The organism is Anaerostipes sp. CAG:276 (genome assembly GCF_000432215.1).
Lineage (GTDB): Bacteria > Bacillota > Clostridia > Lachnospirales > Lachnospiraceae > Anaerostipes > Anaerostipes caccae.
Genome location: NZ_FR889195.1, coordinates 22,298 through 79,968, shown reverse-complemented (window position 1 = coordinate 79,968; position 57,671 = coordinate 22,298). Strand labels below are relative to the sequence as shown.

Annotated in this window: 39 protein-coding genes, 2 pseudogenes and 1 other annotated feature (1 of these 42 cut by a window edge); of the genes and pseudogenes, 38 read left to right on the top strand and 3 right to left on the bottom strand. The window is 44.8% G+C overall.

Features of this window, described 5'->3' with window-relative positions; all coding sequences use genetic code 11:
- The 3 genes from pdxR to QVP35_RS10060 form a co-directional block, all read left to right on the top strand.
- On the top strand, positions 1-982 hold the 3' portion of the coding sequence (pdxR, locus tag QVP35_RS10070; RefSeq protein WP_442852526.1) for a MocR-like pyridoxine biosynthesis transcription factor PdxR. Its footprint begins 344 nt before the window's first position; the window shows 982 of its 1,326 coding nt (coding positions 345-1,326); its start codon lies off the left edge, out of view; its stop codon occupies positions 980-982.
- Positions 983-1,095: 113 nt separating this feature from the next.
- Positions 1,096-1,536, top strand: a complete 441-nt coding sequence (locus QVP35_RS10065; protein WP_006568202.1) for an HIT family protein — start codon at positions 1,096-1,098, stop codon at positions 1,534-1,536.
- Between the two features lie 184 nt (positions 1,537-1,720).
- Positions 1,721-2,908 carry a MerR family transcriptional regulator gene (locus QVP35_RS10060; protein ID WP_009290167.1) on the top strand — a complete coding sequence of 396 codons (1,188 nt, stop codon included), beginning with the start codon at positions 1,721-1,723 and terminating at the stop codon, positions 2,906-2,908.
- A 305-nt stretch (positions 2,909-3,213) separates the two neighbouring features.
- Here QVP35_RS10060 and QVP35_RS16725 read toward each other — a convergent pair whose 3' ends face one another.
- Positions 3,214-3,300: a putative holin-like toxin gene (locus QVP35_RS16725; protein ID WP_353307804.1), complete on the bottom strand. Its 87-nt coding sequence runs from the start codon at positions 3,298-3,300 to the stop codon at positions 3,214-3,216.
- A 75-nt stretch (positions 3,301-3,375) separates the two neighbouring features.
- Between QVP35_RS16725 and rfbA the strand changes: the two genes are divergently transcribed.
- The 21 genes and pseudogenes from rfbA to QVP35_RS09955 all read left to right on the top strand — a co-directional run bounded on the left by rfbA (position 3,376) and on the right by QVP35_RS09955 (position 43,928).
- On the top strand, positions 3,376-4,257 hold the full coding sequence (rfbA, locus tag QVP35_RS10055) for a glucose-1-phosphate thymidylyltransferase RfbA (protein WP_009290166.1): 882 nt from the start codon (positions 3,376-3,378) through the stop codon (positions 4,255-4,257).
- Positions 4,258-4,274: 17 nt separating this feature from the next.
- Positions 4,275-5,306 (top strand): dTDP-glucose 4,6-dehydratase, encoded by a 1,032-nt coding sequence (rfbB, locus tag QVP35_RS10050; RefSeq protein WP_022261113.1) that lies wholly within the window; start codon positions 4,275-4,277, stop codon positions 5,304-5,306.
- A gap of 3 nt (positions 5,307-5,309) precedes the next feature.
- On the top strand, positions 5,310-6,155 hold the full coding sequence (gene rfbD, locus QVP35_RS10045; RefSeq protein ID WP_009290164.1) for a dTDP-4-dehydrorhamnose reductase: 846 nt from the start codon (positions 5,310-5,312) through the stop codon (positions 6,153-6,155).
- 9 nt (positions 6,156-6,164) lie between these two features.
- Positions 6,165-6,719, top strand: a complete 555-nt coding sequence (gene rfbC, locus QVP35_RS10040) for a dTDP-4-dehydrorhamnose 3,5-epimerase (RefSeq protein WP_006568207.1) — start codon at positions 6,165-6,167, stop codon at positions 6,717-6,719.
- 355 nt (positions 6,720-7,074) lie between these two features.
- A complete protein-coding gene (locus QVP35_RS10035) occupies positions 7,075-23,955 on the top strand; it encodes an SdrD B-like domain-containing protein (RefSeq protein WP_009290163.1) in 16,881 nt (5,626 codons plus the stop codon).
- 79 nt (positions 23,956-24,034) lie between these two features.
- Positions 24,035-25,612: an ABC transporter substrate-binding protein gene (locus QVP35_RS10030; RefSeq protein ID WP_022261112.1), complete on the top strand. Its 1,578-nt coding sequence runs from the start codon at positions 24,035-24,037 to the stop codon at positions 25,610-25,612.
- A gap of 261 nt (positions 25,613-25,873) precedes the next feature.
- A complete protein-coding gene (locus QVP35_RS10025; protein WP_009290161.1) occupies positions 25,874-26,533 on the top strand; it encodes an amino acid ABC transporter permease in 660 nt (219 codons plus the stop codon).
- Positions 26,514-27,191 (top strand): amino acid ABC transporter permease, encoded by a 678-nt coding sequence (locus tag QVP35_RS10020; protein WP_006568212.1) that lies wholly within the window; start codon positions 26,514-26,516, stop codon positions 27,189-27,191. Before QVP35_RS10025 ends, QVP35_RS10020 begins: the two co-directional genes overlap by 20 nt.
- Before the next feature lie 10 nt (positions 27,192-27,201).
- A complete protein-coding gene (locus QVP35_RS10015; RefSeq protein ID WP_006568213.1) occupies positions 27,202-27,966 on the top strand; it encodes an amino acid ABC transporter ATP-binding protein in 765 nt (254 codons plus the stop codon).
- Entirely contained in the window at positions 27,953-28,822 is an 870-nt protein-coding gene (locus tag QVP35_RS10010) for a cysteine ABC transporter substrate-binding protein (protein WP_006568214.1), read from the top strand. Before QVP35_RS10015 ends, QVP35_RS10010 begins: the two co-directional genes overlap by 14 nt.
- 140 nt (positions 28,823-28,962) lie before the next feature.
- The gene (locus QVP35_RS10005) at positions 28,963-29,298 is read left to right on the top strand and encodes a hypothetical protein (RefSeq protein ID WP_009290159.1); all 336 of its coding nucleotides are present in this window, start codon (positions 28,963-28,965) and stop codon (positions 29,296-29,298) included.
- Positions 29,299-29,679: 381 nt separating this feature from the next.
- Positions 29,680-29,813: a sequence feature (ribosomal protein L10 leader region), on the top strand.
- A gap of 70 nt (positions 29,814-29,883) precedes the next feature.
- Entirely contained in the window at positions 29,884-30,405 is a 522-nt protein-coding gene (rplJ, locus tag QVP35_RS10000; protein ID WP_009290157.1) for a 50S ribosomal protein L10, read from the top strand.
- Positions 30,406-30,446: 41 nt separating this feature from the next.
- Complete coding sequence (gene rplL, locus QVP35_RS09995) at positions 30,447-30,815, top strand: 50S ribosomal protein L7/L12 (RefSeq protein ID WP_006568218.1); 369 nt, start codon at positions 30,447-30,449, stop codon at positions 30,813-30,815.
- A gap of 249 nt (positions 30,816-31,064) precedes the next feature.
- Positions 31,065-34,865 carry a DNA-directed RNA polymerase subunit beta gene (gene rpoB, locus QVP35_RS09990; protein WP_022261111.1) on the top strand — a complete coding sequence of 1,267 codons (3,801 nt, stop codon included), beginning with the start codon at positions 31,065-31,067 and terminating at the stop codon, positions 34,863-34,865.
- Positions 34,866-34,895: 30 nt separating this feature from the next.
- Positions 34,896-38,471 carry a DNA-directed RNA polymerase subunit beta' gene (gene rpoC, locus QVP35_RS09985; protein WP_006568220.1) on the top strand — a complete coding sequence of 1,192 codons (3,576 nt, stop codon included), beginning with the start codon at positions 34,896-34,898 and terminating at the stop codon, positions 38,469-38,471.
- 183 nt (positions 38,472-38,654) lie between these two features.
- Entirely contained in the window at positions 38,655-39,068 is a 414-nt protein-coding gene (rpsL, locus tag QVP35_RS09980) for a 30S ribosomal protein S12 (protein WP_006568221.1), read from the top strand.
- Positions 39,069-39,322: 254 nt separating this feature from the next.
- Positions 39,323-39,793 carry a 30S ribosomal protein S7 gene (gene rpsG / locus QVP35_RS09975; RefSeq protein ID WP_024729154.1) on the top strand — a complete coding sequence of 157 codons (471 nt, stop codon included), beginning with the start codon at positions 39,323-39,325 and terminating at the stop codon, positions 39,791-39,793.
- A 53-nt stretch (positions 39,794-39,846) separates the two neighbouring features.
- Positions 39,847-41,964, top strand: coding sequence for an elongation factor G (fusA, locus tag QVP35_RS09970; protein ID WP_022261110.1), 2,118 nt, complete (start codon positions 39,847-39,849; stop codon positions 41,962-41,964).
- 153 nt (positions 41,965-42,117) lie between these two features.
- Entirely contained in the window at positions 42,118-43,311 is a 1,194-nt protein-coding gene (tuf, locus tag QVP35_RS09965) for an elongation factor Tu (RefSeq protein WP_006568224.1), read from the top strand.
- Between the two features lie 117 nt (positions 43,312-43,428).
- Positions 43,429-43,626: pseudogene (locus QVP35_RS09960) on the top strand (type II toxin-antitoxin system prevent-host-death family antitoxin); the annotation flags it as partial.
- A 3-nt stretch (positions 43,627-43,629) separates the two neighbouring features.
- Positions 43,630-43,928: pseudogene (locus tag QVP35_RS09955) on the top strand (type II toxin-antitoxin system RelE/ParE family toxin).
- A gap of 128 nt (positions 43,929-44,056) precedes the next feature.
- Here QVP35_RS09955 and QVP35_RS09950 read toward each other — a convergent pair.
- Together QVP35_RS09950 and QVP35_RS09945 are read right to left on the bottom strand one after the other, a co-directional pair.
- Entirely contained in the window at positions 44,057-44,782 is a 726-nt protein-coding gene (locus QVP35_RS09950) for a GntR family transcriptional regulator (protein WP_009290153.1), read from the bottom strand.
- A gap of 10 nt (positions 44,783-44,792) precedes the next feature.
- Positions 44,793-45,503, bottom strand: a complete 711-nt coding sequence (locus QVP35_RS09945) for a GntR family transcriptional regulator (RefSeq protein WP_006568229.1) — start codon at positions 45,501-45,503, stop codon at positions 44,793-44,795.
- 377 nt (positions 45,504-45,880) lie between these two features.
- Between QVP35_RS09945 and QVP35_RS09940 the strand changes: the two genes are divergently transcribed.
- From QVP35_RS09940 to QVP35_RS09875, 14 genes are all read left to right on the top strand, one after another.
- On the top strand, positions 45,881-46,900 hold the full coding sequence (locus tag QVP35_RS09940) for an SIS domain-containing protein (RefSeq protein WP_009290152.1): 1,020 nt from the start codon (positions 45,881-45,883) through the stop codon (positions 46,898-46,900).
- A 44-nt stretch (positions 46,901-46,944) separates the two neighbouring features.
- Entirely contained in the window at positions 46,945-48,018 is a 1,074-nt protein-coding gene (locus QVP35_RS09935) for an SIS domain-containing protein (RefSeq protein ID WP_009290151.1), read from the top strand.
- A gap of 17 nt (positions 48,019-48,035) precedes the next feature.
- Positions 48,036-48,449 (top strand): PTS sugar transporter subunit IIA, encoded by a 414-nt coding sequence (locus QVP35_RS09930; protein WP_009290150.1) that lies wholly within the window; start codon positions 48,036-48,038, stop codon positions 48,447-48,449.
- Between the two features lie 21 nt (positions 48,450-48,470).
- Positions 48,471-48,932, top strand: coding sequence for a PTS sugar transporter subunit IIB (locus QVP35_RS09925; RefSeq protein ID WP_006568234.1), 462 nt, complete (start codon positions 48,471-48,473; stop codon positions 48,930-48,932).
- A gap of 22 nt (positions 48,933-48,954) precedes the next feature.
- Entirely contained in the window at positions 48,955-49,755 is an 801-nt protein-coding gene (locus QVP35_RS09920; protein ID WP_006568235.1) for a PTS sugar transporter subunit IIC, read from the top strand.
- Positions 49,745-50,578 carry a PTS system mannose/fructose/sorbose family transporter subunit IID gene (locus QVP35_RS09915; protein WP_006568236.1) on the top strand — a complete coding sequence of 278 codons (834 nt, stop codon included), beginning with the start codon at positions 49,745-49,747 and terminating at the stop codon, positions 50,576-50,578. The genes QVP35_RS09920 and QVP35_RS09915 overlap by 11 nt, the downstream gene beginning before the upstream one ends.
- A 6-nt stretch (positions 50,579-50,584) precedes the next feature.
- Positions 50,585-51,235, top strand: coding sequence for an HAD family hydrolase (locus tag QVP35_RS09910; protein ID WP_009290149.1), 651 nt, complete (start codon positions 50,585-50,587; stop codon positions 51,233-51,235).
- Between the two features lie 91 nt (positions 51,236-51,326).
- The gene (locus tag QVP35_RS09905) at positions 51,327-52,646 is read left to right on the top strand and encodes an MATE family efflux transporter (protein ID WP_009290148.1); all 1,320 of its coding nucleotides are present in this window, start codon (positions 51,327-51,329) and stop codon (positions 52,644-52,646) included.
- An 84-nt stretch (positions 52,647-52,730) separates the two neighbouring features.
- The gene (locus tag QVP35_RS09900) at positions 52,731-53,390 is read left to right on the top strand and encodes a Pr6Pr family membrane protein (protein WP_009290147.1); all 660 of its coding nucleotides are present in this window, start codon (positions 52,731-52,733) and stop codon (positions 53,388-53,390) included.
- Positions 53,391-53,431: 41 nt separating this feature from the next.
- Positions 53,432-54,109, top strand: a complete 678-nt coding sequence (locus tag QVP35_RS09895; RefSeq protein ID WP_039930468.1) for a FadR/GntR family transcriptional regulator — start codon at positions 53,432-53,434, stop codon at positions 54,107-54,109.
- Between the two features lie 334 nt (positions 54,110-54,443).
- A complete protein-coding gene (locus tag QVP35_RS09890; RefSeq protein WP_009290145.1) occupies positions 54,444-55,493 on the top strand; it encodes a TRAP transporter substrate-binding protein in 1,050 nt (349 codons plus the stop codon).
- Positions 55,490-55,996, top strand: coding sequence for a TRAP transporter small permease (locus QVP35_RS09885; RefSeq protein ID WP_009290144.1), 507 nt, complete (start codon positions 55,490-55,492; stop codon positions 55,994-55,996). The genes QVP35_RS09890 and QVP35_RS09885 overlap by 4 nt, the downstream gene beginning before the upstream one ends.
- Positions 55,996-57,276 carry a TRAP transporter large permease gene (locus QVP35_RS09880; protein ID WP_009290143.1) on the top strand — a complete coding sequence of 427 codons (1,281 nt, stop codon included), beginning with the start codon at positions 55,996-55,998 and terminating at the stop codon, positions 57,274-57,276. The genes QVP35_RS09885 and QVP35_RS09880 overlap by 1 nt, the downstream gene beginning before the upstream one ends.
- Positions 57,277-57,294: 18 nt before the next feature.
- A partial coding sequence (locus QVP35_RS09875; protein WP_288187860.1) for a 5-deoxy-glucuronate isomerase occupies positions 57,295-57,671 on the top strand: 377 nt, incomplete at its 3' end.

Below are 57,671 nucleotides of genomic sequence, written 5' to 3'. Positions count from 1 at the left end.
TCAGGATAAGCAGGGAGAATTATACCTGAGAAAAAATCTGCTGTCTTATCTGCAGCGGATCAGAGGTGTTACCTGTGACAAAGATCAAATCATTATCACATGTGGGATACAGCAGTCTTTAGACTATCTCTGCAGGCTGTTCCCGCCTGGAAGGCAGACGATTCTAATGGAGGAACCGGGATTTCATAAAGCGGCAGCGGTATTTTCTAATAACAATATAAATGTGCAGAAGGTTCCTGTGGATGAACATGGAATCGTAGTATCCAAACTTCCACGTGTGTCTGATGCCTGCGCCGTTTACTCAACTCCATCCCATCAGTTTCCAACCGGTGTCACCTTATCCGCCGGCCGCCGGTATGAACTTCTTGAATGGGCGCAGAAGAATGATGCCTTTATTATGGAAGATGACTTTGACAGCGAGTTTCGATATTACTCAAAACCTATTCCGGCGCTGCAGTCCATAGACAGAGATGACCGTGTCATCTACCTTGGAACATTTTCAAAAGCGCTTTCCCCTTCAGTGCGCATGGGATATATGATATTGCCTCCAAAGCTGCTGAAAGCTTATTTTCACAGGTTTGAAAATTACAACAGTACGGTTTCGCTCCTTAATCAGTATGTCATTGCACGTTTGATAGAAACGGGTCAATATGACCGCCATGTCAGGAGGATGAACCATATATTCCGCAGGCGGCTGGAACGTTTTTCAGAAGAATTAGCCGATGTAAAAGACAGGATTGAAATATCCGGCAACGGTACCGGGCAATATTTTCGTTTAAGGTTTGCCGCGCAGGCTGATCAAAATGAGTTAATCCGGAAAGCACTTGAGCATGGGGTAAAAGTGTATCCGACCATGGAGTTTTGGCAGGAAAAGGCTGCCTGTCCGCCCAATTCTCTGTTTTTAGGCTTTGCCAAAATTTCTTTAGAGGATATTCCTGATTGTGTGGAACGGCTGAGAGCAGCGTGGAAAGAATGGATTTAATGGCAGATTCCATCTTTGATCAAAAAATAAATATAAAATTGCTGGAATTATATTCATAAAAGGAATATAATATAACCATAATGTAATCAGTTTGTAATCAAAAGGAGAATGCTATGGCGGTAAAGGAAAAAGGTTGTTTTTATTGTGACCCGGACCATCAGGGGCGAAAGGATCTGATGATCGAAGTGGGGCAGATGAAGGAGGGGGTTTTATACCTGTTTAAAGATCAGGCTCATTTAGGACGCTGTGTAGTCGCAGTGCCGGAGCATAAGAGTGAGCTGTTTGACCTGGAACCAAAACAGAGACATGATTACATAGATGATGTAGCGGCAGCTGCAAGAGCTATAAAAAAACTCTGGGGATGTACAAAGATCAACTACGGCGCTTACGGGGACAAGCTGCCTCACCTGCATTTTCATCTGGTTCCCAAATATGAGGGCGGATTTGAGTTCGGAGGAGCTTTTGCCATTGGAAATGATGAACCAAAATTTCTCGCCGATGAAGAATATGAGACAATGATCGGTCAGCTTAAAAAGGAATTAAATATAAAATAATGAGTGATGCTGAACAGATTCCGGTGAAAGGGTTCTGTTCAGCTGTTTTATTTCATAGGAAAATTGAAGTGGTCCTGCCCGCGTTGTTCCGCCACAGGAAAGTTCGTGTGGGTACACGGGCTTGTAGGCAAAAGCCGAATCACTTATACTGGTAGATAGAAACTGCGAGGGAGGCGGGAATCTTATGCAGAAGTGTTATACTACCGGTGAATTTGCCAAAAGGGCGAAAGTGACCATCCGGACGATAAGGTATTATGATAAAAAAGGTATCTTACAGCCCAGCTTCCGCAATGATGCGGGATATAGGATGTATACTGATCAGGACTTTTTAAAACTCCAAAAGGTGCTGTCTTTAAAATATCTGGGATTTTCGCTGGAAGAGATCAAAAATATGACAATCAACGATGATGTATCAGATATTACAAAATCGCTTCAGATGCAGGCGGACTTGCTTCATAAAAAAGCAGAGCATTTGAAGCTGATGGAAGAAGCTTTGCGAAAGACGACAAAAATAATTGAAGAGACCAGCGAGGTAGACTGGAATGAGATTCTCGGCCTGATCCATATGACGAGTATGGAGCGGACTCTGGTAGAACACTATCAAAACTCCACAAACCTGGATATCAGAATCAGCCTGCATGACAGGTTTTCTGTAAATAAACAGGGGTGGTTTCCGTGGCTTTTTTCTCTTGTGGATTTCAAGGATGCGGATACAGTGCTTGAGGTCGGCTGCGGCAATGGACAGATGTGGAAAAATGAACAAACAAAAGAATTGTCAGGTATGAAAGTCATACTATCGGATATCTCGGAAGGGATGTTGTCTGATGCCCAAAAGAATCTTGGAGGGGTGAGGGGACCTGATTTTTTATTTCGGAGGTTTGACTGCCAGAACATACCGTTTTCTGATAAGACCATTGACCGGGTTATTGCCAATCATGTGCTGTTTTATGTTGGCAGTCTTCAAAAGGCACTAGAGGAAATATGCAGAGTGATGAAAGATGACGGGATTTTTTACTGCAGCGCTTATGGAAAAGAGCATATGAAGGAAGTCACGATGCTGGTCCAGGAGTTTGATCCGCGCATTAGTCTGTCGGAAGTAAATCTTTTTGATATGTTTGGCCTGGATGAAGGGGAAGCTGTTCTTAAAAGGTATTTTGCGGATGTGAAAAAGATAGAGTATGAGGATGCTTTAATCGTTACCGAGGCAGAGCCTCTGCTGGATTATATTCTTTCCTGTCATGGGAACCAGAATGAGATATTAAATAACCGCCAGATGGAATTTAAGAAGTTTCTGAAAAAGAAAATAGATACACAGGGACAAGTAAAAATTACAAAGCAGGCTGGTGTATTTGTGTCAAAGAAAGAGAAATGACAAGAAAATAGATGTAAATAAAAGGAAGATAGATGGTTTACAATAAGCCAAAATAATGTTATATTAAAGATAAAGAAAGGAGCAAACTGCCCACGTTGGTGGTTAGCCTCGAAGTTAAGAAATAAACCTACCTTGACTGGCCAAGTACAAAGGTAGGTTTATTTATGTTATAGGAAATTCCTGCGGAACCTCCTATAACATAAAAACGCTCCGCGGGTTGTGCACGGATGCGTAAGGAAATTATTTGCATTGGCAAATCGCATCCGGCACGCAAAGTTTAAAAGTTTCTCAAAAATGAGGGACTTTTAAACTTTGTTCCACTTGTTTTTCCTATCTATATAGCCAAGCAGTGCCAGGATGAACATTCCAAACGTTATCATTAAAGAATTGATTCTTGACCATTACGTTACGTCACCCACTACAATGACATTAACTGATAACGGACAAAGAGAAAGGGAATATTTATTATGAAAGGAATTATTTTAGCAGGCGGTTCCGGGACAAGGCTGTATCCGCTGACCATGGTGACGTCAAAGCAGCTGCTTCCGATCTATGACAAGCCGATGATCTACTATCCGATGTCTGTGCTCATGGACGCAGGCATCCGGGAGATTCTGATCATTTCCACTCCAGACGACACACCCCGGTTTGAGGCGCTTTTAGGAGACGGACACCAGTTTGGCATCGAGCTTTCCTATGCAGTTCAGCCTTCACCGGACGGGCTTGCACAGGCATTTATCATTGGAGAAGAATTTATCGGTGATGACAATGTGGCTATGGTTCTGGGGGACAATATTTTCCACGGGCACGGGCTCAGGAAACGGCTTCAGGCGGCGGCCAACAAAAAGAGCGGGGCAACGGTATTCGGCTATTATGTAGATGATCCGGAGCGGTTTGGCATCGTAGAGTTTGATTCTGACGGTAAAGCCATTTCCATAGAAGAGAAGCCGGAACATCCAAAGTCCAATTACTGTGTGACGGGACTGTATTTTTATGACAACAGGGTTGTAGAGTATGCAAAGAACCTTGCACCTTCGGACAGAGGTGAGCTAGAGATTACAGATTTGAATAAAATCTATCTGGAAAATGGAGAACTGGAAGTTACCCTGCTTGGACAGGGATTCACATGGCTGGACACGGGGACACATGAATCTCTCGTGGAGGCGACCAACTTTGTCAAAACAGTGGAGACACACCAGCACAGGAAGATTGCATGCCCGGAGGAGATTGCATATCTTCAGCACTGGATCACCAGGGACCAGCTGTTAAAAGACATTGAGCCTCTGAAAAAGAACCAGTACGGACAGTACCTCCTAGACGTTATGAATGGAAAGTATATAGACAAGTAAGACAGGAGAAAACATTTATGAAGATTTTAGTGACCGGCGGCGCCGGATTTATCGGAGGGAATTTTGTGCATCATATGGTGAACAAATACCCCAACGATGAGATTGTGAATCTGGACCTGCTCACCTATGCGGGGAATTTGGAAACATTAAAACCAGTTGAGGATAAACCGAACTACAAGTTTGTAAAAGGTGATATTGCAGATGAAGTATTTATCATGGACCTGTTTGAGAAAGAACAATTTGACATGGTCGTAAACTTTGCGGCGGAGAGCCATGTAGACCGCTCCATCACGGATCCCGGTATTTTTGTGACCACCAATGTGATGGGAACGAGAGTGCTTCTGGATGCCTCAAAAAAATATGGGGTAAAACGGTATCACCAGGTATCGACGGATGAAGTGTACGGGGATCTTCCTCTGGACCGTCCGGACTTATTTTTTACAGAGGATACACCTCTCCACACCTCCAGTCCATACAGCAGCTCCAAGGCCAGCGCAGATCTGTTTGTCCTGGCTTATTACCGCACATACGGACTGCCGGTGACGATTTCCAGGTGTTCCAACAACTATGGACCGTATCATTTCCCGGAAAAGCTGATTCCGCTTATTATAAGCAGGGCGCTGGCAGATGAGGAACTGCCGGTATACGGAAAAGGAGAGAATGTCAGAGACTGGCTCCATGTGTCTGATCACTGCGAAGCCATCGATCTGATCCTTCATAAAGGGAAGCCGGGAGAAGTCTACAATGTAGGCGGACACAACGAGCGCACAAATCTTGAGGTTGTGCAGACCATACTGAAAGCATTGGATAAGCCGGAAAGCCTGATCAAATTTGTGACAGACCGCCCGGGACATGATATGCGTTATGCTATCGATCCGGCAAAGATAGAGAAAGAGCTTGGATGGAAACCAAAGTATACATTTGATACGGGAATCCGTCAGACAATCGAATGGTATCTTAACAACAAAGAATGGTGGCAGAATATTTTGTCCGGTGAATATGCAAACTATTTTGAGAACCAATACGGAAAAAGGTTAGAACAGGAGTAAGGTATGAAGGCATTAGTCACAGGGGCAGCCGGACAGCTGGGCCATGACGTCATGGACGAACTGAAAAAGAGAGGCCATGAAGGGATCGGTGTGGATGTGCAGGAAATGGACGTCACAGATGCCGAAAAAGTACGGCAGGTGATAACGGCTGCAGATGTGGATGCGGTAATCCACTGTGCGGCTTACACTGCGGTGGATGCGGCAGAAGACAATGCAGAACTGTGCAGGAAGATCAATGCGGACGGCACTGAACATATAGCACGTGTATGCCGTGATCTGGATCTTAAGATGATGTACATCAGCACAGATTATGTATTTGACGGACAGGGAGAAAGACCGTGGGATCCGGATGATGAGAGGAATCCGCTGAACGTATATGGACAGACAAAGTATGAGGGAGAACTTGCCATTGAACAGAATCTGGACAAGTTTTTTATTGTGAGGATTGCCTGGGTGTTCGGAATGAACGGTAAAAATTTTATTAAGACAATGCTGAACCTGGCAAAAAATCATGACAGACTTACCGTGGTGAACGACCAGACCGGATCTCCTACTTATACTTATGATCTGGCAAGGCTTCTCGTGGATATGATAGAGACAGAGAAGTATGGAAGATATCACGCCACAAATGAAGGGATTTGCACTTGGTATGAATTTGCCTGTGAAATATTTAAGCAGGCGGGCATCGAAATCGAAGTAGCTCCGGTGGGCAGCGATGAGTATCCGGCAAAGGCAAAAAGACCGGAAAACAGCCGTATGAGTAAGGACAAACTGACACAAAACGGTTTTGAAAGGCTACCGGCATGGCAGGATGCTCTTGCCAGATATTTAAAAGAAATCGGGTATTAGGAGGAACAGATGGGAAAGATTAAGGTTACAAATTGTGAGATTGAAGGACTGCATATCATTGAGCCGGCAGTGTTCCCGGATGAACGGGGATATTTCATGGAGACATATAACCAAAAGGATTTTGAAGAGGCGGGGCTTGGCATGACCTTTGTACAGGATAATCAGTCTATGTCGGTAAAAGGAGTTTTAAGAGGGCTTCATTTTCAGAAGCAGTATCCGCAGGGAAAGCTGGTGCGCGTCGTTCGTGGTAAGGTATTTGATGTGGCGGTGGACCTGAGAAAAGACTCTCAAACTTACGGAAAGTGGTTTGGGGTAGAATTATCCGCAGAGAATAAAAAGCAGTTTTATATTCCGGAAGGATTTGCCCATGGCTTCCTCGTCCTCTCAGAGGAGGCAGAATTTTGTTATAAGTGTACAGACTTTTATCACCCTGGAGATGAAGGCGGGATCAAGTGGGATGATCCTGACATCGGCATTGAATGGCCATTTGAGGAGGGTACGGAATTGGTGATCTCAGAGAAAGACCAGAAATGGTCCGGATTAAAAGACACTTTTAAGTTTTAAAAGACATTTGTTATCATAGCGGTATAATAGGAAATATAGACAAAAATATAGAAAGGCTGATGTATGGGCTAACCATCCTGTACATTGGCTTTTTTATTATGTTTTTTGGGGTTTTAACAAAGTAGAGTGTAAAATAAATCATCTTAAAATTCTGTACATAGTGCACAAATAAAAGGCGAAATTGTTATTAAATTGACAAAACTTTGACATTATAATTGACATTATCTTTCGATGGGCATACAATCAAGGAGAATTAATATGTTCTATATCAATCTGTGGGTTAGATGAAACACAGATTTTTTGCATTTATATCAAAATAAAATAAGGGGCATTAGTCCGTAGGGGGAACGGAGTTATGAAAAAACGTATTAGGCAGGTCATTTCTATCATTCTGTCACTTTTAATGGTGGTACAGAGTCCAAATTTTTCAGCAATTATTAAAAATGTAAAAGCAGATGAGTCGCCGGGGCTGCAGGTCAGTTTTTCCTGTAAGCAGGAGCCGGGGACCAATGTTACGATGCTTAAAAACGGGGCATCTGAAGAACTGACAGGACAGGTCAATGTCACAGCCACGTCTTCCGGCTATGCAAAAGGAGCAAAAGTCACCGTCGCATTGCCGTCTTTTTTCTATGACAGCGACGGAAATCTCCAGGTTTATGATGAGAATGTCAATCCGGAGGATGTAAAGCTTGGAATGCAGGCCAACGTCATAGAGGCGGACAGCTGGCAGACAGTGGAGGGAAAGGCATTTGACCAGGACACAGTTTATAAAGGCAAGATCGTATTCGTAGCAAGCAATGACCTGAAGGCCGGGGAATCTCTGACCTTCCGTATTAAGGTGAAGTTTTTCGGAGATGTGCCTGAGAAAACACAGGGAAAGATTACCGGAAGCTCATCTTACCAGGAGTACTACGATAAGAACGGCAATAAGATCGCGGACGAATGGAAATCTCCTGGGGTAGATGAAAATGCAATTAAAGTGTTTGTAAACACGAACCTTTCATGGGAGACGGTGTTTGAAGACTCCCCTGCCATTCCGGTATGGAAAGAGTATAATTATGCCGATCACTATGTTACAGTTAAAAACACCTCAGAGTCAGAGGATAAGGACGGTCCGAAAGATGTTTCATTTGATAAGATCAACCTGATGTTTGAGCTTCCGTTCTGTTCCTCTGAAGGCGGGCTAGACGGGATATTTACACGGGATATCACAAAATGGATTTATAAAGACGGGCAGATCATCGAAAATACAGAGCCGAACAATCCAAATTCATGGAAGAACACGGAGTTTATCGGGCAAGAGGATAAGGGAGGTGTTCTCGTCTACGATGTCACAGATCTGACAGATGAAGAGATCAAAGATGGGAAGCTTGGAAAACCTATCCCTTATTCTTATACCGGAAACGGTCAGATTGCAGTCATTCATGAAGAAGAAATACACTCTCCAAACTACGCAAAAGCACACCCGGATAAAAACCTGCACCACCAGGCTAAGTTTCTGGTAAGGCTGCCGTTCACAAACAATATTCAGTTTAAGGGCAGCAGCACGACCAACGAACTTCAGACGAAGCTGGTATCCACGATTATTTTTGGAAAACCGGAGATTTACTGGTCTAAGACAAATACAGCTACGGCTACCTTTATGAAGCCGCAGCCGGATTACTCTGCGAAAAAAGTTTCAGAATCAGAAGCTCCGTATAATAAACACGTTTATGTAAACAGCTTATCCGAATTTTATATAGAAAGCATTACAAATAAAGGGAATATCCCGCTGTTTTCACCGAGAGTGACAGATACGGTGCCGGGTCAGTTTATGTTGGACGGACTGTTTTATGAGGTTCCAAAAAAAGATGCAGACGGCGGAATAGAAAAGTTTCTGGCGAAGGAGCATCCGTTCCAGTATGAGGTTACCAATTCCGCTACAGGAGAAAAGCAATGGATTGACTTTACCCAGAGTGTGATAGAGAAGAGTACCGATGATGAAGTGAGGTGGGGAATCTCAGGAATTAAAGGCAGGCTTCCCGGCAATGCCACGGGAAGAGTCCGTGTGAATCTGAAAGAAAAGATAGATGCCGGAACTACACTGCCAGGCAAGATCGTGATCAGCGGTTATCCCAAAAACAACGTTACGATTCAGAATAAAGCAGAAATCCAGTTTGACTACAAATACTACAAAGTTGGCGACGGTGATACGGAAGGCGAATGGATGGTCAAGGAGCAGGAGCCGTACAAGATCCAGGCAGATATGGTACTGACTCCTCCTGAAATCGACACTGTCGTTACAGCAGTACATACAGAAAAGAAAGAAGGGGAAAGCCAGGCAGCAGTGACCGAAGGCGGAAGCAGCCGGTCACCGTATCATCAGACAGTATACGGAAAATACAACCGCCAGGGCATGGACGGGTATATCCTGAGGGCGGGAACACAGTCTAAAGGACCGATCGCGCCAGGCTATCTTCAGCTGGATGTGCCGGGAGCCGCCAATGACAGAGGATATGTGACCGAAAACATTCTTCTGAAAAAAGAACTTCTGGATGCCATGATCAATGTCTCTATAGGAACGAGCGAAGAAGATCAGCAATATCCGTCCGGAAATCTCATTCTTAAAGATGTGAATAACCAGACAAAGAAAATCTCCTTGAAGACGCTCGTTCAGGGCTACGCAGACAGCGATGGAAATGTGGTGATTGAACGCAGTCTGTGGAAGGGCGATTTAGATAACCTTAAAAGTGTAAGGATTGAATACGACTATTTTGCCGGAGACCAGAAAATTGTAAACGGAGATGAACTGGCTGCGGAGACCTATCTGAAGGTTATGGGAACGTTAAAGGATTATGGTTCCCTTACCGCCACCGGTACAGTTTCCACAAACTATCCGGGGACATCCACGAGCTCTGTGACAAAGACAGGGACAGGGACGATCACGATTGAAGGGGTGAATCCGGCCATCACAGGAAATGTCTACAATGAGCCGGATCATCCGCAGGCATCCAATCTGACATCCATTACGGTGCCATATAATGAAGACGGTGCTAAGGCTGTGTTCCATATAGGTAATAAGTCACACTCAGAAATGAACCCCGGGGAATTTCTGATGACGCTGCCGACAAATGTGGTCGATGAAAAGACGGTGGGATTCCTGGCAGATGAGATCACCATCAAAGATTTGAAAAAATTCGGAAAGATTTCAAAAATAGAATTTTATGATATTTCCAACAACACTTATGCAGGAAACTCCAAGGAGCCGGATTTTGTTCTCCCGGCGGATCAGATCCCGGCAGAAAAAGACGGATTGATTACGATTCCTGAGGGTTTGTGGAAAAGTTCTATGGCAAACGGACTGAAATATGTAAGGATTATATTTGAGCCGTTTAACGGAATGGAAACTGCGGAGAAACTGGACATCACCGTAGGCGGAACCGCAGACTTTTACGGCGCGGCTTCTTTCAGGGGTGAATGGGCATGCAAAGATGCGCTGAACATGAACAAACCTGCTCAGACAGCGGGCATGACAATGAATGTCAATAATCCGAAGCCTGAAGTGAATGCACATTTAAATCCATACTATGATAAGACAGAGATCAATACAGAAAACAACGGCAGTATGGTGGACGGCAATGTGATGGGGCTTGCGGTTCCTTATGAAAAGGAAGCTTCCTTTTCCTTCTGGTTTGGAAACAGTGCGGCAAATGATGCACATGATTTCCATACGGTGATCGATTTTACGGAATTAAATTCCGCCAACCAGCTTTCTGCCGAGACAGGAAAAGGTTTTTATGCAAAGTCTGTACTGATCAGGAAAGAGCTTCTGGATATTGCCGATGTCAAAGAAATTACATTGACAGGTTCCGAAGGCAGCTTAACTCTTGTCTATGACAAGGATGCCAAAGCATTCAAAGAAAAGGGCCAGCCTTCCAAGATCTATACTTTAGAAGGAGAAGGCTGGAAGCTTCCGAAAAGCAGCGTTAAGGATCTGGGAATTTTAAAAGGGATAGAGGTGACCGGAGGGACAATGAAAGGCGGAAAGGCGCCGAAAGCGTCTCAGGCCATCGAGGTCACCGGATTTTCAGACATTGAAATGCGGAAAGTTAACCAGGCAGCGGCAAAGATTACGAGCCAACTCTATACCACCGACAGGTCTTTTGAACTTGCAAATCAGGATGCGGCAAGGCTGATGATCAGTCCCATGTATTTTGATACGGCGGTAGATGCGTACTTTGTAACGCCGGATAATAAAACAACCAGATATAATAATGGTGCAGAGCCTTCCGAGCATTACCGTTCAAGCTATGGATACAGTGATGATACGAACTTTGAGATCGGCTATAAAGCGGTCGGCAGTATCGGTGTCGATTTCCGCCAGTACCTGCAGGATTACAGCAGCGGGGCCCCGGAAAGGCACAACGACCAGGAGCAGAACAATGATTCAGCCTACGCAAGATATCAGATAAAGAATTATGCCTACAATACACCGGCAGATCTGAAGATGACAGTGAATCTTCCGTCTGAGGGCTTTGAGACTTACTATCTGAAAGTGGATCCGAGAGTAAAGGACTATGTAAAAGAGATTAAATTATACCGTGCCGATGGATCTTCCTATACGATCGATGATCCGAAGGCGGTCTGGGCTGCCAATGAAAATGCCAAGAGCTGGGACGGACAGAATGGATACTGGAGAATCAATCTTCTGGACGGGGAGCCGAATTACGAGACAGAAAAAGAAGGGAACTACTACCGTCATCCAAAAGAAGAGCCGGACGGGAAAGCGGCGGTCAAAAAAGCAGAGATTCGTTTTTCTGTTAACCAGCAGGAATACGAGGAGATCGGAGGCGTAAAAACTGCCAAATCACCGGATTACGGCACATGGTATAACCAAAGCAATGTAAACACACAAAATACCTTCGAATTTGTGGGAAGGTATTATAAACTTGGAAATTATAAGGCCTCTGCAGAGACAGAAATGACGATCGGAGGCACTGAAAAACCTGATGGAACGAAAACCGAAATAAAAACTGAAAATACAGACACTACGAAGAACAGCAGCTACCGTTCCGGCTGGTCATTTAAAAACTATTACTATACATATAACTGGTATAATCAGTATACTGGTATGCAGGAATACACAGCAAGACATATGAGATCGGAAGTGCCGATCACTGTCTATGACGATGCAAGAATGTACTCTCTAAAAGGAGTCAACCTGCATCCCGAGACGGACAGAAAAGAGTCCTATCCATATGGTGCAACCGGATGTTACAGCATGTCTTTCTACAGGGACAAAACCGGGGCTTCCGGAAACTGGAGCGGCTATTATCCGTATATCGACAATGCGGTGCTGGAAGACACACTTCCTCCGATCACAAAAAGTGACGGGGAGTATAAAGGATTTAAGAGTACGTCTGTTCAGATCAAGAAAAAACTGCTGAACCGGACAGACGGGGATATTATGCTGACGCTTTCCGACGGAAGCACAGTAAAAAGAGCAGCAGCGGATTTCAGCGATGCAGCAGACGCAGATTATAAAGAGATCAGGGTGTTTTACGAAGGAGAGGACAACGCCGGAGAAGCTGTGGACGGAAAAGATATCGTTCTGAATTCCGGACAGTATTTGACGAAGGTTAAATTGTTTGTCAAGGACATTGCCGGTGACGGTGATTTCAGCAAGACTGAGATCGACGGAATATCCAAAGACACGGTATTTGACAACCGCACGGAACCGATGATCAACATCTACGGTGAAATACTGGCGCTGAACGGCGACGGAAATAACGCCGGAGTCAATACGGTTAACACAAAGACGTTTAAAGACTATGATCCGGTCAATACAGTAATCGAAGGAAACACAGAGACGGGTACTCTGCTGGCAAGAAGGATTCCTTTGAAGCCGGGTTATAAGCTGACTGCCAACAATACAAAAGGATGGGATTATCAGGCATCCAAACTTGATGCCGGTAAACCGGAAATGAAGCCGGAGTCTTCAGCGTTTACCATCCATCTGGAAAACGCCGGTACAGACGACGGAGGCAGCGATCCTGCCAACTCTGAATCCAGGGACGCAGATATCAGCGGTTTTGCCTTTGACCAGGCTCTTGACAGCCGGTTCCGGCTTCAGACAATTAAGATTCCGAAAAGTGTCTTTGACTCTGACAAGTGGAATGTGACTCAGTTCAAGATCAATGACGGAACCCACTCCGGTGATGATAAAGGAGTGGACGTAAAAGACAAGTTTAGGCTGGAGACAATCAATGATGAAGAATACTATGTTTTAGATGTTTCCAAACTATTCGTGGGGGACGATGCCTTAAATACATCCACCTATACAATAAGTGGTACAGAATTTACAAAATGTTATATCCAAAGTTTTACTGTAAAAATTGAGGCCAAGGAAACCGATGGAAGCAAGAATGAAAAATTCCTGAGACCGGGCCAGGCATTAGAGGATATTGTCTACGACGGAATCTTTGTGGACCGGACAAAAGAAGATTTGGAAAAGGATGAGTGGAACGAGAATTCTGTGCCTACCATAGGAGGAAGCGGTACACATGATTATTTCTACACTTATTACATCCGAAACAGCATTCAGAATTTTAAGGCAGAATCAGCTACATTCGGTTATCAGCAGAGTACGATAACTGCCGCTCCCCATGCTGATCAAACAGTTTATAACAGAGTTTCCCATGTGGAAATGAAACAGAAGCGGGAGGATGAAGAGACGAAATCTCCTGCGTATGATGAAAAAGACGGAATAAAACTGGAGGTAGATAAGGATCATATCATTCCAGGCGACAGAATTGAATATCAGGTGACGGTTTCCAACAAATCCGAAAAGGAGTCTGACGGTTCTGAGACGAATACGCCGTTTAAAAATCCGGCGGTTCGGGTGACGGCACCTGTAGGAATGAAGATCGTGGGATGGAAGTATGCGAAAAAGACAGATTCGGGCATTGGAGATCTGAAGGGTGAATTTGTAGACAACAGCAGTTCTGTATCAACGAGGACACCTGTGGTAAATGGTGCACTGGAGGCACCGGAATCAAAAAATACATACCGGAATCTGGTGATTACAACCGATACAGATCATGGAGACCAGTATCTGAAACTGAACAAAGACTATACTGTGACTGTTGTTCTGGAGGCAAAGGATGAATTTTCCGGAGCATTTGAGGGAAAAACAGTGAATACAAGCGTTTATGCGGGAGGCGGTCAGAGAAATCACTATTACCCATATTATTTCGGAAACAGAGACACGAATCCGACCTATTCTTACTCCTCATGGTGCAGCGATGCGTTTGGAAGCGCCAGTTTCATTAAACGCTGTGTGGAAAACAGCTCTGCCGTCGATCTGGCACTGAATAATACACCTGTGCCGACAGGAGAGCTTACAAGTTCTGTTTCTTATATGGATGCGGGAACACCTGCAATGAAGTTTTCCAATCCATCTTCTGTGGAAGGGGGAACGGCATGGGTCAATGATTTGATGGATGTAGATCTGACGGTTTCCGACATTAAAAACAATACGATGCATGATCTTAAGGAAACAGGAATTGAAATTGATCTCTCCAACCAGACAGTAAAAAATGAACAGAATTTCTACCTCAGAAAATGGCCGGAGGCAAAATATACGGTTGCGGGAACAGAACATCAGGCTGTCTTTTACTATAAAGAAGACGGGGACACAGACTGGAAAGCCATGGATGCGTCCTTCCGGTCTGATGACAGCAACCTGAAAAAAGTAAAGCAGATCAAATGGGTCTACGAGGACGTTCCTGCCAAAGACGGTACAAATATTTATAAAATGCCGGATGTCATTCTTCATGGAACGGCGAACTACGTGGATGAAAACGGAGCATCTGCTGTCAACCAAAATTACAGTACTATGAATGGTATTCTGGATATTGACTATGGCCATGAACACTATAAAGTGTCAGATGATGACAAGATGGAAGCCCATCTGCTGGCAGATACAAAGAATACATTTACCGTATACCGGCTGCTGCCGAATATGCTGGCAGACGTCCAGGCATTTGACAAAGAAGAAGACGCAAAGAGCACCTATGCTGAAAATAACAGCAAAAACAAAGCAGTGTACCGACCGAATGAAAGTTTTTGGTATAAATTGACTGCCTGGAACAAGCGCACAGACGACAGTGCCAGAAGAGGGGCCCTTGATCATCCGGTGCTCTATGACAAGATTCCGGAATATGTAGATGCACCAAATCCGGATGATGTTGAAATCATATGGTATGACAAGGACGGACATGCGAAGGATTCTTCAGCTTACCAAAAACCAGCAGTCACGGTGACTGACATGAAAGATTTTGATATCGGAGGAAGTCAGGAATTTGAAAAAGTGACTTCAGGCACAGACAGGAAGCCGACAGATACAGCGAACAATCCTGCAGAGGAAATTAACTTTAAGATCTACAAATACGACTTCGGTGATCAGGAGCTGTCCAGAGGCGAACGGATCGAGATCGTCTATAAGACCAAGGCGAGAAAAGAAGACCTGCCGATGGCATCATGGAAGGATACAAAAGAAAACGCATACCTTCCGCGCTATGGAGAATATGCAGACGGTCCTGCGCCGAATGCAAACAATACAGCCGCAAAAGCTATGGATATGGATAATCTGATCCATGATTTCGGAGTTACCGGAACACCCGGAAAAGGCATTGATCCGGGAGAATTCCTGACGGATTCTTATGCATATATTCCGGGCCAGACGACCAGTGACGGAGGCAGATTTTTTGATTATGATATCAATTCTTCTTCCAGGCAGATGTGTTTCACAAATATGACTGTGACAGACCCGTCCAAAGAGGCCTCAGCTGTATCCTACCGCACCGGTGCCGGAGGGGGAGGCACGGACAGTGCCTATTACAGGTATCTCACATCCGGAAGGGTCGTATCCGGAACGGGCTCTGCCAATATGAATAAATGGAAGAACATCATTGGTGATGAATACCACAATATTATCTGGGCAGAACATGCACTGCATCTGCAGAAAGCGTGGATTACCGGAAGCAGTGATATGATAACGGATCAAAAATACTACGATCAGGCAGATATCAATTATTCCGGCGGTTCCGGACACAGAGATGACGTTCCAAACTACGACCAGCAGACTGCGGCATTGGAAGCTGAAGAAAACTATGTAACAAGGCTTTATGCGCTGAACTATGGAGACTGGGACACAGACGGAGCGGAGTTTACTTACGTGATGCCAAGAGGTACAAGACCAGTGCTGAAAGACGGCAGACTTGAAGTGAAGGCCGAAATGAAGGACGGTACAAAGATTACTGTTCCAGAAGAAAATATTAAGATTCTTCAGCAGCCGGGAGATACGGATATCGGCGCTCTTGCGCCGAAAGAACTGGCAGACCCTGTGCATAACGGAGCATATACCGGAAAAACATATAATGCAGCAGATGCAGATTCAAAAGCATGGGTGATCCGAATTACAGTACCGGAGAAACTTACGCGGTTCTGGAACAGAGGAAGTCTGGATGCATCCAAACAGCAGCATTACCAGATGTCTGTAGAATTTAAATCCGAAGTGTTCAAAGAGAATATGAATGAAATGTGGTATGACCGTCTGTATGTGCGGCCGGTCGATATAGAATCCAAGGACAGCGAAGTTCCGAATACGATGTATCACCAGATTTATGACAAGAACGACAGCATGGATATGTCCGAGGCAAACAAAAGCGGAACTGTTCAGTGCAATGATTTGGAAACCGGTATTTGGTATTGCTCATACTGTAATACAGAAGCCTACTATAATCTGCTCTCACCGTGGCCTCTTTACCTGAAGGGAAGGAATACTTATTCTCAGGCAGTGGACAGAAAAGATATAGGATTTAACATTGAAGCTTCAGACGGAAGTACAGACTCCACCAAATATGCGGTCACCGGAACGAGGGCAAAACAGAGGAAACCTTTGGTCCGTTTCTGGGCGGAATACGGCAGGAGGGATGAAAATGACGTCCTCAGTGCTGACCAGTGGTATGCTCAGGCAGAGACAGAGTTGAAACAGCTGAATGTCCGCCTGGAAAATGAGTATATCCTGTCAGACTATCACCACGGAAACGGAAGCGGTGCCGACAGCGGAAGAAGCTATAACTACACTACGAACGGAGGAGCCAGGGGAACCCTGTTTAAACCGGTTGTGACCGTTGTGCTTCCTTATGGCGTACAGCCTGTGGATGAAGACGGTGAAGTGATTCATGCAGATTCTGATGGATCAGTTGTACAGAACTTTGACTGGGAAATGGAACAGAAAGTCTGGTCTTCCGGCGGCAGACTGGCTGCCGACACAGATCCGGACCTGCCGGCTGATTTAAAATCCAAGTTTGACACAGAGATCCGGTATATGGATGTGGATGACGACGGAACAGCGGCAAAACGGTATGTGATCCGGTTTGTTCCGAAAGCAGGAACCTCCACAGAGGATGTCAGAGTGCTCTCAGGACGGTCCAGAAACATAAAAATGAATGTAATTGCAGCAGATTACGCCGGAAACTGGCCGGATGATGCGGATAAGAGAAAGGATTGGGACAGCACGAGAGTCTATCTGGGAAGCCAGCATAATCTTTTCCGATATATCACGGACGAACAGATCGGCGGCGAAAACGCAGGCTATGCGGTCGGCGTGGACACAAATCAGGGCTATTATAATCAGGACCCGCGTCTGGATGCAGTCAGCCCGGATTATACGTACAGCACGTACCGCACAGGAAAAACCATATATGACAACAAGGCGATGGCAGACAGGGCGATTGGCCGGATGACTCCTTATTTTGAAGGCGACAAGATCAGTCTTCAGGATACAGGACTGGCAGATTCCCTGCTGTTCTGGCAGACCGGAAGCGGAGAAGACAAATACACAGACCTTAACTATGATGGAAAAAAAGAAACTGGGGACGGCGCGGAAGAAGCCGTGCTTCAGGATCATGGAGTCATGAATACAGCAAGTCTGTATTCGAAAAATCCGAGAATCAGTCTGACCGCAGGCATTTCCGGCAGCAGAACAGGAACATATTATTCCGCAGAGCCGGAAAATAACACTGGAAGCCCGGCAAAACTGGCTCCGATCCAGTTTGCCTACGGCGACAATCTGTGGTATCAGCTGAAAGCGGCCAATACTCCGGCTGAGAGGTCAGGGTACTGGGGACCGCTGACCGATTATGGTACAACAGGGGATATAACACATTCAGCCTTTACGGTTAATCACACGCTCCCGAAAGCACTGGTCTATGATGACAGCGGCGATCTGGAAAGTTACTATATCGAATATGTGGACCGGGACGGCATCAAACAGACCTTGAGCCAGTCAGATCTGGAAAGCAGTGATCCGTCCAAAAACAAAGGCTGGAAAATACAGCTGGAAGTAAAAAAGGTGAAAGACAAGGACGGAAACTATGATCACCAGGAAATTCTGGCGAATATTATTCCGGGACAGGAAGCAGATGTTACTTCCGGGAATATCCATAAAGGAAAGCTGCCATCAGGAGCGCTTAGATCGGGCAAAGACTTTACACTGTTTTTGAGATCCAGGATTGCAGAGCTTCCGGAACCGGAAGATATTCTGAAAGATCCGGATTACTGGCAGTATAATTCAGAGTCCAGCTACCTTGATCTTCACCGCATGGACGGAGACTTCGTGCCGGGCGGTAATTTCAAAGAGCGTCCAATCGAGACGGTCAGCTACACAAACCAGGTGAAAGACAGCCAGGAAAATGATTATGACTTCGACGGAATCTTCGATGAGCGGTACAGCATGGCAAAGGCTGCCGGAATCAAAGTGACAAAACCTTCGGTTTCTATGCGCACAGACACAAAAGATCCAAGGAGAATTTACCAAAAGGATGACATCACTCAGGATATCCGGTCTTCCGATGCACTCTATAAGACAAAAGACGTATTTACCTTACTGGTCGATGAGGCTACTGTGCATAAGGGCAACCTCAATCAGTTCATCGTCCAGTATAAGATTCCAAACCGGGCTCCGAACACTGTGAAAAACGGACCGGCAGAGCCGACTGATCCAAGGATCGCTGTCTCTGTCAAGCGGGTCCAGACAGGAAAATGGGAGATTCCGGCCGATACGAAGTGTAATGTTGATATTGGCGAACTCAGAAAACACCTGAGAGTTTATGTAGAAGTCCTGGATATTGACAGCGGAAGCTCTAACGTCACAGACGAGACCGACAAAGATATGAACTGGGTGCGCCTGAATCCGGACGGAGCAAAAATTGATGAAAACCAGGTGATCGAACTGACAGGGGCTCTCAAAAAATATTCTGGAAAAGGAGCCGTCGACGAGATGCGCTGGATCGTCACTTCCGACGATCCGGCACACTATCCGGTACCTCAGGGGTTCCGGCTGGATCTGGATGCGGATGACAGTACTGCAGACAAAGAAGATGTCTCTGCCGTAGAAAAGAAGAAAGCAGAAGACAACGGATATAAGACCGACAAGATGCATGCAGATTCCTTTACGGACAGTGTCAACAAAAATGCGCTGCAGATCGCCGTTCAGGTCGGTTTGGAAGAACAGACAGAAATCAGTAAATTCCCGAGCTTCTTTGTGAGCGGATGGGGCAAATACAGCGATACACAGTATGCAGGGCTTACAGCCCAGGATGACCGGGCAGGAGTGGAGATTTCCTCCCAGAATCCGAGCATGGATTTGAAACAGAATCTGCTGTATCTGAAAAAACATGTGGACGCAGACAAGAATATTTCCTATGAGTGGGATAAAAACATCGCGATCAACCTGAAGAACAGTTCTAAACTGAAACAGACGGTACAGCTGATCAATGCCAGTGACGAGATGATGAACCTGCCGTCCGACGATCCGGAGAAATCCAAAGAGGACAATATGTCCAGGCCGGAACTCACGGTAGGACTTCCGTTCATTGCCAACATCGATGAAATGAAGTTTGACTATGTGCCGTATGACCAGGTGATGAGTGACAAAGACTGCCCACTTAATCCGGATTATTCAGCAAAGAATGCCGATACACAGAACCGGTTTTACTGGACGTGGCGCATCATAAATGCAGAGGATGAGACATTGGCGCCGCATATGGAAGAACTGAAGCTGAAAGAGGGATCACCGGTATTTTACCGGAAAGCGGTTGATACGAGCAGAGACCGGAATCTGGTGACCTGGAGGTTTGACAACGATTTAGCGCCGGGAGATAAGATTGTCATCGACTACACATACGAGATTCGGGAGCCAAACATTGGAGTACCTTTGGAAGATATGACCACAAAAGTATACGGAACGAAAGACGGTTCCTTCCGGTTCTTCATTACAGATGACGAGGACGAGGAACAGGCTTCTCTGAGAGTCGATGTCTCAGATGTCAACGATGACGGCAATAAGACCGATAAGAATCTGGCAATTTCAAGCAATAATATTGCATTTGAGGCATTCAGCACACTGACCAGAGGCAAGAAGGTCGTCACAGATGTGGATGACTCTTACCTGCTGAACACGAAGCCGCTTCCGTTACAGGAGGGAGGAAATTATACATTCTCAGATATCCTGACCAATACCGATACAACATCCAACTACTCCGTTCCAATTTTCTTTGATGTGCTGCCGTATGACGGTGACAAGGCCATTACAGGAAGCAAAAACGCCGACGGTTCCTATACATCTCTGACCCGTGAGTCCAAGTGGAACGGCTGGATCGATTTAGACAGCTTCAGGATTGAAAAAGCGGATACGGGAGGAACCCACACGCTGGATGCAGGAAAGTATGATGTGTATGTGGGACCGGTGAAGAAGAATGCCGACGGAAGCTACGCTCTGTATGACATGAAGGATATGCCGGATGTAAACGAGAGAAGTACAAAAGAATACTATCAGGCCATTGCCGATGACGAGACGAAGTTAAATCAGCATTTTGTAAAGGCAGAAGATCTGATAAGTGCAAATCCTGACAACATAGAAGACATCCGCAAGGGCGTCAGAATGTTTATGGTGCGGTTTAAAGATCCGACTGCGGACTTTGGCCCTTCTACCAGCTATGTTTTGAAATATGACATGGAAGCTCCTCTGAACCTTCCGTTTATGAAGGGTTCCGCGGATGCAGCTAAAAATGGAAACGACAGCGATCCGTTTGTAGGCTGGAATACCTTCGCCTTCTGGGCAAAACGGGATGCTCCGGTTGACTCCGCAAGATCAGGAGTCGTGCTCCAGGCACCAACAGGCCGCGGATATGTGGGTGATTACGTTTGGAATGACTTAAACGGCAACGGAAAGCAGGATGAGGCCGAGTACAAAGAGGCCAAAAACGGAAGAATGCTTCCAAGCAAATGGACCACAGATCTGGATGGAGACGGAAAGGCCGACGATCCGGGAATCAACGGAGTCAAAGTCGAACTCCTGACGGAGAGTGGAAATCCGTGCAATGTAGACGGCGAGGCCGTGATTAATAAAAATGGCCAGGATTACGTCATGGATGAGACGACAGGAGATGTGAAGCTGGATGAATACAACGGAACTGTGACGACAAAGAAGAAGCCTTATTCCACTGTGACCAGAAGCGATTACTGGGGCAACCAGGGCTATTACATTATTGCAAATCTGAAGCCGGGCAAATACCGCCTGAGATTTACAATGCCGAACAAATATGACGACTATCAGCTCTCCACGCCGATTACCAAGACCAACACGAAGGTTTCTATCGGACATAAAGGAGATAATGGTCTGACTGCGGAGACTTACACTACCGACAGCTTTGGCGTAAAGGCCATTGACCTGTCTTCCGAGGCGGCTGTAAAGGCCTATGACAAACAGGCTGTGGATGCGGATATCGGAGTCACGAAGCCGGTACGCTACAAAGGTATCGTTTGGAAAGACCTGATCGATGATGACGGACAGAACCATGAAGATACAGATTTTAACGGAAAAATCGATCCGGGCGAAAAGCTTCTGGAAGGAGTAAAGGTCACTGCTTATGAGAAGGGTAATTATTCCCCAGCCGTGGGAATGGACGGAAAACCTCTGGAAGTAATGACAGACGCAGACGGTGTGTATCGTTTTGACATGCTTTGGCCGAACAGGGAATACTACTTTACTGTGGAAGATCTGAGCATAGACGGACAGTTAATGAAGACATCGCCGGTGCGGCTCACAAAGAATCCGCTGAAATACAGCAATGACAATGATGGAACGATGATCGTTTCCGGAAATAAAAACATTGCCAAAACTGAGAATTTTAAAGCGGTTATTCCGACAGATGAAAACACCGGCCGGCCGGTATACGACAATGACGGCAAACAATATGCGGTCTGCGACGGAATCAATTTTGGCCTGGTGCTGGCAAAAGCAGGATACATCGGTGATTATGTCTGGGATGACAAGAACAGAAACGGTATTCAGGACGAAACAGAGAAACCGCTGAAAGACATCAAAGTAAAACTGGAAGCTTATTATTATGATTCTGATCAGGACAAATGGATCAGGATTGAGAAATATGACAAGGAGACGATATCATCTGAGGAAGGCGCATATTTCTTCTCCAATCTTCCGGTGACTGCGGCAGTCTCTTTCGACGGGGGACCGGACATTGATTATCTGATGGGTTACCGTTTAAGCGTTCCGGAGATGAAAGAAGGGTATATTTATACAAAAGCAGCCCAGGGAAAGGATAAGACGAAAGACAGTAATCTCTATTCCGACGGACGCGTAAAAGACGCTAAGATTCCGTATATCATTCTGGCAGAGGAGATTAAGAAAGAGGACATCACAGAGGCCAACAAGAATACGGTGATCTCTTACCAGAATAAGTACTATGACACATTAAATGCGGTCTTTGACAGAGACTATGACATCGGACTCCTTCCCTATGACAAGGGAGAAATCGAGGGGCTCATATGGGACGACACGGATGATAAAGACGGCCTCCAGTCAAAGAACAAAAAAGCCGTCAAGGGAAGGACTGTATGGCTGGAAAAGAAGGTAGTGCCAGAAGAGGAGCCCGTTCCGGAAGAACCGGAAGAGGAAAATAAGGAGGAGACAGACGATCATACTCCTGTCACGGCAAAGAGCAGAAAGAAAGGAAGGGATGGAACGATCCGGACCGGAAGCTATCAGGAGCCGGTAATGCCGGAAGATGACACTTATGAGACGATAGCTTCTGTAAAAACTGACAGTAGCGGTGTCTTTAAGTTCAAAGATCTGGATGTTTATAACAAAGAACTCAAAGTTCCGGAAAAATACCGTATACGCACAAAGAAAAATAATGACGAGGATCTGACCCTTTTAAAGGTTGGAAACGGAAAGAATGCAGAGATCGACAGTGATTTTGGTCTCTTTGACGAAGATGACCGGCTGCATGCTATCTCAAACAGTTTCCTTCTGGTCAATACGCTGGAGTCAGAAGATGCCTACGGAAATCTCTATGATTATGTGACTGCACGGGACGAAAAGACGGTGGACTGCGGTATCATTAAATATGAAAACCGCGTAAACCTTGGAGACAAGGTGTGGAATGACGAGAACCAAAACGGCATTCAGGACGAAGGCGAGAGGGGCATTAAAAATGTTAAGATGAATCTTTACCGCTATGATGCAGAAGGTGATACATGGCAGACGGTGAAAGATCTCCGCGGAACGAGCAGTATCAAGACCGATAAGAATGGACATTATAAGTTTACTGTTCCGGTGACGGACCTGAATCCGGAATCCAAAGATTATCTGAAACCTTACCGTTATAAAGTGGAAGCTGAGACACCTTATGAGGCCTTTCTCACAAAACGAAATGCAGGAAACGACAAGGAGACCGACAGCGACGGCTGGTACGTGGACGAAAACGGACAGCCTTCTGAAGAAGAGACGATCACGGGAATTGCCGGGGCAAAAGAATTCGAATTTGTGAGCACAAGAATGCTGAAGCTGAATGCAGAAGAGGCTGAGAAACAGGGGCTTGAGGAAGATGCAGACAGAATGATGGAAGTGGCTGATCTGAATACGGTAAAAGATGATGAGAGCATTGACTTCGGATTCTTCTATAAACAGGAGGAAATGCCTTATTATAAGGAAAACAAGAAAACTCCGAAGCAGGAACCAAGACAAAAGAGACAGCCAAGACGTCCGCTTCGCGTACTGAGGACCGGGGATGACAGGAATCTTTTCATATTTATTATACTGATCGCATCATCTGCCGGGGCAGCAGCTGTCCTGTACAGAAAGAAACGGAAGGACGAAGAAGCATAACAAAAAACATCCATCATAAGCGATTTTAAGTTTGTGATGGATGTTTTTCTCAATGACGAAGACAACAGGAGGGAGAACGTTGGAAAAGGCAAAAGACTTTTTACAGAAAAAGAGAAATCGAGTGGCCGTGGCCTTTGCCGCCGCGGTGATCCTGGGGATTGCCGTATATTTTATGACGAACAGCGGAGAAGATTCCGCAGAGGTGCTTTACAAAGCGGAAAAGGAACTTGCGGGACAAAAAAGAGAGGAAACTGCAGTAGGTATCCAGAACTACCAGGGAGGCCTTCATCCGGCGTTTGCAGAATATTCAGGAGAGAAGACCCTTTCCGATCTTTTGTTTTCTCCTCTGATCAGGATTAAGCAGGACGGCTCAATAGATTATATCCTGGCAGAAGACATCGATGTTTCTTCGAAAGGGAAAACATATACAGTCAGATTAAAAGACGGACTGAAATACAGTGACGGATCAAAACTTGCCGCCGCCGATGTGAAAAAAGATCTTTTGCTGCTTGGAGACGGAAGATCTTCCTTTGGTTTCCGTGACTGTTTTGCAAGACTCAAAGGCTATGATTCAAATAAATTGACCCAGTCAGAGGATATGGAAGGGATTGAAGTCAAGGATGATATAACACTTGTATTTCATTTTACCGAGCCGGACCCGGCCAATATGTATCTGTTTACGGGAGGGATCGGCAGAACGGCCAACAGGGCAAAAAACAAGTACTTATATACCGGCGCATTTATGCTGAAGGGACAGCCGGCCAACCTTCCGATGACTCTGGAAGCCAACCCGAATTATTATGACGGGAAAGTCAAGGAGAAAAATATTCTTGTCAAAAATATCAACAGCAATAATATCGAGGCAATGCTCACGAAGGGAAATGTGGATATCACACAGTTCCAGGCCAACAAAAGCCTGATCTCCCGCCTTAAGAAATCCGGGGTGATTACCCTGTATCACGGAAGCAGTGATGTACAGGCAGTTTTGGATTTTAAATCGGACAGCAAATCGGCAGTAAACAAAAAAGAAGTGCGGCAGGCAGTCTGCTATGCTTTTCAGAAAGAGAGATTTGTGACAGACTCTCTGGGAGACAGCGGGCAGGCAGCTTTTTCTAATTTTAAGGAAGGAAGCTTTATGGCCGGAGCGGAAAAGGAAATGTATCCTTACTCTAAGGAAAAGGCAGAGGAATGTCTGAAAAATGCGGGGTATGAGAAGAATAAAAAGGGGATCTTTGAAAAAGGCGGAAAGGAGTTGTCTCTCACTCTGAAAGCGGACGGCATCCTGTATGCGGATTTATTTGTACAGCAGTTTACCAAAGATATGAAAGCGGCAGGTATCATTGTCAAGACGACGGATTCCGGAAACTATGACCTCTATTACCGCAATGCAGCCATACCTTCTCTGACCTCAGTGGGAGCATTTCTGGACGAAAGAAACTTTCAGGATGAGAAACTTGTAAGTCTGAATGCCCGGCTTAAAAAGGCGGAAGATTTAAAAGAAGCAGGCAAAGTGTGTAAAGAGATCGATGAAAAAATTCTCAATGAGAGTCTTACAATGCCGGTATATACGGAAAGAAAGTTTGCTGCTGTGGGAAATGGCAGTCATAAGATAGAAGTGAAGGATATTGACCGGCCCTTCAGTGAACTGTTAAAATAACAGGAAGAGCAGAACCAGAGGGGGCAGCATAGGATACTGCCTCCTTTTTTCTCTGTTTCACAGAGGGAAAGTTTTACATAACGAACTTTCTCTTGAAAAAGGCATAGACTAAAGGAAAGAAGTGAATACAAAAGTTGACTTTTCCCATAGAAAAATGTACGATTAATTTCGGATGTCTTATATTGACAAGGTTTAAAATGGAGTTTATACTATTTCATATAATACATACCAAAAAAGTATGAAATATAGAAGGGACAAAAAATGGATTGGTTATTTATAGAACGAAATATACCTCTCTATATAGAGGCAATGAAACTAACGCTGGGAATCGGAGCCCTGGGCGTCGTGCTGTCAGTGGTGATCGGATTCTTATGTTCTATGGTCCGTTATTATAGAGTTCCTGTGCTGAATAGGATTGTAGGAATTTATATAGAGCTTTCCAGAAATACGCCTCTGCTGATCCAGCTGTTTTTTCTGTACTATGGACTGCCCAAGATCGGAATTAAATTAAATGCGTTTGTCATCGCTGTGATCGGACTGACGTTTCTCGGTGCCAGCTATATGTCAGAAGCTTTCCGCGGAGGGCTGGAGGCAGTCAATAAGATCCAGGAAGAATCCGGTCTGAGCATCGGGCTCACAAAGCCTCAGCTGATGCGTTATATTATACTGCCGCAGGCTTTGGCTATTGCCATGCCGTCGGTGGGGGCTAATGTGATCTTTCTTCTGAAGGAGACCTCGGTGTTCAGTGCGATTGCTCTTGCGGACCTGATGTTTGTAGCCAAAGACTTGATTGGCATGTATTATAAAACAAATGAAGCGCTGTTTATGCTCGTTGTTGCATATTTAATTATTTTGCTTCCAATTTCAATTATTTTCAGTGTGTTAGAAAGGAAGGCTCGGTATGCTGGCTTCGGGAATTAATATTTTATTTGAAGGACAAAATATGGCACGGCTCATGTCCGGTTTGGCTGTGACCATTAAGATTGCCCTGGTGGCCGTCGTGCTTTCATTGATATTCGGGGTGATATTCGGGATCATCATGACCTCAAAGAATCTAATCGTCAAGGCGGTCTGCCGGCTTTATCTGGAGGCTATCCGCATTATTCCGATTCTGGTGTGGCTGTTCTTATTTTACTTCGGACTTACAAGGGCTATGGGCATCCATCTGGAAGGTGAGTTTATTTCTATTGTAGTGTTCACCATGTGGGGAACTGCGGAGATGGGAGACATTGTGCGGGGAGCCGTGACTTCCATGCCGAGGCATCAGACGGAGAGCGGCCTGTCCCTGGGACTCACGAAGCTGCAGATCTACCGCTACATTTTAGTTCCGCAGACTGTAAGAAGAGTCCTTCCCGGTGCGATTAATCTTGCCACAAGGATGGTAAAAACGACATCGCTTGTCGTGATCATCGGTGTGGTGGAGGTGCTGAAAGTCGGACAGCAGATTATTGAGGGAGGTATTTTAAATACTCCTGCGGCACCGCTTTGGGTCTATGGATTTATATTTTTCTTATACTTCATCCTCTGCTATCCGATTTCCATCGTGGCTAAGAGGCTGGAAGCAAAATGGCAAAGTTAGGAGTTAGCAAATGGGAAATGAGTTATTGAAGATCAGTCATCTGAAAAAAGCATTTGGGGAGACAGAGGTATTAAAAGATATCTCTTTTGATATAAATAAGGGAGAGGTAGTTGTTATTCTGGGGCCTTCCGGATGCGGAAAGAGTACACTGCTTCGCTGTATCAACGGACTGGAAGAATTTCAGGGCGGAGAGATCAGCCTGGACGGGCAGAGCCTTTCGGACGGGAAAGTGCCGTGGCATCTGATCCGCCAGAAGATCGGCATGGTATTTCAAAGTTATGATCTTTTTCCCCACATGACCATTCTGGACAATATCCTTCTCGGTCCTACGAAAGCACAGAAAAGAGACCCGAAAGAGGTAAAAGAGATGGCGGTTGCCCTGCTCAAGAGAGTCGGACTGGAAGAGAAGAAGGATGCCTACCCGAGACAGCTGTCCGGCGGGCAGAAGCAGAGAGTGGCAATCGTCAGATCTCTCTGTATGAATCCGGAGATCATGCTGTTTGACGAGGTGACAGCAGCGTTAGATCCGGAGATGGTAAGGGAAGTCCTCGACGTTATGCTGGAACTGGCAAAACAGGGGATGACCATGGCGATCGTGACCCATGAGATGCAGTTTGCGAAGGCTGTGGCTGACCGGGTGATCTTCATTGACGAGGGACGCATTGTGGAGGAAAATACTCCGAAAGAGTTCTTTGAACATCCGCAGACAGAACGGGCAAAGAAGTTTTTAAACATGTTTAATTTTGAGGAGATGAAAAAAGATGAAGAAATTTAGCAGAATCTTAGTAGTACTGGCAGTTCTCAGCATGGCTATAGGGCTGATGACGGGCTGCGGAAACAAAAAATCAGAAAAAAGTGATAATCAGTCTTCTGTAGAACAGATCAAGAAGAACGGTAAGATCAAGGTCGGTGTATTCAGTGATAAACCTCCGTTCGGATATGTAGATAAAAACGGAAAGAATCAGGGATACGATGTTGTACTTGCCCACCGTCTCGCAAAAGATCTGCTTGGAGATGAAAACAAGGTGGAATTTGTGCTGGTAGAAGCGGCGAGCCGCGTGGAATTCTTACAGAGCAATAAGGTAGATGTGATCCTTGCCAACTTTACGGTCACTGACGAGAGAAAGGAAGTCGTGGATTATGCACTTCCATATATGAAAGTTTCTCTCGGTGTGGTTTCTCCGAACGGAAAAGTTATTACCGATGTAAAACAGTTAAAAGGAAAGAAGCTGATCGTTAATAAGGGAACGACTGCCGAAACTTATTTCACACAGAAGTATCCGGATATTGAACTTTTAAAATATGATCAGAACACAGAAGCTTTCAATGCATTGAAGGACGGCAGAGGAGCTGCTCTGGCACATGACAATACACTGGTATATGCATGGGCAAGGGAGAACAAAGGGTTTACCACTGGGATCAAATCTCTCGGTGAGCATGACTTTATCGCACCGGCTGTCAAAAAGGGAAATGATGACCTGAAAGGCTGGATCGATGATGAGATCACCAAGCTTACAAAGGAAGGATTCTTTGAGAAGGATTATAAGAAGACTCTGCTTCCTGTATATGGAAAGACGGTTGAAGCCGATACGGTGATCATGAACGAAAAAGAATTAAAAGAATATAAGTAAGACAAAAACCGATCAGGGAACTCCAGGGAGTATACCGATCGGTTTTTTTGTATAGCAGCGACAGACTTGAATTGCAAATGTAAAATATTGATAAATAAGTGTTGGAAGGTTATAACAAAATAAAAAACAAGGAGGATGTCATGCTAAAGTTAGAGATCAAATTGGACGAATCCAAAATTAAGTCGGAACATAAATATGATGCAAACAGTATATATCGAACACTGGAGAAAAGTTTTTTAAAACATGATATACCCATGATTCAAGAGTGCGATGGTACACTAGTTTTTCGTGGCAAAGGCCATCCGAGCGACTATGGTGCTTTTGGAGGAATCATCCCTCGGCTGAAAGAAAAAGATTGGTTTATGGATTATGTAATAAAATGGATGTGGTATAACAGTGATGATGGTGCGGATGAAGAAGACTATTCGGTGGAGGATGTACTGTATTTTTATACAAAAAGGGATAGTGTTGCATAATGCCATCTGGAGAAAAGAAATATTATAAAGCAATTTATTTTGACCTTAAAATGAAAGCTTTAGAGAAACATTTCTCCGCAAAAAATCCACAAAAAGCCTACCGAAAAATTAGGAAATTTTTTCTGAGACAGAAATTTACGCATGCACAACAATGAGGCTACCACTCTACGTTTAAAACAACAGACTTATATATTTTTGATTTGATTTATACAATGAAAGGGGAATTTCCCTGCCTTTGTTTTTGCGCAGGCCGTTTTGAAGTTACAAATAGTAGGTGAGCACTATAATCTGATGGAGGTATTTGCGGAAGAGGCGATGGAACTAAAGGTTACTCAATAAATTTCAAAAAACCAGTTGACGTTTTCGGCACCGTATGATATATTACTACAAGTATCACTGCCGAAGACAGCAGGCGCCGAATGGCGTAACGTAGAACGGCCTGCCGAGGATGATGATTAGTATTGAGCTAATTGTGCCCTTTGTCTTTGCGGACAAAGGGCTTTTCTTATTCTTATAGAAAATTCTGCGGAATTTGGATCCAAGCGGCGGTACACTAAAATAAATCAAGGAGGTGCACCATTCATTATGGCAAAAGTAGAATTAAAACAACCTATCGTTAACGAAATCAAAGAATTGCTTACAGATGCTCAGTCAGCAGTTTTAGTTTCTTACCGTGGTATCTCTGTAGAAGAAGATACAGCAATGCGTAAGGAATTAAGAGAAGCAGGTGTAGAGTACAAGGTATACAAAAATACAATGATTCGTTTTGCGGTAAAAGATACGGAATTTGAACCGTTGTCTGCTGACCTTACCGGACCGACTGCGATCGCTGTTTCCAAAACAGACGCAACTGCACCGGCAAGGATCTTAGCAAAATACGCAAAGAACATTGAAGTATTCAGCCTGAAATCTGCAGTCGTAGAAGGAACTTTCTATGACAAAGACGGCGTACAGGTGATCGCAAGCATTCCGTCAAGAGACGAATTACTTGCAAAATTCCTCGGAAGCATCCAGTCTCCGATTACAAACTTTGCTCGTGTTATTAAACAGATCGCAGAGAAAGACGGAGAAGCTCCGGCAGAAGAAACAGCAGAAGCTGCTGAGTAATCAGCGGTTTACATTAAATTAATTATTAGGAGGAAATAAAAATGACAACTCAGGAAATTATTGAAGTTATTAAAGGTTTATCAGTATTAGAATTAAATGATTTAGTAAAAGCATGCGAAGAAGAATTCGGTGTATCTGCAGCAGCAGGTGTTGTTGTAGCAGCAGGCGGAGCAGCAGACGGTGCAGCAGCTGAAGAAAAAGATGAGTTCGACGTAGAGCTTACAGAGATCGGCGGAGCTAAGGTTAAAGTTATCAAAGTCGTTCGTGAAGTAACTGGCTTAGGCTTAAAGGAAGCAAAAGAATTAGTTGACGGAGCTCCTAAAGTGATCAAAGAAGCTGCATCTAAAGCAGAAGCAGAAGACATCAAAGCTAAGTTAGAAGGCGAAGGAGCAAAAGTAACTTTAAAATAGTTCTTTGTTTCATATCTAATGTAAGAAAACTTCATGAAAGAATCGGCTGGCCATGCCAGTCCGATTCTTTTTGCGTCTATTGAAATTTGTGCTTGACACGGCATAGACACTGTGGTATTATTAGGCGATGCTTTAATATGGGATTGTATGCCCATAGCCGAGCCTTTTTTTCGTTATATAAATTGTGAGAGATTCGCACAATCAGAAGTAGTATATAAACCATGTAGAAATCAAGAGGTGAACACGTCCATGGAAAAAAACAGAATTCAACCAATGAAATCGGGTACGAGCATAAGGATGAGTTATGCGAGACAAGATGACGTCTTGGAAGTACCGAACCTTATTGAAATTCAAAAGGACTCTTACAACTGGTTCTTGGGGGAAGGACTCAAAGAGGTATTTGAGGATATTTCTCCAATTGGGGATTACAGCGATCAGCTTAGCCTGGAATTCATCGATTTTAAGCTGTGCAGGGATGATATCAAGTATTCCATCGAAGAGTGTAAGGAGAGGGATGCCACATATGCCGCTCCGATGAAGGTGAAAGTAAGACTTCATAATAAGGAAACGGATGAAATCAAACAGCACGACATTTTCATGGGCGACCTACCTTTGATGACAGATACGGGGACATTTGTGATCAACGGAGCGGAACGTGTTATTGTCAGTCAGCTGGTGCGTTCTCCTGGTATCTACTATGGAATTGCCCATGATAAAATTGGTAAAAAATTGTACTCTGCGACCGTGATCCCAAACCGCGGTGCATGGCTTGAGTACGAGACAGACTCCAATGACATTTTCAATGTGCGTGTGGACCGTACAAGGAAAGTGCCGATTACCGTATTGATCCGTGCTCTCGGAATCGGAACCAATGCGGAGATCAAAGAATTATTCGGAGAAGAGCCGAAGATTCTTGCAAGTATGGAGAAAGACCCGTCTGACAACTATGAGGACGGTTTATTAGAGTTATACAAAAAGATCCGTCCGGGTGAGCCTCTGTCCGTGGACAGCGCGGAGAGCCTGATCAACAGCATGTTCTTTGACCCGAGACGCTATGATCTGGCAAAAGTCGGACGCTACAAGTTCAATAAAAAGCTGGCATTCAGAAACCGCATTACCGGCCATATGCTTGCAGAGGACGTGATTGATACTTCCACGGGAGAGATCCTGGCGGAAGCAGGAACCGAAGTTACACTGGAACTGGCAGATAAGATCCAGAACGCTGCGGTTCAGAGTGTGCTGATCCAGACTGAATTCGGCAATACAAAAGTATTATCTAATATGACCGTAAACCTGGCCGAATATGTAGATTTTGATCCGGAAGAACTTGGCATCCATGAGAATGTATTTTACCCTGTGCTGGAAAAGATTCTGGCAGAAGGTTTAAGCGGTGATGAATTAAAAGCGGCAGTGAAAAAGAACATTCACGACCTGATTCCGAAACACATTACAAAGGAAGATATTTTAGCGTCTATTAACTATAATATGCATCTGGAATACAATATCGGAAACCATGATGATATTGACCATTTAGGTAACCGGCGTATCAGAGCGGTGGGAGAATTGTTACAGAATCAGTACCGGATTGGTCTTTCCAGACTGGAAAGAGTTGTCCGCGAGAGAATGACGACTCAGGATATCGAGACGATTACACCACAGTCTCTGATCAATATTAAGCCGGTGACCGCAGCAGTGAAGGAATTCTTCGGGAGTTCCCAGCTTTCTCAGTTCATGGATCACAACAATCCGCTGTCTGAGCTGACACACAAGCGCCGTCTGTCTGCATTGGGACCTGGAGGATTGTCCAGAGACCGTGCGGGATTCGAGGTGCGTGACGTACACTACTCTCATTATGGAAGAATGTGTCCGATCGAGACCCCGGAAGGTCCGAACATCGGTCTGATCAACTCTCTGGCGACTTATGCAAGGATCAACGAGTATGGATTCATCGAAGCTCCGTACCGTGTATTGGATAAGACAGATCCTGAAAATCCAGTTGTTACGGACAATGTTGTATATCTTACCGCAGATGAAGAAGATAATTTTGTCGTAGCACAGGCGAATGAGCCTTTGGATGAGGACGGACATTTTGTTCACGCCCATGTATCCGGCCGTTTCCGCGAAGATACTTCAGAGTTTGATAAGGCAAATCTGGATCTGATGGATGTATCTCCTAAGATGGTATTCTCAGTGGCTACGTCAATGATCCCGTTCCTTGAAAATGACGATGCGAACCGTGCACTGATGGGGTCCAACATGCAGCGTCAGGCCGTTCCGCTGCTTTCCACAGAGGCACCTGTGGTGGGAACCGGTATGGAATCCAAGGCAGCCTTTGACTCCGGTGTATGTATCGTTGCGAAAAACGATGGAGTGGTGGAGAAATCTACCAGCACAAAAATCGTTGTGCGCAGAGACTCTGACGGCGGCAAAGACATTTACAATGTAATTAAATTTGCAAGGAGCAACCAGGGGAACTGTATGAACCAGCGTCCAATTGTTTTCGAGGGGGACCGTGTGAAAAAGGATGATATCCTTGCAGACGGAGCTTCCACAAAGAGCGGAGAGATGGCACTCGGTAAAAATCCTCTGATCGGATTTATGACCTGGGAAGGTTATAACTACGAGGATGCTGTCCTGCTGAGCGAGCGTCTGGTACAGGAAGATGTGTACACCTCTGTTCACATCGAAGAGTACGAGGCAGAGGCCCGTGATACGAAACTTGGACAAGAAGAGATCACAAGGGACCTGGCAGGATTAAGTGAAGACGTATTAAAAGACCTGGATGAAAACGGTATTATCCGTATCGGAGCAGAAGTCCGTGCCGGTGACATCTTAGTCGGAAAAGTAACACCGAAGGGAGAGACAGAGCTTACAGCGGAAGAACGCCTGCTCCGTGCTATTTTCGGTGAAAAAGCCAGAGAAGTCCGCGATACCTCATTGAGAGTTCCTCACGGAGCTTACGGTGTCGTTATGGATACGAAGATCTTTACAAGAGAGAACGGAGACGAACTGCCTCCTGGAGTAAATAAAACAGTCCGTGTCTACATCGCCCAGAAGAGAAAGATCTCTGTGGGAGATAAGATGGCCGGACGTCACGGTAACAAGGGTGTTATTTCCCGTATCCTTCCGGTGGAGGATATGCCGTACCTTCCGAATGGCCGTCCTCTGGACATCGTGCTGAACCCGCTGGGTGTGCCGTCACGTATGAATATCGGGCAGGTGCTGGAGATCCATCTGTCCCTTGCGGCAAAAGTCTTAGGATTTAACGTGGCAACTCCGGTATTTAACGGAGCTGATGAGGACGATATCGCTGTGACACTGGAAATGGCCAATGATTTTGCCAACACCAGCTGGGAAGATTTTGAAGCGAAATGGAAAGACCGTGTTGACGGTAATGTAATTGAATTTTTGAGAGAAAATCAGGATCACAAAAAGGATTGGGAAGGCGTGCCGATTGACAGCACAGGAAAAGTAAGACTGAGAGACGGGCGAACCGGAGAAGAGTTTGACAGCCCGGTTACGATCGGATTCATGCATTACCTGAAACTGCACCATTTGGTTGATGATAAAATCCATGCACGTTCAACAGGACCATATTCTCTGGTTACCCAGCAGCCGCTGGGAGGTAAGGCGCAGTTCGGCGGACAGCGCTTCGGAGAGATGGAAGTTTGGGCCCTGGAAGCATATGGGGCATCCTATACACTGCAGGAAATTCTGACAGTGAAATCCGATGATGTTATCGGTCGTGTGAAAACATACGAGGCTATCATCAAAGGCGACAACATTCCTGAGCCGGGTATTCCGGAATCCTTCAAGGTACTGCTGAAAGAATTCCAGTCTCTGGCATTAGATGTCAAGGTACTCGATGAAAATGCGGAGGAAGTCGAGATCAAGGAAAATGTAGACCTGGCTGACACCAACCAGGACCTGAAACCGATGATCGAAGGCGACAGCGTATTTAATAATTATGAAGAAAACGAAAATTCCCTGGGAGCTTTAGGGTTTAAAGAGGGGAACTTTGAAGATGGCGAAGACACTACTATTTCATAGAAGTGCAGATAGAAGGAAGGAGCAACCTTAATGATAGGATCAAGCAACGAATATTCAAATCATAAAATTGCCTTTGATGCAATTAAGATCGGGTTGGCTTCCCCGGAAAAGATCCGAGAGTGGTCCAGGGGAGAAGTAAAAAAACCTGAAACCATCAATTATCGTACCTTGAAGCCTGAAAAAGACGGTCTTTTCTGTGAGAAGATATTCGGGCCGAGCAAAGACTGGGAGTGTCACTGCGGTAAATATAAAAAAATCAGATATAAAGGTGTTGTCTGTGACCGATGCGGAGTTGAGGTGACAAAAGCCAACGTCCGCCGTGAGCGCATGGGACACATCGAACTGGCAGCTCCGGTTTCCCATATCTGGTACTTCAAAGGGATTCCGAGCCGTATGGGACTGATCCTGGATATTTCTCCGAGAAGTCTCGAAAAAGTATTGTATTTCGCCTGCTATATTGTGCTGGACGCAGGAGAGACGGATCTGGCTTACAAACAAGTATTGACAGAAAAAGAATACAGAGACGCCTATGATAAATACGGCAGTTCTTTCCGCGTGGGAATGGGAGCCGAATCTATCAAGGAACTGCTGGAGGCCATCGACCTTCCGGCAGAGGCAAAATCTTTAAAAGACGAATTTAAGACGGCCACAGGACAGAAAAGGGCAAGAATCGTAAAACGCCTGGAAGTCGTAGAAGCCTTCTTAAACTCTGAAAATAATCCTGAGTGGATGATCCTTGATGTAGTACCGGTCATTCCTCCGGATATCCGTCCGATGGTACAGCTGGACGGAGGACGTTTTGCTACTTCTGACCTGAATGACCTTTACAGAAGGATCATCAACAGAAATAACCGTCTGAAACGTCTGCTGGAACTCGGAGCTCCGGATATCATTGTGAGAAATGAGAAACGTATGCTCCAGGAAGCGGTAGATGCTCTGATTGATAACGGCCGCCGCGGACGTCCGGTTACAGGACCGGGTAACCGTGCGCTGAAATCCCTTTCCGATATGCTGAAAGGTAAACAGGGACGTTTCCGCCAGAACTTGCTCGGAAAACGTGTTGACTACTCAGGACGTTCTGTTATCGTCGTAGGACCGGAACTGAAGATTTACCAGTGTGGTCTTCCGAAAGAGATGGCAATCGAGCTGTTTAAACCATTTGTTATGAAAGAACTGGTGGAAAGAAAACTTTCCCATAATATAAAATCTGCCAAGAAGATGGTAGAGAAGCTCCAGCCGGAAGTATGGGATGTGCTGGAAGATGTCATCAAAGAACATCCGGTTATGTTAAACCGTGCACCGACACTGCACAGACTTGGCATCCAGGCATTTGAGCCGATCCTCGTAGAAGGTAAAGCGATCAAGCTGCATCCGCTGGTATGTACTGCTTACAACGCCGATTTCGACGGTGACCAGATGGCTGTCCATCTGCCTCTGTCCGTGGAAGCCCAGGCTGAGTGCCGCTTCCTTCTGCTGTCACCGAACAACCTGCTGAAACCTTCCGATGGTGGTCCGGTAGCCGTTCCTTCACAGGATATGGTTCTCGGTATTTACTATCTGACTCTGGAAAAAGAGGGAGATAAGGGAGAAGGCAAGTACTTTAAGTCAGAAAATGAGGCATTTCTTGCCTACGAAAATAAAGCGATCACCCTGCACGCAAGGATTAATGTAAGGCGTACAAAGATTGATAAAGACGGAAATAAGATTTCCAAGGTCGTACAGTGCACTCTCGGTAGAATTTTATTCAACGAGATCATTATGCAGGATCTGGGATTTGTAGACAGATCCAATCCGGAAAACGCACTGGACTTAGAGATTGATTTCCACGTAGGAAAGAAACAGTTAAAGCAGATCCTTGACAAATGTATCAATATCCACGGCGCTACAAAGACGGCCGAAGTACTTGATGATATCAAGGCACTGGGATACAAATATTCTACAAGAGGAGCCCTGACCGTTTCTATTTCAGATATGACAGTGCCGGAAGAGAAAAAGGAAATTCTTGCAGGAGCACAGGATCAGGCCGAGTTCATCAACAATCAGTTCAAACGCGGTCTCATGACAGAAGAAGAGCGCTACAAAGCCGTTGTCAAAACATGGTTTGACGCCGATGACGTTTTGACTGACAAACTGATCACAGGATTAGATAAATATAATAACATCTTTATGATGGCCGATTCCGGAGCCCGTGGTTCTAATCAGCAGATCAAACAGCTGGCAGGAATGCGTGGACTGATGGCCGATACGTCAGGACGTACCATTGAGCTGCCGATCAAGTCCAATTTCCGTGAAGGTCTGGACGTACTGGAGTACTTTATCTCTGCCCACGGTGCGAGAAAGGGACTTTCCGATACGGCCTTGAGAACTGCCGATTCAGGTTACCTGACAAGACGTCTTGTAGACGTTTCTCAGGATCTGATCATTCGGGAAGCAGACTGCGGACTGGATGCGGACGGACAGATTCCTGGCATGTATGTGGAAGCGTTCATGGACGGACAGGAAGTTATCGAAAGTCTTCAGGACCGTATCACAGGACGCTATGCTGCAGAGGAGATCAAACATCCTGAAACAGGAGAAGTTCTTGTAAAGTCAAACCACATGATCACTCCAAGAAGGGCTAAGACGGTCATCGATGCAGGCCTTACAAAGGTCAAGATCAGAACGATGCTGACCTGCCAGTCACAGGTGGGATGCTGTGCAAAATGCTACGGCTCCAACATGGCTACCGGTCAGGCAGTACAGGTGGGTGAGGCAGTCGGTATCATCGCGGCACAGTCCATCGGTGAGCCTGGTACTCAGCTGACCATGCGTACGTTCCATGCCGGAGGAGTTGCCGGTGACGATATCACACAGGGTCTTCCGCGTATTGAGGAGCTTTTTGAGGCGAGAAAGCCGAAAGGTCTTGCCATCATCTCTGAGTTTGCAGGAAAAGTGCAGATCAAAGATACGAAGAAGAAACGGGAAGTTGTCATCACTAATAAAGAAACCGGAGATATGAAGGCTTATCTGATTCCTTACGGTTCCAGGCTGAAAGTCATGGAAGGACAGGAAGTGGAAGCCGGAGACGAGCTGACCGAAGGTTCCGTCAATCCGCATGACATCTTAAAGATCAAAGGTATCCGCGCCGTTCAGGACTACATGATCCGCGAAGTGCAGAGAGTATACCGTCTTCAGGGTGTAGATATCAACGACAAGCACGTAGAGGTTATTGTCCGCCAGATGCTCAAGAAAGTCCGCATCGAAGAAGGCGGAGACAGCGATTACCTGCCTGGCGCCATGATCGACGTGCTGGAATTTGAAAAGACAAACAGAGAGCTGGAAGAAAGAAACTTAGAGACTGCCAAGGCAGAACAGATTATTCTCGGTATTACCAAGGCATCTCTTGCCACAGACTCTTTCTTGTCCGCAGCATCTTTCCAGGAGACGACAAAAGTTCTTACCGACGCGGCTATCAAAGGAAAGGTCGATCCGTTGGTTGGATTGAAGGAAAACGTTATCCTCGGGAAACTGATCCCGGCAGGAACCGGAATGAAACGGTACCGCAATGTAAAAATCAACACAGAGGAAGAAGAACTGACACTCGAAGACGAAATCGATTTCGAATAGAGTCAAGGTTTTAACAGATCCCGTCCCTGCATCCGCAGGGGCGGGATCTTTCCTGATTTATTGGGAAATCCCCTTGACAAACGATTTTGCCGCATTTATAATTAAAAAATGCGCGTAGATATCTATGTGCAACAACTGATCATAAGTAACTACAGCAGAAAACATGCATGGAGGTGAAAATTAATGCCAACTTTTAACCAATTAGTTAGAAAAGGGAGAAAGACATCTACAAAGAAGTCTACCGCACCGGCTCTTCAGAAAAGTTTTAACTCTTTAAAGAAGAGATCAGTAAACGCAAGCTCTCCTCAGAAGAGAGGGGTTTGTACAGCTGTTAAGACTGCGACTCCTAAAAAGCCTAACTCTGCTCTTCGTAAGATCGCCAGAGTACGTCTTTCTAACGGTATCGAAGTAACAAGCTATATCCCGGGTGAGGGACATAACTTACAGGAACATAGTGTTGTTCTGATTCGTGGTGGTCGTGTTAAGGACTTACCAGGTACCCGTTACCATATCGTTCGTGGAACACTTGATACAGCAGGTGTTGCAAACAGAATGCAGGCTCGTTCCAAATACGGAGCTAAGAGACCGAAGAAATAATCAAACGAAACTAAATTGGTACAAAGCAGCGTAACATTACGCTACCTTGTATAGTTGTGCCGGAAATGAATGTTTTCCCTGTAGAACAGGAGATAGATATAAATTCTGGCACGATCAGGCATTGAGCGCTTGAAGGCCGGCGGAAAGCCGGTAGCTGCGCAAGGATGAATGAGTACCGATGAATTAAGGCCGGCGGCATGCCAGAAAAAGGTATAAAATTTCTGCCGTTGGCAATTATTAAGGAGGGAAGAAACGTGCCACGTAAAGGACATATTGCGAAAAGAGATGTTTTGGCGGATCCTATTTACAATAACAAAGTTGTGACAAAACTGATCAACAACATCATGTTAGACGGTAAAAAGGGAGTTGCCCAGAAGATCGTATACGGTGCATTCAACCGTATTGAAGAGAAAGCCGGAAAGCCTGCCCTCGAAGTATTCGAAGAGGCAATGAACAACATTATGCCTGTGCTGGAAGTAAAGGCCAGACGTATCGGCGGAGCTACCTATCAGGTACCAATCGATGTACGTCCGGACAGAAGACAGGCCCTTGCACTTCGCTGGTTGACTTTATACTCTCGTAAAAGAGGGGAAAAGACCATGGAAGAAAGGCTTGCAAATGAAATCTTTGATGCATCCAACAACACCGGAGCATCTGTAAAGAAAAAAGAAGACATGCACAAAATGGCAGAAGCAAACAAAGCATTCGCACACTACAGATTCTAATCTGGTGTGCGGGGCCTACCGCTTTATCCGAAAAACAATAGGAGGAAAAGATCTTGGCTGGAAGAGAATATCCATTAGAGAGAACCAGAAATATTGGAATCATGGCTCATATCGATGCTGGAAAAACCACTTTGACAGAGCGTATCCTCTATTATACTGGTGTAAATTATAAGATCGGTGATACTCATGAGGGAACTGCTACCATGGACTGGATGGAGCAGGAACAGGAAAGAGGTATCACGATCACTTCTGCAGCGACCACATGTCACTGGACTCTCCAGGAAAACTGCAAACCGAAGGATGGAGCATTAGAACACCGTATCAACATTATTGATACACCGGGACACGTTGATTTCACAGTAGAAGTAGAACGTTCCCTGCGTGTACTTGACGGTGCGATCGGAGTATTTGATGCAAAGGGCGGAGTAGAGCCGCAGTCTGAGAACGTATGGCGTCAGGCAGACACTTACAATGTACCTAGAATGGCATTCATCAATAAGATGGATATTTTAGGTGCTGATTTCTACGGATCTGTGGAACAGATCAAAGACCGTCTCGGTGCCAATGCAGTTGTAATTCAGCTGCCAATCGGCAAAGAAGACGATTTCCAGGGAATCATCGACCTGTTTGAAATGAAAGCCTACATCTACAATGATGATAAGGGAGAAGACATTTCAATCACAGATATCCCTGATGATATGAAAGATGATGCAGAAATGTATCACACTCAGTTAGTAGAGCAGATCTGTGAGTTAGACGACGATCTGATGATGGAATACCTGGAAGGGGAAGAGCCATCCGTGGAAGCATTAAAAGCAGCACTGAGAAAAGGAACATGCGAATGTACAGCAGTTCCGATCTGCTGCGGTACTGCTTACCGCAACAAAGGTGTTCAGAAATTACTGGACGCTGTTCTTGAGTTCATGCCGGCACCGACGGACATCGCTGCCATCAAGGGTGTGGATGAAGACGGAAATGAAATCGAAAGACATTCATCTGATGATGAACCTTTCGCAGCACTTGCATTTAAGATCATGACAGACCCATTCGTTGGAAAGCTTGCTTTCTTCCGTGTGTACTCCGGAACAATGAATTCAGGTTCCTATGTATTAAATGCTACAAAACAGAAAAAAGAGCGTGTTGGACGTATCCTTCAGATGCATGCCAACAAGCGTGAAGAGTTAGACAAAGTTTACGCAGGTGATATTGCAGCTGCCGTAGGTTTCAAGATCACAACAACAGGTGATACGATCTGTGACGAGAAGAGTCCGGTAATCCTGGAATCCATGGAATTCCCAGAGCCGGTTATCGACGTAGCGATCGAGCCTAAGACAAAAGCAGGCCAGGGCAAGATGTCAGAAGCACTTGCAAAACTTGCAGAAGAAGATCCGACCTTCAAAGCTCATACTGATGAAGAGACAGGACAGACAATCATTTCCGGAATGGGTGAGCTTCACCTGGAAATCATCGTAGACCGTCTGCTCCGTGAGTTCAAAGTAGAAGCAAACGTAGGTGCTCCTCAGGTTGCTTACAAAGAGTCCTTCACAAAAGAAGTAGATGTGGACAGCAAGTATGCAAAACAGTCTGGTGGACGCGGTCAGTACGGACACTGTAAAGTACACTTTGAGCCAATGGATGCCAATGGTGAAGAACTGTTCAAGTTTGAATCCACTGTTGTCGGCGGTAACATTCCGAAGGAATATATCCCGGCAGTCGGAGCTGGTATCGAAGAAGCTGCTCAGTGCGGTATCCTTGGAGGATTCCCGGTACTTGGTGTAAAAGCTACTGTATACGACGGATCTTACCATGATGTCGATTCCTCAGAGATGGCCTTTAAGATCGCCGGTTCTATGGCATTCAAAGAAGCGATGCAGAAAGCCGGAGCTATCATCTTAGAGCCGATCATGAGAGTCGAAGTTACAACTCCTGAAGATTACATGGGAGATGTTATCGGTGATATCAACTCACGCCGCGGACGTATCGAGGGTATGGACGATGTCGGAGGCGGAAAGATCATCAGAGCTTTCGTTCCTCTTGCAGAAATGTTCGGATACTCAACCGACTTACGTTCCAGAACACAGGGTCGTGGAAACTACTCTATGTTCTTCAACAGCTACGAGCCGGTACCGAAGAGTGTACAGGAAAAAATCATCGCTGATAAAACAAAATAAGCAGGTTTTTTTGATAAAAAAATATGCTTGAATTCTTCAAAGAAATGAAATATAATCAAGGGTAGGACGGCCTTTGGTAAGGTGATTCGTCGACCCGGTAGTAAATAATAATTTATCTATTTGCCCAAAGGGCTAATAAGGAGGACATTTAAAATGGCTAAAGAAAAGTTTGAGAGAACCAAACCTCATTGCAACATTGGTACCATTGGTCACGTCGATCATGGTAAAACTACTTTAACAGCTGCTATCACAAAGACATTAAGTGCCAGAGTAGATGGAAACGCAGCCGTTGATTTCGAAAACATCGATAAAGCTCCGGAAGAAAGAGAACGTGGTATCACTATCTCCACAGCTCACGTAGAATATGAAACAGATAACCGTCACTACGCACACGTTGACTGCCCAGGCCATGCCGATTATGTAAAGAACATGATCACTGGTGCTGCTCAGATGGACGGAGCTATCCTTGTAGTAGCTGCAACTGACGGTGTTATGGCTCAGACAAAAGAGCACATCCTTCTTTCCCGTCAGGTAGGCGTACCTTACATCGTAGTATTCATGAACAAATGTGACATGGTAGACGATGAAGAGTTATTAGAATTAGTAGAAATGGAAATCCGTGAGTTATTAAGCGAGTACGAATTCCCAGGTGATGACACTCCAGTTATCCAGGGATCTGCTTTAAAAGCTCTTGAAGATCCTAACAGCGAGTGGGGAGATAAGATCATGGAACTTATGGCTGCAGTTGACAGCTGGATTCCAGACCCACAGCGCGATACAGACAAACCATTCCTTATGCCTGTAGAGGATGTATTCTCTATCACAGGACGTGGTACTGTTGCAACAGGTAGAGTTGAAAGCGGTGTGCTTCACGTATCTGAAGAAGTTGAAATCGTTGGTATCAAAGAAGAGACAAGAAAAGTTGTCGTAACTGGTATCGAAATGTTCCGTAAACTTCTTGATGAAGCTCAGGCTGGTGACAACATCGGTGCTCTTCTCCGTGGTGTTCAGAGAGAAGAAATCGAAAGAGGACAGGTTCTTTGTAAACCAGGTTCTATCACATGCCACACAAAGTTTACAGCTCAGGTATATGTTTTAACAAAAGATGAAGGTGGACGTCATACTCCTTTCTTCAACAAATACCGTCCTCAGTTCTACTTCAGAACAACTGACGTAACAGGTGTTGTTGAATTACCAGAAGGTGTTGAAATGTGCATGCCTGGTGACAACGTAGAAATGACAATCGAACTGATTCACCCAATCGCTATGGCTCAGGGATTATCTTTCGCTATCCGTGAAGGTGGACGTACAGTTGGATCAGGACGTGTTGCTACAATTATTGAGTAATCATACCTTGATATAGATTTTGTATTAGAGAGATCTTTCAGTATGAAAATGCCCCGGAACCGTTAGGTTTCCGGGGTTCTCTATTTATAACGATGGATATAATAATCAAAAAACTAAAAGAATTGTCAGGCTGGGGAGCCGGTATTTCTTACGAAAAATGGAAGGGGCCGCTTTATCGTAATGGATATTGAAGATTATGATCGTGACCGTGCAGAGAAAAAACTGTTGATGAAGCTGCAGGAGGCTGAAGAGACAGTAAAAGCTGGAGAAGGCTGGCTGAGTCTTGATGAGCTGAAAATACTTATGAGGGAATAGGATATGTTAGAGCTGCGCATCAACCCATTGGTAGCAACTGATTTAAAAGAAATTCGTGGTTATATTGCAGAGGACAGCGAAGAATATGCGGCAAAAACACTGAAAGAGATATACGGAAAATTTGAGAATATTCAGGGGTTTTCAGGCATGGGTTCAGCTATTTCAAAGCGAGTCAGCTTCCGGACGGATTATAATTATGCGGTTTGGGAGAATTATGTTATTATTTATAAAGTTGGGAAGAAGTACGTGGAGATATATCGGGCGGTGAATAGGCTCGGGATATTACGAGGATTTTTAATTAAGGATCAAGCAATAAGTGCATACAATCATCAGCTGATTTATCAAATCCGGAAAATCAAAACTAAGATTTTCCGGATTTTTTTCATGACTGACGGTTGATCCTGAAATTTTTTACAAAACCGAGAATCACTTAACTCTCCCCGCTCCCCAAAGTACTCACCATCATATACCGATCGGCCCTATTAATCGTAATACAGTACTCCACAATTTTTTCTTCGTCATATGTAGTGGATTTAATACAGAATCCAATTTCATTTTCTTCAGCATTCAGGTAATGACTTTCTTCATCAGTCAACGTAGTGATCGTGATCGTCTCGTCAATTCTCTTCAAGTTCAGCTTATATGTACGAATCAAAGTATCATATAAAGATTCATCAGCAAAATTATATTGTTCCAGGCCTGGACAGTATTTTTCAGGGATAAAGGAAGTCTCCACTAGAAAAGGTTCGTCTTCCAAATAGCGTACCCGCATCAAACAGTAAACCGGTTCACCCAGAGTGATTCCAAGATGGCTGCTGACAGACAAAGAAGCTTCCCGTTTATCAAAGGAAAGAACCCTGCTGGAAGTCTTAAACCCGTCTGCACCCCATCCGTCGGTAAAAGAACTGAATTTTTCCGTATCATCATCTATTTTTGGAGGTGCAATAAAATTGCCTTTTCCATGCCGTGTGAAAATATGATGTTCATAGCGCAGCCTTTTCAGTGCAGAGCGGACCGTCAGCCTGTTTACCTGAAATGCTTCCGCCAGTTTACGCTCGGAAGGCAGAGGATCATAAGGCTTCAGATCATTTTCAATGATATATGCTTCAATCTTATCTTTTACTTCTTCACTCAAAAGATTGATATATTTGCTCATATAGGTCTCCTTACGTTAAAGTGGATGTAAAGGTAATCGTCCGTTCACTGTAATAGGAGCGGGTATATTCAATGGTTTTACCGGAAGAATTGGTAACTGTGTTATGGAGCATGAACACAGCAGAGCCTTCTTCCACATTCAGCAGAGCTGCCTGCGGATTCATGACTCTTACGATTTCCAGTCTCTGAGTATCCTGCGTAAGTTTAATCCGATTCGTCTCAAGCAGGTCATAAAAAGAGCACTGTTCAAAATCATAGCTGTCCAAGTCCGGGACAATGTGATATGGAGTATATGTATATTCTAAGGCGAATGGTTTTCCGTTTGCCAGTCGCAGCCGGAACAGAAGGAAAATGTCATCTTCCGGATCTATGTCAAATATTTTAGAGTATTTTGCTCCTGCTTTTGCTTTTTTGGTAAGCAGAACTTTATTGGACGGCAGCAAACCTGAATCCTGAATGAACTTTCCCATAGACTGGATGCTGTCGAGAGGAGAATGGACAGCGGCCTGGCTGACGTAGGTGCCTTTGCCATGCTGCCGGGTTAAAAGGCCTTTTTCAATTAATACTTCTATTGCTTTTCGGACGGTCATGCGGCTGATCCCAAAAGCGTCTATTAATTCTCTCTCGGAAGGAATTTTACTTCCCAATGGATATTCATTTTTATTTATTTTTCTTTCGATCAAATCAGCAAGCTGTAAATAAACGGGATATTTTTTCGGCATTTTGCACCTCCTGCCAATAAAGACTGGTATTCTCTCAGCCTCTTTCTAAAAAAAACAGAAAAATCAGTGGTATCTGAATCAGTGTTTCAAGACTACCAAAAGACAGAGATTTTAATAACTGGTTTGCTCATCTGGTATATAGAAAGAATATACCAGTTAGGAAAAAAAGTCAAGTGGTATGGAATTAAATGAAAAAACCAAATCTGTAAAAAATCCAAAAAAAGCAGTAAAATTATATAAGGTGCACAAAAATACAAGATGTATAGCGATAATAAATGGGAGTATTGACATGTAGAAATTAAAATGGTATGCTAAAAGCACCAAGACGTATACGTGGTATATAACAAGGAGTGATGGAGTTGAAAGGAGATTATAAAATGACATACAAAAATTATGACAGAGAAACTTACTTAAATAGCTTTAAAGAGATCATGAAATTAAAACCCCAGGTTGAAAAATATATTGACGATGCATTTGAAAAAGGTGTGGATAATCTGGTTATGGCCGGAGTGGGAGGCAGTATTTCCATCATGATGCCGATGGAATATTTCGCAAAGAAAAGAACGGCGATGCCGGTTTATATGGAAAATGCGGCAGAATTAGTGTTGGGAATTAATAAAGCAATTACAGAAAAATCACTGGTTGTCCTTTACAGCGAATCCGGAACTACAAAAGAAGCCATTGCGGCGGCAGAGTACTGCAGAGAAAAAGGGATTCCGACCATTGGAGTCAGCGGAAATGAGGAAGCGCCGTTACAGAAACTGCTCACATATCCGATCGTCTGCGGTGCGGGAGATGAACTTTCCTGTGACGGAGACCATATGAAACTCTTTCTGATCGTCAGCGCAATTTTACATAAGAACGGCGACATGGATGACTACGATGAATTCATGGAGAACCTTGCAAAACTGCCGGAAGCTTTAGCTAATATAAAAGAAGAAGTAGACGAAGAGGCAAAGGCATATGCATATCAGATTAAAGATGAACCATATCACATGCTGGTGGGTTCCGGAAACTTGTGGGGATCAACTTACTGCTTTGCAATGTGCTATCTGGAAGAAATGCAGTGGATTCGCACAAAATCCATTGAATCACCGGAATTCTTCCATGGCACGCTGGAGCTTTTAGAAGAAGACACAAGCATCATGATCTTCAAGGGAGAAGATGAGACCAGAATGCTGACTGAGAGGGTAGAGAACTTTGCAAAGAAGATTTCCAAGAAAGTAAAAGTCATCGATACCAAAGAATATGAGGCAGAAGGAATCGCAGAAAAATACAGAGGAGATTTGTCACCGGCATTCTTAGAAGCTTATCTCGGACGGCTGACGGCACATTTGGAAGATGCAACCGGACATTCCCTTGACATCAGAAGATATTACAGAGTGATGGATTACTAAGAAATTTTCAGCAAACTTTTCTATGACAGAAAGGAGAACAGGCAGTGGGCAAACAGATGGAAGACTATATACAGGAGACATCCTCTGTGATGGTCCGAAACATTGAACAGAGAAAGGAACTGACAAAACCCCTGATTAGCTGGCTTTTAAAGGAAGGGATCAGACAGGGGAAGACACTCGTGATCGTGGCATCCGGATCTTCCTATCATGCGGCACAATGCGCGCTTGCGTTTATGGAAAAGTACATGAAAAGTCCGGTCCGCCTGATAACGCCGTTTGCTTTTACTTATTATGAAGAACTGAAAGAAAACAATCTTTATCTCTTTGTTTCCCAGAGCGGAAGCAGCACCAATGTGGTAGAAGCGATCGAGCGGTATCAGAGGACAGGATACCACGCAATGGCAGTCCTTGGGAAACCAGGATCTGCGATTGCAGAGCTATCTGACTCCTATGTGGAATACGGCGCAGGGGAAGAACGTGTCGGATATGTTACAAAAGGAATGAGCACACTGACTTGTTTCTTCATGCTGGTATCTATGGAGTTGTCCACAGAGGATATAGAGAAAGAAGTCTATGAAAAGGCAGTCAGGGAGCTGACATGTGCATGTGAAAACCACCATCGGGTTTATTTGCAGGCAAAAGAATTTTGTTTGGCAAACAAAGAGACATTATTGACGATGAAACATGCATTTTTCATCGGCTGCGGAGCAAATATGGGAACCGTGAAAGAAGGTTCCCTGAAGCTCTCCGAGTTAGTACACATACCAACGGCATCATTTGAAACAGAAGAGTTTATCCACGGACCGGACCTTCAGCTGACACCGGACTATACATTATTTTTCGTCAGTTCTGGAGACCCGGCAGGGAAACGGACAGAAGAGATCTGCGGCGCAGCCAGGGAGATTACCGAGAATTCATTTTTAATAAAGGCAGATCTTAGAGAAGAAAACGGAACAGACGAGATTGTTTCACCATTATATCTGTCTGCATTTTTTCAATATCTGGCTTACTGGACGGCAAAAAACAGGAACATAACGACGGAACATCCGCTGTACATAAAATTTGAAGAAAGAATACACTGCAAAACAAGCGACTATGAAGAAGATCTGCCATTTTAGGGAAAGGAGCTGATACGGTGCGTCATATCATTTTGACGGGACATTCCCGCATATCAGAGGGGATTGCAACTGCCATTGAATTTGTTTTAGGAAATAAAATACCATACTTTAATGCTTATATGGAAGGAGAGGAGCTATATTCCAAGAAACTTCGGGAGAAGATTTCGGAATACCCGCCGCAGGATGATATTATCATACTCACTGATATTCTGGGAGGGAGCGTCAACAATGATATGATGAAGTTCCTGGACCGGCCGAATCTCCATTTAGTGTGCGGGATGAATCTGCCGCTGGCAGTACATCTGATCTTATCAGAGGAAGAAAATACAGAACAGTTAATCAGGCAGGGCATTCAGGCGGCAAAAGACGGAATTCAATACTGCAATGACATTCAGGTTTCAGCCAATATGGATGATCTGGGGGAGTTTTAAATAGGAAAGGAGAAGATACAAATGATTAAAAAGGTGAGAGTTGATTATCGTCTGCTGCATGGACAAGTAGCATTTTCATGGACTTCCAAGCTGAGTGCCGACTGTATTCTGCTTGTCACAGACACGCTTCAGGATGATCCTGTGAGGGTTACTTCTGTGAAACTGGCAAAACCGCCGGGAGTCAAAGTTGTAGTAAAGACCATTGAGGAAAGCATCAAAGCGATCAAAAGCGGCATTACAGATAAATATCATTTATTTGTTGTGTGCGAGAACATCGAGGGTGCCTACCGCCTGGTCAAGGAGCTTGGGATCAAGGAACTGAACCTTGGAGGGACAACACCGGGAGATGATAAAAGGTCTCTGGCACCGGTTGTTTATGTAAATCAGAAAGAAGAAGAGATGTTAAAGGAACTGATAGAGGACGGAGTGCATGTCTACCAGCAGGGTGTGCCGGAAAAGGCAGAGCAGACGATACGTCTTTAGAATATGAAAAGGAGGAACAGCTATGAGTACAGGAGTACAGGCAGTTCTCCTGGGAATCTTAGGGTTTTGTACAAACTTTGAATGGTTTCTGGGGACTTGTATGATCCAAAGACCCATTGTCATAGGCCCTTTTGTCGGACTCATTATGGGAGACTTCCAGGCCGGAATTATCATGGGAGCAACGATGGAATTGGCATTTGCCGGCGCGGCATCGATCGGGGCATATGACCCGCCGGATATGGTCAGCGGAACGATTCTCGGCGTGGCGCTTGCCATCAAAGCAGGGGCAGGACCGGAGATGGCGCTGACCCTTGGGCTTCCGGTAGCGAGCATCGTACTGGCGATCAGCAACGTGACAGGATATCCGATTCTGAACTTTTTTGCCCATCTGATGGATAAGAATATTGCCGACGGCAATGACCGGGCATTTCAGAGAAACTTTATTTTAAGCGGCTTTGTGGCGTGGGGAGTGACAACGCCGATCGTGCCGATTGCGTTTTATCTTGGATCAGACAAAATTTCCGCATTGATGAAATTAATTCCGGAGTTTGTGCAGACAGGTATGGAGATTGCAGGAGGACTTCTGCCGGCCATGGGATTTGCCCTTCTGGCACAGATGATTATGAAAAAGAGCATCGCTCCGTTTTTCTTTATCGGCTATTTTATCGTCGCCTATTCAGGGGTATCAACAACCGGTGTTGCTTTATTTGCAATACTGATTCTGGCAGCGCTGTTTGGAATCTCCAGCACCGGATTGTTCGGATCAGGCCGGGTGCCGGCTGTCGCTGATGAAACGGAAGGGGGAGATTTCGATGAGTTTTAACATACATGCCGACTATAATGGGAAGATTACAAAAAGTGATCTGAGGAAAGTGTGGCTCCGGTCGATCCCGATGGAGCATTCTTGGAACTATGAACGTATGATGCACTCCGGTTACTGCTTTGCCATACTGCCGATTCTAAAAAAACTGTATCCAAACAAAGAAGACTACATTAAAGCTTTGCAGCGGCATATGGAATTATACAATGTGACCATGTACATTTCTACGCTGCCGCTTGGAATCACAGCAGCCATGGAAGAAAAAAATGCGGAAGATCCAAATTTTGATACCACATCTATTTCCGCGGTAAAGACGGCTTTTATGGGGCCGCTGTCAGGAATCGGAGATGCGATGTATCACGGAACTCTCCGGATTATCGCAATGGGAATCGGTGTTTCTCTGGCTATGAAAGGCAACATACTGGGCCCGATCCTGTTTTGGCTGATTTTTAACATACCGAACTTCGGACTGCGCTATCCGCTGACATTTCTCGGGTATAAACTGGGCGTGGAGGCCATGGATAAATTAGAGAAATCCGGAATCATGGATAAAGTCATGCAGGCAGCCAGTATCCTAGGACTCACTGTCGCTGGCGCCATGACCGCAGAAAATGTGTATCTGTCGATACCGATTAAGTTCGGAATAGGAAAGGATGCCACAACGGTGCAGTCAATCTTAGACGGAATTATGCCCGGAATTCTTCCATTGGCTTTGTTCGGTGTGATCTATTACATCTTTAAGAAGGATAAGTGCAACCCGATCGTGATGATGTTACTGCTCATGGTACTTGGTGTTGTAGGAGCATTTTTTGGATTCCTTGGGTAAGAAATCATGTATGAAGCAATCATATTTGATATGGACGGGGTTATCATAGACAGTGAGATCGTCTATTATAACTGGCTTAAAGAACTGTTAATTAAAAAGGAATGTATGATTCCGGAAAATGAACTGAAAAAGATTGTCGGTTTATCAAATTCCCAGAGCCGCCAGATGATGATGGAATGGTTCGGCAGGGAAAAGGGCAGCAGGCTTTGGGAAACTTATTGTGAGGAGGAAGAGGGATATGAGCTTTCTTACAGGGACATCATTAATCCTGGTACAGAAGAGATACTCAAGCTTTTGAGAAGACATCATATCAAGACGGCACTTGCTTCCTCCAGCTCTATGGAAGAAATATCAGAAGTGCTGGATGAAATCGGGTTCAGAAAATATTTCCCGGTGATTTTAAGCGGAGAAATGTTTCAGGAGAGCAAGCCAAACCCGGAGATTTATACAGAGACGATGAAGTGCCTTCGTGTGGAACCGGAGAGGTGTATTGTTCTTGAGGATTCTGATTATGGCATCTGTGCGGCAAAAAGTGCAGGTGCCCATGTGATCGCTCACAGGGAGGACAGATTCGGGTTCACCCAGGAGATGGCAGATCATGTGGTCCGTGATATGTATCATGCAAAAGAGATGATCAGAACAAAATTTAATTTGTAAAGTCGGTGATAAAATTGTAAGCGATCGTTATAACAAAAAATATAATAGTAATGAGCCGGATATTAACTGGAAAAGTTTCTATAAAGGGGTCATGGCCCTCGTAATTCCGATGGCCTTGCAGAACCTGATCAATACAGGCGTCAGCGCCTGCGATGTGTTTATGCTGGGAAAGGTGGGAGAGACTGCGTTGTCTGCGTCCTCACTTGCCAGACAGGTGCAGTATATTATGTCCCTGTTCCTTTTTGGTTTAACCTCCGGGGCAACTGTACTTACTGCCCAGTACTGGGGGAAAGGTGATAAAAAAACCATCGAGAGGATACTCGCTATGGGAATGTGCATGGCAGTCGCAGTGACTGCCATATTCACACTGGTATCCCTTCTGATGCCTGAAACGCTGATCAGGATTTTTACCAATGAATCCGAAGTGATCAGAGAAGGAGTCAAGTATCTGCGGATTGTGGCGTTTTCTTATATAGCCATCGGAATTACTGATGTGTATCTGTATATTATGCGGAGTGTGGAGCGCATTAAAGTTGCGACGGCAGTATACTTAAGCTCTTTGATCTGCAATGTAATCTTAAATGCGGTTTTTATTTTTGGAATGTTCGGCTGCCCTGCGATGGGGATAAGGGGAGCCGCCTTAGCAACGCTTCTGGCAAGAATTCTGGAACTGATCCTCGTAATCGGATATGCAAAAATCTATAACAGGGAAATTCTTTTTCGCATGAAATACTTTTTCCATATGGACTCCGGGCTGCTGAAAGATTTCCTTGTGTGTGCAGTCCCTGTGATCTTAAATGAAGTTTTGTGGGGAATTGCCAACTCTGCGAGTACAGCGATCCTTGGGCACATGGGGAGTGCGGCGGTAGCTGCAAATTCAGTGGCTCAGGTCACAAAAGAGATGTCTATGGTCGTGAGTTTCGGAATCTCTAATGCGGCAGCAATTTATCTGGGGAAAACCATCGGGGAGAAGAAGTATCAGCATGCCAGAGCCTATGCGGAGCGTTTTGTAAAACTCAGCATTCTTCTGGGAATCGGAAGCGCTGTGATCATTCTCTTATCCTCTCAGATGATCATAATGGTAATGGCTATGACGCCGTTAACCAAGGATTACCTGCGGTTTATGATGTGTGTAATGGCTTACTATGCGGTTGCCCAGACCCTGGATGAAACTGTGATCGTGGGGATTTTCCGTTCCGGCGGAGATACCAGATTCGGACTGATCATAGACCTGACGGCTATGTGGGGATGTTCTGTTTTGCTTGGAGCGGCAGCAGCTTTTGTATTCCACTGCAGTGTACCGGTTGTGTACGCGCTCCTGATGAGCGATGAGCTGGTGAAAATTCCGATCATCTGGGGCAGATATAAAAACTGCAGCTGGATCAGAAATATCACGAGAGAAATAGAGTGAGCTGTATCTGTTTTCGGCAGTCATCATTGAGGGAAGAAGTGAATATAGTGTAAGAGCAGAATCAGACTCCGGGGAGGAATCGGCATGGAAAGCAAATGTCAGCAGCCAGTCACACTGGGAATGGCAGTCATAATGGTTTTTACTGCTCTATACGGTTATCGGGGAAGGTCAGGATCTTTGCATGAACTGACCTTCCTCAGCAACTTTTTGTCCGGGGTATTTCTGTCCCTCACTTTCTTTTTCAGGCGGTCAGGGAGAAAGGTACCGCAGATTTTGTATTTCGACTGTATGATGCTGTTATTCCTGGTCCTGATTGTCTGTGCGGCATTTACCGGGGTATTTAAATTTAACGGTATGTTTTTCTGTTTGCATATGTTTAATCCGCTTTTAATGATATTTTACTATTTTCTGTTCTGTGATATGAACCGTGTGCAAAAGACCAGACAGATTCTCAGTGCTTTAGCCGCACCGATGCTGTATCTTGTATTTGCGGCAGGATATGGGAAAGTGACAGGAGATTCTATTTACTTTTTTCTGAATGTAAAAAAATACGGGTATGGCTACTGTGTATCCTTTATAACGGTCCTCTTCGCTGCTGTGGTGATGATCGGATGTGCGATGTTTTTTTTGAACAGGATCATACAAAATAATTCACCTTTTCGTTTTAATAAGCGAAAGGAAAGATCATATATAACTAGTGCCAAAAGTGCTCTGGACAGTACTGTATCAAATGCTATAAAATGAAAACAAACGATGAACAGGTAAGGAAGGGGAATTTGATATACATGAAAGGTAAAACAAAACCGCTGCCACAGATTGCTGCTGAAGATATTATTGATCTGATCAAATCCAACAGACTGGAGCCGGGTGATCGGCTGCAGAACGAATATGAACTGGCAAAATTATTAAATGTAGGGCGTAGTACGGTCAGAGAGGCTATCAGGATTCTTGTATCCAGAAATATTTTAGAGGTACGGCAGGGAGCCGGTACTTTTGTGTCCTACAAAAATGGAATCCCGGAGGATCCCCTGGGGTTGGCATTTGAAGGCTCTGCGGAAAGCCTTGCGCTGGACATGATGGATGTGCGTCTGATGCTTGAACCGGAAATTGCAGCGCGGGCGGCGATGAATGCCACTAAGAGACAAATTGCCGCTATGCTGGAACAATGTCAAACGGTCGAGGACTTGATCAAGGCAAATAAACCTTACCGGCAGGAGGATGCTCTGTTTCATCAACGGGTTGCAGAGTGCAGCGGAAACAGGGTAGTAGAAAAACTGATACCGATCATCACATCCTCTGTGCAGCTGAATATTGGGGTGACTAGGGATAAATATAGAGTACAGACTGTGACAGAGCACCGCAATATTGCGGAGGCGATCACAAATCATGATGTTTATAAAGCTAAATATAGTATGATATCTCATCTGAACATACTTCGGTCAGGAATCATAGACAATACTTAGGAGGATGACATATATTTTAGCTTTTGATTAGGGTTTTCGGAGTTTATTTGGACGTTTCGTAATGAAAGTCTGAAATAGACTCTTTTTTTGTTTCTAAAGGAAATAGTGGATTTAAAATATAACATACAATATTCATCAGATGTATTTTGGGGAATGAAAGAAAAGGTATTGTGTGTTTTTGATAAAACATAAGTGAAAAATTATAAAATAATACCAAAAATATTAGGGAATACTAAAAGTATATTGACAGAAATAATGAGCGGGGGGATAATAAAAACATCAAATACATCAGATGAATTTGAAGCAAATATAATATAAATGTGGAGGTAATAGGATGAAATCAAGTGAAAGATTCGGAATCATCAGACGGGCAGCTACAGTAATTCTGGTATTTGTGGTGATGACGGCAGTAATGGCGGGGTGTAAAATCAGCAATACCTCCCTAAAAAGCAAACAGCTTGTATTCCGAATGTCAATCGTAGACGGGGAGTCATCTCCAATCTACAAAGGAGCTAAAGCAATGGCAGACAGTGTATACGAGAAGACGGATGGACGGATTAAGATCGTTGTTGTCACGGGTGGAGCGCTGGGAGATGAAAGAGGATCTACGGAATTGTGTTCACAGGGAGACTTGGACATTGCATCTGCTGCAAATTCTGTTTTAACCAACTGGATTCCTGAAATGGACATTCTTGATCAGCCTTATCTTTGGGAAAATGAAGATCAGGCACATAGAGCGGTGGATGGACCGGTGGGAGACTTGATTGAGAAAGCGGCAAAAGAAAAGTTAAATGTACACGTGATAGGATATCTGGAATCCGGATTTAGAGACACATTTTCAAAGAAGCCGATTAAGGAGATTGGTGATTTCAAAGGTGTTAAGATCCGCACCATGCAGAACCAGTATCACATGGCAGCGTTTCAGTCATTTGGTGCCATGCCCACCGCAATGGCGTACAACGAAGTGTTTACAGCGCTCCAGCAGGGAACCATCGATGCCTGTGAGAACGCAGTGAGCAACTGTTTATCCAATGGGTACTATGAAGTTACGAAAGATGTAACCTATACACACCATGTATTTACTTATATTCCAGTGATGATGTCTGACAAAGCATGGCAGATGATCCCTGAAGAGCTGAGAGATGAATTTATGGAAGGCTGCAGAGAAGGATATACCGCGCAGAGAAAATATCTGAAGGACACAAATAGAGAAGCTGTAAAAGTGCTGAAAAAGAAAGGCGTAAAATTCTGGAATATTAATACGGATGAATTAAAGATGTCCTATCAGAAGAAAGCAAAAGAGAAGGGTTATACCTTTGATAAAAAGTGGCAGAAAGCAGTTGATCAAATACTTGCAGACACAAAACAAGGGGGAGAAAAATGAAAAACATGCTCAAAGCGCTGACAAAGGCGGAGAATGGAATCATGTTCGCAGCCTTTGCCGTTATGGTTGCCAGTTCTTTTGCCCAGGTTGTCAACAGAAACTTTTTTAAACTTCCGATTACCTGGTTTGATGAAGCGTCCACGTACTGCATGATCTATATGGCTCTGATCGGAACAGAGATCGGACTCAGGGATGGAACGCAGATCGCAGTGACGGCTGTAGTTGAAAAGTTTCACGGAAGAGGGAAAAAGATGGTACAGATCATCTCGAAAATCATTGTTTTAATCTTTTCTGTTACGATCCTAGTTACCGCTGTCAACATGGTAGGAACACAAATGAAGAGCGGGCAGACGTCAGCGGCCCTGCAGCTGCCGATGGCAGTTCCGTATGCGGCCATTGTGATCAGTTTCGGAATGATCGTGATTGTTCAGGCAGGATTCACCATCAGGATGATCTCAGATCTAATTACAGGAAAACATAAAGAAGAGGAGGTGGAGGCATAATGTCAACAGCGTTAATACTATTTGGATCCATGGCAGTTTTTTTGATCATCGGTGTTCCGATCGCATTTGCCCTGGGAGCCTCCGTGTGGGCTACCATTGTATTTAGCCCGGATTTTACGGTAACCACGGGAATCATCGCGCAGAGGATTTTCGGAGGATTGGAGTCTGCATCCATCATGGCTATCCCGTTTTTTATTCTTGCGGGGAATTTAATGACAAAAGGCGGTATCTCAAAACGTCTGGTTGATTTTGCGAACAGCATCGTCGGGGGCGTACGCGGCGGTATGGCGCTGGCGCTGGTACTCGCATCTGCTTTCTTCGCGGCGCTTTCAGGATCCGCACCGGCCACTGTGATCGCTATTGGATCTATGCTTTATCCGGAGATGGTAAAGCTGGGATATCCTAAAGACCGAACCGCCGGATTGCTGGTCGTGTCCGGAGGACTGGGGCCGGTGATTCCCCCGAGTATTATCATGGTAGTCTATGCTACCATCACGGGTGCGTCCATCGGAGACATGTTTACATCGGGTATGTTTATCGGAATTATGATCATGGTGATTTTAATGGTCGTAGTTTTGATGCTGGCCAATAAGGAAAAATGGCCGAAGGCAGAAAAACGGCCGACGATGAAAGAACTTGGGGAGACCTTTGTAAGAGCTATTCCTGCTATTCTTTTACCGGTGATCATTCTTGGCGGAATTTATTCGGGATTGCTGACCCCTACGGAATCAGCAGCTGTGGCGGTTGTCTGGGCATTGATTGCGGGAATTTTCATCTATAAAGAGGTCAGGGTAAGTGAACTGATTCCGATTTTTCTGGACTCGGCAAAAGGTTCGGCGATGATCCTGTTTATTATCGCAACCTCCACCGCCTTCTCATGGATATTTGCTTATTCCGGAATATCAGGTGAACTGGTACACTTTATCGTCGGATTGGATTTAAGCAAAACATTGTTCTGCTTTGTAGTAGCAATTGTACTGCTGATTTTCGGAACCTTCCTGGAGGGAATTGCGACATGTGTTCTGATGGTTCCGATCCTTTGGCCAATTGCAGGCAGCCTTGGTGTAGATGCTGTCCATTTTGGAATGATTGTCTCTATTTCCAACGTCATCGGGACGATGACACCACCTGTGGCAGTCAATATCTTCTCGGCGGCATCGGTGACAAAACTTAAAATGGGAGAGATTGCAAAAGGACAGATTCCATTCTTTATCGGTTATGTGGCGGTGTTCCTGGCGGTGGTGTTGATACCGGCGGTCAGCAGATTTTTGATTGGGTGAACTGAAAGGAGTTAGATAATGAAGGATTTAAAAAATAAAATCAGAGTGGAGGGCTGGAAGGTCCAGTCTTCGGATGAGGAAGGATTTCATAAGGTGATTACACCTGACACCTGCGAGTGCAGAGAAGCTCAGGTTTTCCGTCTGAATTTAAAAGCGAAAGAAACGTATACATTGGAGTCCGGGGAATTAGAAATGCATCCGGTCCTTCTGGAAGGAAAAGCCCGGTTGAGCCACAGAGTTCTGAATCAGGAAATGGAGAAGTTTGACTCCTGTTATATTCCCGGGGGTGATAAGCTGACAATCACGGCAGCAGAAGACTGTATTTTCTACATTGCAGGTGCGCATTATGAAGGAATCGGGAAGCCTCATTTCAGAAAATTTGACATCTCTCTTCC

Coding starts and splice junctions, on each gene's coding strand:
- rfbD (WP_009290164.1), top strand. CDS start 5,310: ATGAAGGCATTAGTCACAGGGGCAGCCGGACAGCTGGGCCATGACGTC.
- rplJ (WP_009290157.1), top strand. CDS start 29,884: ATGGCAAAAGTAGAATTAAAACAACCTATCGTTAACGAAATCAAAGAA.
- QVP35_RS10065 (WP_006568202.1), top strand. CDS start 1,096: ATGGCGGTAAAGGAAAAAGGTTGTTTTTATTGTGACCCGGACCATCAG.
- QVP35_RS09925 (WP_006568234.1), top strand. CDS start 48,471: ATGATTAAAAAGGTGAGAGTTGATTATCGTCTGCTGCATGGACAAGTA.
- QVP35_RS09900 (WP_009290147.1), top strand. CDS start 52,731: ATGGAAAGCAAATGTCAGCAGCCAGTCACACTGGGAATGGCAGTCATA.
- QVP35_RS10005 (WP_009290159.1), top strand. CDS start 28,963: ATGCTAAAGTTAGAGATCAAATTGGACGAATCCAAAATTAAGTCGGAA.
- rpsL (WP_006568221.1), top strand. CDS start 38,655: ATGCCAACTTTTAACCAATTAGTTAGAAAAGGGAGAAAGACATCTACA.
- QVP35_RS10025 (WP_009290161.1), top strand. CDS start 25,874: ATGGATTGGTTATTTATAGAACGAAATATACCTCTCTATATAGAGGCA.
- QVP35_RS09895 (WP_039930468.1), top strand. CDS start 53,432: ATGAAAGGTAAAACAAAACCGCTGCCACAGATTGCTGCTGAAGATATT.
- QVP35_RS10020 (WP_006568212.1), top strand. CDS start 26,514: ATGCTGGCTTCGGGAATTAATATTTTATTTGAAGGACAAAATATGGCA.
- QVP35_RS09940 (WP_009290152.1), top strand. CDS start 45,881: ATGACATACAAAAATTATGACAGAGAAACTTACTTAAATAGCTTTAAA.
- QVP35_RS09885 (WP_009290144.1), top strand. CDS start 55,490: ATGAAAAACATGCTCAAAGCGCTGACAAAGGCGGAGAATGGAATCATG.
- rfbC (WP_006568207.1), top strand. CDS start 6,165: ATGGGAAAGATTAAGGTTACAAATTGTGAGATTGAAGGACTGCATATC.
- QVP35_RS09880 (WP_009290143.1), top strand. CDS start 55,996: ATGTCAACAGCGTTAATACTATTTGGATCCATGGCAGTTTTTTTGATC.
- QVP35_RS09915 (WP_006568236.1), top strand. CDS start 49,745: ATGAGTTTTAACATACATGCCGACTATAATGGGAAGATTACAAAAAGT.
- QVP35_RS09905 (WP_009290148.1), top strand. CDS start 51,327: ATGGCCCTCGTAATTCCGATGGCCTTGCAGAACCTGATCAATACAGGC.
- QVP35_RS09950 (WP_009290153.1), bottom strand. CDS start 44,782: ATGAGCAAATATATCAATCTTTTGAGTGAAGAAGTAAAAGATAAGATT.
- QVP35_RS09910 (WP_009290149.1), top strand. CDS start 50,585: ATGTATGAAGCAATCATATTTGATATGGACGGGGTTATCATAGACAGT.
- QVP35_RS10035 (WP_009290163.1), top strand. CDS start 7,075: ATGAAAAAACGTATTAGGCAGGTCATTTCTATCATTCTGTCACTTTTA.
- tuf (WP_006568224.1), top strand. CDS start 42,118: ATGGCTAAAGAAAAGTTTGAGAGAACCAAACCTCATTGCAACATTGGT.
- rfbB (WP_022261113.1), top strand. CDS start 4,275: ATGAAGATTTTAGTGACCGGCGGCGCCGGATTTATCGGAGGGAATTTT.
- rfbA (WP_009290166.1), top strand. CDS start 3,376: ATGAAAGGAATTATTTTAGCAGGCGGTTCCGGGACAAGGCTGTATCCG.
- QVP35_RS09920 (WP_006568235.1), top strand. CDS start 48,955: ATGAGTACAGGAGTACAGGCAGTTCTCCTGGGAATCTTAGGGTTTTGT.
- QVP35_RS10015 (WP_006568213.1), top strand. CDS start 27,202: ATGGGAAATGAGTTATTGAAGATCAGTCATCTGAAAAAAGCATTTGGG.
- rpoC (WP_006568220.1), top strand. CDS start 34,896: ATGATAGGATCAAGCAACGAATATTCAAATCATAAAATTGCCTTTGAT.
- QVP35_RS09945 (WP_006568229.1), bottom strand. CDS start 45,503: ATGCCGAAAAAATATCCCGTTTATTTACAGCTTGCTGATTTGATCGAA.
- QVP35_RS09890 (WP_009290145.1), top strand. CDS start 54,444: ATGAAATCAAGTGAAAGATTCGGAATCATCAGACGGGCAGCTACAGTA.
- QVP35_RS10010 (WP_006568214.1), top strand. CDS start 27,953: ATGAAGAAATTTAGCAGAATCTTAGTAGTACTGGCAGTTCTCAGCATG.
- rplL (WP_006568218.1), top strand. CDS start 30,447: ATGACAACTCAGGAAATTATTGAAGTTATTAAAGGTTTATCAGTATTA.
- rpoB (WP_022261111.1), top strand. CDS start 31,065: ATGGAAAAAAACAGAATTCAACCAATGAAATCGGGTACGAGCATAAGG.
- QVP35_RS10060 (WP_009290167.1), top strand. CDS start 1,721: ATGCAGAAGTGTTATACTACCGGTGAATTTGCCAAAAGGGCGAAAGTG.